Here is a 57,671-nt window from a genome sequence, read left to right on the forward strand (position 1 = left end):
TATGGCAAGCACTTGGCAGTGCAGAACCCATTGATGTGTTTCCGCTACTTAGACCTTTTGCTTTGGGACTTTGCATTATGTTTTTTCCAACCATGGTGCTAGGTACACTCAATGCGGTATTGAGTCCCATTGTAATGGGGACACATAGCATGTTGGAAAACCAAGTCCTAGATTTGAATGTGCTACAACAGCAGAAAGACCAACTGGAGCGAGAGGCCATGCTTCGCAATCCCGAAAATGCTTATTTGGTTTCTGATGAAGAGTTTGACAAGAAATTGGATGAAATGGGTTGGACTCCATCAGATTTGGTAACGATGTCAGGAATGTACATCGAAAGAGAAATGTATGAGGTACAAAAAGCCATTCGGGATGGTTTTCGAGAGTTTTTGGAAATACTGTTTCAGGCTGCCGCCTTGGTGATTGATACCCTACGCACTTTCTTTTTGATTGTGCTATCGATATTGGGACCAATCGCTTTCGCCATATCCATTTGGGATGGTTTTCAATCCACGCTTACGCAATGGTTTACCCGATACATTAGTGTGTATCTCTGGTTGCCTGTTTCAGATCTTTTTAGTGCGATGTTGTCCAAGATACAATCGTTAATACTCCAGAAAGACATCGAAAGTTTATCGGATCCTAATTTCATTCCTGATTCCTCCAATACGGTGTACATCATCTTTATGATTATGGGCATCATTGGGTATTTCACCATTCCCACGGTGACCAGTTGGATTATTCAGGCTGGTGGGGCAGGTAATTTTATTCGCAATGTAAATCAGGCCACAGCCAAAACAGGAAACATTGTGGGAGCTGGTACGGGAGCAGTCGTAGGTAACATTGGAGGAAGACTAATGAAATAACACTTAATAAATAGCAGTAAAATGGAATTTAAAACATTAAGAAACATCGAAAATAGTTTCCAACAAATCAGGTTGTATGCCATTGTATTTGCAATGCTATGTCTAGTAGTGACGGGATACACCACATGGCAATCGTACCATTTTGCAGAGCAACAACGCCAAAAAGTATATGTCCTTGACAATGGCAAATCTTTAATGCTGGCTCTTGCACAAGATGCTTCCATCAACCGTCCTGTTGAAGCCCGGGAACACATACGACGTTTCCACGAACTTTTCTTTACGCTGGCACCAGACAAAGATGCCATAGAAAACAATATGAAAAGGGCGTTCAACCTCGCAGACAAGAGTGCCTTTGATTACTACAAAGACCTTTCTGAAAAAGGATATTATAACCGTATCATATCGGGTAACATACAACAACGACTTGAAATTGATAGTATGGCGTGCGACTTTGAGACCTATCCTTATACTGTGAAAACGTATGCCAAGCAGTTCATCATTCGCTCTAGTAATGTAACCAAACGTAATCTAATTACCTCTTGTTACCTCGTCAATTCTGTTCGTTCCGATAATAATCCACAGGGTTTTAATGTCGAAAAGTTTGTCGTCATAGAAAACAGGGATATAGAAGTCATTGAACGTTAAAACTACTCCAATGAAAAAACTGCAAGCAAAGATGGACCGTTTGTTAAACAAGTTTGATGGAAGTTGGAAAGCACTTCCTTTAAAAGTACAGTACAAATACCTCCTAATTTTTTTCTTGGGCTATGCACTACTAACCATGGGAATGATTCTAAAAGTCGTGCATGATGCAAGAAAATCTAATCAAGGAATAATCATCGAACACATTGAAAACCCTGTCATTAAAAAGAACGAATCCGATACATCGTTGTGGGATTCCTTATTAATGATTAAAAAAACAAGACAAATGAAAGAAACTGAAAACAAAAAGAGTGTCGTCTTTGTTACGGACGGCAACTCAAATGAAACTGCAGATGTAGTTCTGGAAAGTAAATTAAACCAAGTCGAGAAGCTTAAAAAATCCATCATATACGCATTGATGGGATTTGTATTCCTAGGCTGTATGTATCTCATATTTAAACCTTCCGAAGATATAAAAAAGATCGAAAACATAGGACTAAACGATGCCATTCCACAAGCTACCGATGCTGGATTGGAGGCTAACAAACAAAAAGCGTATGAACAAGAAATGTTGGAACAAAAGTATCAGGAAAAACAAAATGCCCTGACATCATTGTCCGACTATTGGAATGAAGACAACCCCAGGGAAACCGTCGGAGCGGATGCTGAAATTACGGATGAAGATGCTCGAAAACCAGTAAAGAGCACTAATCCAGCATTGAACAGCTATCGAAATGCACAAAGCACCGTAGGCTCTTTTTATCACAATGATCCTTCGGAGACACAGCAATTACGCAAACAACTGGATGAGCTAAAAAAGGAATTAAACCACAAGGACAGTGAACCCATTAATCCTGTGGAAGCTCAATTGGAATTAATGGAAAAATCGTACAAGATGGCTGCCAAATATCTTCCGATGAATGCTAGCTCAATGGAACAGTCACTACCACAATCCGTTTCTAGTTCTTCTTCTCCAAAAGAAAAATTTGTTGCGCTTGCTCCTAGCCAGAAAAATTCCGTTTCATCTTTAGGCAGAGCATCCACCGAGAGTGCCTTTTTGGTCAATTGGAGTAAAAATAGTCCCCCTGATATTGATGCTGCGGGGCAAACCAAACAAGCAGTGCAAACCAGAAACAGTGTTCGTGCCATCATACAAGAAACTCAGGTAATAACTGCGGAAAGCAGTGTTCGTATCCGTTTGTTGGAGCCAGCCAAAACAGCAAATCTTTTGATTCCACAAGGAACCCTACTGACGGCAAACGCCAAATTTCAAGAAGGACGCTTACAATTGAAAATTAGTTCGTTAGCAATAAACGGCACCATTTTGCCAGTTGACATTACGGTATTTGGATTGGATGGACAACAAGGTCTAGTTGTTCCCTACTCGCCCGAAAGGAGTGCTCTTACTGAAATGGCAGCCAACATGGGGCAAGCTTCTGGCAGTAGCATCATGATGACCAATTCTGCTGGACAACAAGTGGCTGGCGATCTGAGCCGAGGTCTTGTGCAGGGTGTTTCAGGATACTTTTCAAAAAAAATAAAAACTCCCAAAATAACATTGAAAGCGGGCTACCAGATGTTCCTTGTTTCAAAAAACTAAACATTCCATTCTGTAAAAATTTAAAAAACAAAATATGAAAACACTAATTAAACACGGCATCGCATTGATTTTCCTGTTAGGAATCCATGCAGAATCTCAAGCGCAAAATACCGTTTCCAATGTTACGACACTGAACTTGGAAAAAATACCATCTTATCAAATTGAAGTCACCTACAATAAAACTTCGCATCTGATATTTCCTGCTCCCATCCGCTACGTGGATTTGGGAAGTGAATTTCTAATTGCGGACAAGGCAAAAGAAGTTGACAATGTATTACGCTTAAAAGCCACAGTTCGTGATTTTGCAGAGGAAACCAATTTTTCCGTGATAACGGAAGATGGACGGTTTTATAATTTTAACGCATGCTACAATTCATTTCCTGATAAAATGAATTACAACCTATTGCAATTAAAGAAAAATACAAGTGGAGCGGATGTAAATGAAGTTTTTTTTGAAGAGTTGGGAAGCAACTCCCCTTCTATAGTCAATACCATATTGGAAGCAATTTATAAAGAAAACAAAAGAATCATTAAGCGCATAGACTCCAACAGTTTTGGAATACGGTTTTTGTTGAAAGGAATCTACATCCACAAGGACAAGTTGTATCTCCATACCGAACTCATTAATTGTAGCAATGCGCCTTTCCAAATTGATTTTGTCCAATTCAAAGTGGTGGATAAAAAACGTGCCAAACGCACCCTGATTCAAGAAAGAGTGATGACACCATTACGAACATACAAGCCTCTGGATGAAATCGTGGGTAATGCAAAAGACCAAAACGTTTTTCTATTGGATCAATTTACCATTTCCGATGATAAGCTACTCTTAATAGAGATGTATGAAAATAACGGTGAAAGACATCAGGTTTTGAAAGTGGAATGTTGTGATTTGGTAAGAGCAAAACTCATAAAGAATCTGGAGTTAAAAATTAATTGATCGTTTCATTCTCGTTACCCAACAAAGAGGCTATTTCACCAATTGTGATTTAGCCTTTTTCCATTCACGAGTTTCAATATCAGCATTTAAACTTCTTTAAATCAAAAAATTGTAAGTTTTAAAGATTGTTTTTTTTGTAAATTTATAAAGTGTAATTCAAAAATATTCCCATCATGACTCCAGCATTGGTTTTAAGCATTTTAGCTTTGGTATGTGGTTTTGGTCTTCGCTATTGGATTAACAGACGAAAATTTTACCGAAGAAGTCCCACGGGGGCGGAAGGTTTTTGGAGTTATGAAAAATCAGTATTCATTTCTTTTCTGGAGCGAACAGGAAAATGGATTGCCTATGTTCTGATTGTTTTGGGACTTTTGTTCCTCTGGAGCCATTCAAGACAAAAGAAAGAAAAAGACAAGGAGATTCAAATTGAAGTGCAAAATCCAAAATAACGAAGCGGCGTTCTTTTGCTTCTTTTCTTTGGTCGCTGATGTGGAAAGAAAAGAAGTTGGAAAAAGCCAAAAAGGAGGATAATAAATATCCTCCAGTAATTTCACAACCTTTTTGGTAAAATGGGAGGATTCGCATTTTACCGAAATGGTTGCTTCCTTTTTACTGCAAAAAGACTTTTCCGACCATCGGAAGGAAGTGTCTTTTTGCAGCCCGATTTTCATTTTTATCCAACGGGAATGGGTTGCGACCTAAAATCTTTCAAATTGAGAAAAAAGCCTCTATTATGGGTCAATCCGTTACGAAACAAGCCCCATAAAAGGGAACATCCCATTTGTGCCAAAGCCGAATTGACATATAAATCTTGTTTTTCCAATGCTTCAGCAAGGGAGCAACTGGGTGTATCGTCCTTGGCTTCAGACTGATTCAGCAGTTCCGCAAATTCTTCGGTTACCATTGGCAAGTTGGAAATGGTTTCGTATTTTTCGGAATGAGGTTGTTTTATTGTACCAATGGTGGATAACAATACTTGTCCTGTATGTTGGCTGTTGCCAAAATCCATCCAATAGCGTGGACGATTGAAATGTGCATTACCATTGTTGAGTTGTTTCAATATTTCGGCAATTTCAAAACGAGCCTTGACAGTGTCCACACAACTCATGTAAATGGTTGCTCCTGTGTGTTCGGGCAATTTTCCCAAACTGTTCTTTTCGAATTTTATGGTTTCTGCTTTCCAGTTTGTACCCGACCAACGGTTGGCTCTGTTAATTAAGGCTACCGATTTATGCAATCCAGTTTCGCTACTGGCAAAACGCTGTCTGCCCAAATTGGCTTCCGTTACAATATCATCATCCCACAAACGGACGTTTAAACCTGCGTGACCCAATGCTATGAGGCTGTGATTCATTTCCATGAGGGCGGTCAGTACCTTTGAACCCGTTCCTCCTGCTCCAATAAGGTTTACTGTAATGGGATTGGTGGGATTGATTAAATGATTGTCCGCAAAATGGATTTTTGTTTTTTCGGTTTTCATCACAATAGATTTTTAAGTGTTTTGTTGTTTGGTTTCAATACTTCTTTCGGAAAGGCTTTATCTGTGCTAATTTGCTCTTTCCATAGGTTTACACAATTCCCTTTTATCGGATTGTAGTTTCCTAATAAATGACTGAAATAGCTGTTGAAAAAGTAACTTTCCCACGCTTGAATAAATTCTTCCACCGAAGCCGAATTTTGAATATCAATATTTACCGTTCCCATACATACGTTACCGTTGTCATACACATTGAAAAAGGGTGCATAATGCAAAGGCGTTTTTTCTGTGGGTCTTCTATCGGTTGCCAAAGCAAAAATGGAAAGGCTGTTTTTATTGGCAAACCAAGCCAATGGCGGTACTTGACACTTGCCGTTGGGTATGCCCAAGCCTTTCACAAAATACAGCTGTTTTTGCTGTGCTTTGGTGTACCAAAGTACTGTTCCTTTTTCGCTTGGATTGATGTGCAAAATGTTAGTAGGCAAAATTCCCTTTGGTTTTAAAAAAGCTCTGCTCTTTTCTTCATCTGTTTGTAATGATTTTGCCAATATGTTGGCTTCTTTTACGGTTAAAGGATGTGCATTTATTGGATTTCCGTTTCTATCCATATCGAAATGCTCCACATACATATCGGTATTTGTACCTTTGGATTCATAGAAAACCAAAGCAGATTTTGGATAATATAAAGTTCCAAAAATCTCTGTTATATCGTTTACATTTTTCATTTTGCTATTGTATTATATCCATCAAATAAACCGCATAAATCATTCAATATCGGAAACAAACGGTTCTCAAAATCAAGGTTGGTTGCTGTTATCTTACTTCCGTCAAAATGTTTGTAAATGGTAGGTTCTGCCATTGTTCCATACTCATTAAATTCATTGTTGATACTGTCCGAGAGACTTTCATACAACCAACCTTTGGTATTCGCTACAAATGAAATGTACTTTTCCATTCCGATGGTTTCATTGTCGTAATCGTCATTATCAGGGTCTTGTTCGCAAATGGGTGCGTTTCTAAAAATGCTTTCTGTAGGATATTCTGTAAAAAGAGCCATAACTTTACAAGCTAACTGCCAACATTCTTGGTCAAATTCATCAAAGCTTTTGAAGTTGTTCAAACGTTGCTCAAATTGTTCTAAATTGATACGATTGAATAGTTTCTGTTCTATCTTGTCGCCAATCTGTTCGGCTTGTCTTAATTCGCTTTTGTGTTTTTCGGTTTTGTCCGTTTCATCGTCCTGTTCCAGCCAATCGGTCATCATTTCATACATCCAATACAGATAGCTGTTTTCTTGTCTGTAATAAGGAATATCGGCAGTGTGATACAGATAACTGCATACAGAAACCAATAATTGAGCGGTCTTTTTACGCTTCGGGTCGTGGAGCATTTTAAAAAGTGGAACTATGGGAATATAATATAAGGTCATTCTTGTATCGTATCGCTCCTCGCTTATAAAAAATATTCTCCTGCCATCCTGTACCAAACGCAAGCTATCCCAATTTATATGGGTTCGTTTTAACTTGGTTTCCATATCCCACATCGCCAAAACGATATTGTAGGGATAGCCGTAAATCTGTGTTTGCATAGATTCAATGCTGTAATGCTCGGCAACTCTGGAAAGGGATTGATAAAAATCCTTCTCCGTTTTCACTGTTTTCTTACTAGACTGTACAGATTGTTCCGTTTTCAGTTTAGGCAAAAATGTGGACTTTAGAAAACCATTGGCAACATTGCTATCGGTACGGCTTTCCTTTTGTCTTTCTGTACTTCGTTTGCATCCTTTGGTCTTTGCATCCAATTGGCAAACTCGCCCAACTGTTTGTGCAATTGCCGTTGTCTTTTCTGTTTGGGTTTGCTGATTATTCCCGATAGGATATGTGGTTGCATAATTCATCGTTTTTGATTTTTGGTTTAACCTTTTGTACCCATTACGCTTTCAAATTTGTACTCTACGGCATCGTCTTTTATTTGCGGAGCAGATATTTTTGCCGTTGTCAAAATCGGGTAGGTATTGGCGTAAAAATTCATTACGGCTTCCACGCTCCAACGTGGTTCGGGGTCGGTCAGTCTAATGTCCTGTCCTTTATCTTTGAGTATAAAAACTCGTTGTAATTGGGTTCCTAATAACATAATTTCTACTTTTTGTATTAATACTATTGTTCTTCTTCGTGAGTTTCATCAGTAGGATAATCTACTGTAACTTCTTCCATCTGTTGCGGTTCAGGTTTTTCTTCTTCCATTGCTCCGAAAAGGCTTGGTGTTCCAAACTTGTTTGATAATTCTGTTTGGCGTTTACGTATCTCGTCTGCTTTTTCGGGAAACTCTGTTACGGAAGGTGTTTTCATCCACGCTTCACGGAATTTACCCTCTTTTTCGAGTTCGTCCGCTTTTGCCATTCCATCTTTAAACTTTTTGTCTTTGGCTTCCTGCTCTTTCTTCTGTTTATCGCCTTTCTCTTTCTCCATTACCGATTGCTTTTTGACTTCCTCCAATTGTTTTAGAAACTTTTCCATATCCACCATTAAGCCCGAAACTTTTTGAATTGGGGCTGTTATTTGCTGAAAAAATCCCTCGTCAAACTCCTGCGGTGTGGCATTAAATGTCAATGGTGGAATTAGGTTTTTCGCATTGTCTCCGCATTGTTCGTTGTTGAGCATAACCGATACGATTAGGTTATTTTCTGCTCCCTTTGAAATGTGCAGTTGTAAAACTCCTGTAAAGTCCAACTGTGCTACCTGATTAAAAAAATGAGTGTTCATCGCTGTAAATTTTTAAGATGTTGTTAATTGCTCTTTGATTGCTGTAAGTTTCTCGTACATATCCGTCCAATAGGCATTTTGCCTTTTATCAAATTCGGAGAATATTTTTTCCTCGTGGCGGTATTCTTTGTACCGCCTTACTATTTTTATTGCTTCTTTTAAATTCGTTATCTCGATTGGACAACCGTTCATATCGTTTACTTTCATATTCCTTGTTTAAATTAGGCTACCATCGTTTAAGGCGGTAGCCTATAGTTTTTTTTAATTAAGTTTGAAGATTTCAGTATCGTCTGTTGAAAATGCAGTACATAAATCAAATGCTTTCTGTGATTTTAGTTGGGCAGTACCGCCCAATACAATACTCTGTAACTTGGCTTCATCATTCTTGTAACTGCGTACATTTTGGTAGTAGCCTGTTACCGCATTGTACGCACCAAACAATGTGCCTTTTGTGGTTTCCATTTGTTGGCTTTCGCTTACCATTGCATAAGCAAAGGCATCTTCTACGGTGTTTTTAAATAAGGTGGACATTTCGTCTTCATTCCCTTTTTTGATATGCTCCAAGGTTTTCTTATTGGGACATAGTGCCAGTTGTATTAATTTTTTAACTTCCACATCAGTTACCCTTACTTTTGCCCATTCGTTAAAAATTCCTTCCAGTTGGTTGCTGAACTCGTTCGCCAATCCCATTACTTTGTGTGCATTGTCCAATCGTTGTTTAGCACCCGAAGTATGGCGGATACGTACCACATTGCTCATATTTCGAAGTGAAGCGTTCAACGTGTTTTGGCACACAATTCTAATGGGTGTAAAAGCGGCTGTTATGCTTCCGCTTCCATCGTGAGAAGTGGTCAGAAAAATGTATTTTTCCGTTACGTCATCGCCATTCCCCACACGGATGTAGTCGGGCAATTTGGCAGTTATGAAAATGCGTTCCCCGTTTCCCAATGCTCCTGCTGTCTCGTACAGAATGCCATCCATACCACCTACAATCGCATCAAAAAAACCAAATGCTTCTCGATTCTGCACAATGTGATAGTCTTTGCCAACTACGCCCAATACTGCATTGTTATCCGCACGTATGTTGGCAAAATAGTTTGGTACGTGTAATTCGTTATTGCCAATCACTATGTCGTTTACAGTTTCCGTAATGCCTAAATTTTTAGTATATAGCGGTGTTTTGACCACTTCATAATCAAGTCCTGCATATTTGATGGCGCCCGCACTTGTAGGGTAGTCTTTTACGATTTGCCCCAATCCGTGCCATGCTTTTTCCTGTACGCTAAAAAATGAGTGACGTCCCGTTTTTTCGTTGAAATTTAAATTGTGTGCCATGATGCTGAAATTTAAAAGTTGTTAAAATGATTTAATGATGGTGTTTAAAATGGGAGATCGTCCGGAGGTTCTTGCTTTGCGACTTTGTTTTTTTGTTGTTCTGTTATAGCTTGTAAATTTTCTATTTTCTTACCACCTCCGTGTGATTTTATGGTAGAGGCAAGAAAATTCAAATTAGCTTTTAGCTCTCCATTATTAGCTGTCCACGCTCTTGCACTTACTCTGCCTGTGAGTTCTACCAAAGTACCTTTAGTAAGTATCTTCGCTACTTTAGTGCTAATCCAGTAAGAGCAATCAAAATAAGTAGTCTGTTCGATGCGCTCTCCTTGTTTGTTGCGATAGCCATCGTTAATGGCTACTGAAAAATTGACCACTTGCTTTTCCTGTGACGTTGTGCGTACCTCAGCATCCCTTGTCAGTCTTCCTATGATGTTCATGATTACAAATTTTTAGATTACATTTTTTTATTTTATATATTCGGTAATGAGAGGAGGAGCTGTTTCGTTTCACTCTAGTACCATTTATAATGCTGTTGTTTTTCATAATTGACATTTTTTTTTATTCGTCTAAAGAGCCGGAGTATGCTTTGTTTCGTTTCAGGAGCATAAAAGGTTAGTGTTTAGCAGCAACAAGGTTTGGTCAAATAAATACAACCCGAATGGGTGGAGATTTTTTGACAAACCCGTAGGGCTTGACCTTGTTTCTGCGTTAAGAACACTAGTGTACCTTTGCTCTTGAAATGGGACAAAGAGCATACTGGTTCTTGAATAAAGGAATTTGTGGAAACAGGGAAAAAGAAATTGAATAAATGGTTCAAAGTGATTTGAGAATCTGTATTGGTGTGGAAGAATTTTTAGTACCCCTTTAGTTCTAGAGTCTTTTTAAAATATATGGTTTTGGAAGCCATTAAAAGGATAAATGCTTTGTCTGAAGATGTTCCTGCTTAAATACTTCGCTCTCAACTTTTTTTGCACGGGAACACACCAAAAGAAACGTTTGAAGGTAAAACTATGGATATAAACCATTACAAAACTCATTTTGATAGTCAAAAAGCATTGAGAATCAACCAAAACCAACAAAACAGATGCAACGGCTGTAAATAATCTTAAAAAACAAAACCTAATACCAGATAATTCCAGCATTAGGTATTTTGTCTTTCAAAGTATTGAGTTTTTTTGACTTTACTTTACATTATCATTTTTTTTATAATTCCTTAAATGGAGCGTGTATTGTCTTGCTTTCCTGCTCTCGTTGGGTGCTATTGGAATGGGTGCGAAGTCGGAGACATTCGCCTTTACTTTGTATTTGATAAAAAACACTAAATTTATTCAAAGGAAAGCAGAGGTGAACTTTAGACTTCGCTAGTTAAGAACTATGCTGTGCATTAGTCCTCTGCCTTCTCCTTGAACTCCGTTGAATTGCTTCAAATAGAATGATAGACATAGCGGTCTAATAAAGGCTCTAAAGAAGTTCAACATTTTTGTTTATCCTAAAACCAAAATTATGAAAAATTATTTAGTCCATCTAGGAATCGACATTTCAAAATCAAAATTAGATGTAAATCTTCTAACTTCACAAAACTTACAATCGGAACATTTTGTGATTGATAATAATCCAAAAGCAATTAGTGAATTTGTTAAAATGCTAATTAAAAGAAAATTAGATATTAAGCAAATATTGTTTTGCTGTGAAAACACCGGTATTTATACCAATCATTTAAGCTATACTTTATCAAATTTAGAATTAGATTTATGGATTGTTCCAGCTATTGAAATCAAACGCTCAAAAGGCATTTCAAGAGGGAAAAATGATAAAACTGATGCGAAAGACATAGCTTTTTATAGCTTAAGAAATATTGACAAACTCAATCTTTATGCTAAACCAGATGTCGATATTGACAAATTAAAATTATTACATACCGAAAGAGAGAAAGTCTTAAAGGCACTACTTTTATTAGAAACGACAAAAGAAAATGAACTTTTCATCCCTAAAAGTATCTATAGTGAAGTTTCAAAAATTAATCAATCGACAATTAATGGATTAAAAAAATCTTTGAAAGAGATTGAAAAACGAATTCAGGAGGTTATTAAAAAAAATGATAAACTTGAAACACAAAATAAATTAATCCAAACAATCCCAGGAATTGGTAAGCAAACAGCTCTTTACTTTATAATTGCTACCAAAGGATTTTCGGCATTTACAAGTTGGCGAAAATTTGCTTGTTACTCTGGTGTCGCTCCTTTTGAATACAGCTCTGGATCTAGTATAAAAGGAAGAACAAAAGTCAATCACATGGCAGATAAAAAAATGAAATCATTACTGCAAATGTGTGCCATGACAACCTTAAAATATGACCCTCAATTAAAAGAGTATTATACTAAAAAGAAAGGAGAGGGAAAGAATGCTATGCTTGTTTTAAACAATATTAGATGCAAACTTATAAGCAGGGTATTTGCCGTTATTAATCGTGAAACACCATACATCAATACTTATAAATTTGCATCATAATTTTAACAAATTTTGCTTGTTTTTCATCATAGAATGCACAGCGCATCCGACTTGGTAACGTTCGTTTTTTAAGGAACACTTCGAGCAGCGGGGCCATCTGGTCTATCCATTGACGAAAAATTTAGTGTATTTCAGAGCAATCTGGCTCATTTCAAACTTTTTTAATGCTCAATAACAACAACCTTATGAATTACTCGTTCCTCATTTTCTATTAACCTTACGAGTTCTTCTCCATTTTTATTCTTTTTATTCTCATCAATAACAACAAAATCATTAATAATTCCGTCAATATAATAAATACCTGTTTTTGTAAATTTAATATCATAAATAGATATTTCTCTATTATTGTCAGCTCCAAATTTTTTAGCAATTTTTTTTAAGTGTTTGTAATCACGATCAGGCTTATCTACTATTGTTAGATAAAAAACAGAATAACGGTTCTTTTTTTTGTCATCAAAACTTGTAGTAATGGTATCTAATACACTTTTATATTTAACAACTCCATTGTATAATTTATTTAAATAAACTGTGTCTGGAAACTCTATTTTATACTCTATCCTTTTTTGAATATATTTTTTAGTTTCTTGCTTATTAGCAACTATTTCTTCTTTCTTTTTACAAGAAAAAAGTATAATCTGTAATGCAAATACAACTATTATTAAAAAAAATTTATTTAACATACCTCTTATTTTTATTAATATCCTCCAAATTTTCTATTGTATTCAGCATTTTTGACTCTAGCTTCTTTTGCTGCTCTTAATGAATCTTTTGTATTTAGAAGCTTAACTACTTGTGCATTGGCTTTCACGACAGATGTGTCTCTAGGATACCCAGCGTGAGGGGTAGATTGAGCACCTCTCATAGGATCTGTAGACACATAATCATACCTTTGAGCAATTACAGTTTCTGGAACACTTGCGCTCATCGTAGTTGCATTAGTAAGAGTGCTATTATTTCCATATTTATTTTCAATTGCCCAACCCATAGTAGATGGATTACTCATAGCCCAATTTAAAACTAAATCTCCAAGAAGCTGTCCAAAGTCAAAAAGCATTCCAACGTCTCCCGTATCAGCTTGTATAGATCCAGAACCTCTATCATTTTCCATAAAACCACTACCAGCTACAGCATCACCACCAACTCCAAAAACCCTTATACCGTCATTTGTAGTACTCCTTGTAGTATTAGAAGATGAAATACTTCCATCTGCATTATAGGATAAAGTATAACTACCTTCATCATTTGAAACATTCTCTGTTGCAGTTGTCCCGCTGTATTTTTCATTTTTATCAGAGTTAAGTATTGAAGAAGCATTATCTTTAGTAAGGTCTTTATTATAGGTTTGATTCCCTTTTTCATCAGTATACCAATCCATTCCCGTTGGATCAGTTCTGATAATTGGATTTGAACCAACAAAATTATATGGAGTATGTTGATAATACGATTCTGCCATAGGGTCTATGTTCATAAATCTACCTAAAGCAGGGTCATAATTCCTAGCATCCATATCATAAACATTAAGCCCCAGCTCGTCTTGGAGTTCTTTCCCGTTGTACTTATACTTCTGTCCAGGATTGGTAGAAGTAACTACATTGTTACTATCCTTGTGTTTCAAACCAAAAGGATAATAATTGTTTTCTTCTACAATTTCGCTGGTGGTGTTTACTCTTCTTATGCTAACATCATCGAACCAAACAATTCCTGCATTCTGGCTATCTATTCTTATATTCAATTTAGAAATATTAGCAGGAACACTCACTCTCTTTTCTAAATAAACCCACTTACCTGTTATATAAGTAGATTCACTGTCAACAATAGAATAGTAATTTGTTTCTCCTGCTGTATTCATGAAAAGAAATATATTGGCTCTGTTTCCTGATACGTTTTCAAGATAAACCCAACACGAAAATATATAATCTGTGGTTTGCGTATTGTTTATCGGTATCCATTCGTTACTATGAACCGCCCGAATCCATTCAGTTCCTGGATCCAATTTTGCTGAATAAATACCTGTACGCTTAATAGAACTGTCAAAACCACTCACTGGCCAACCCCAAATACTGCTACCACTACCGTCCCAACCTGTAGCACTCTCAAAATCATCACTAAAGACGGTCGTAGTATTAGCTCCAACTATCGTTCCATTATTGTCTTTATCGGCATAACTCAATCGTACATTCCCTAAATGATCTTTGTATTGGTAAATATAATTAAAATTTCCTGAACTGCAATCTACATAACCTTCGGGTTGTGGAAAAAATTTCAGGATATTGCTTTCATACTGAAATCCACCTGCATAATCTGTGGTAGTGCCTGGGCTGACTATTTTGCGTTGTTTTACTCCTGTGGCATCATAGACGTAATCAATAGTTCCTGCAGCTAATGTTATTTGGGTGGGCAGGTTCAGGTGGTTGTAGGTAATTCCATTTGTTGATGCTGTTCCTATTCCTTTATTTAGGTCTTTTGTCATATTACCATTGGCATCGTAGCTGTAATCATCTCCTGTTTTATTACCATCTTTAAAACCCTCATCTCCATAATAATCAAGCACTTTCATCAACTTATTTCCACTATCATAAGTATAGGTCAAATAATCAATACCTGTTCCAGAATTTGCATTAGTGGGGTGTTGCATATAACGATTTGCCATCATAATATTACCATTACGATCATAACTACTAATAGATTCATTAAATTTTGAATTAAAACTATTATTTTCAGCATACCAAGCAGCCTTAAATCGATTCAAAGCATCATACGAATAATTATATTGTTTTAGAACAGGAATAACGTTACTGGTTTTCCAGGAGGTACTACTGATATTACCATTATACAATGGTTTGTTTTGATTGTATGTAGGAATTGAAGAATTTACTACGGTATTGTAATTTAACCCAAAAGCAAACAAATCATTGTCTTGATTCAAATTATTGGGGTCGTTGATGTTCTTGAGCCAGCCCCTAATGTTATAACCGTAATCTACTTTTTGCAATCCTTGGGTGGTTTTGCCTCCCACTTTTTTACTGGTCAATTGTCCTAATTCATCATAAGTGTTAGCTACAATAATTTCTGGTGTGGTTGTTCCATTAATAGCTTGGGTTTGTTGGGTTAGTCTTCCTGCTTGATCATAGGTAAAGACATCTACCAGCGTGGTAGTTACACTATTTCTGGCGTGGGTAGAGGTGGTTTCTAAAACTTTGCCCACAAAATCAAGCTTGGTTTTTACAGTGCTGGTGGTACCGAGATAATCGTTTTTGCTGTAATTGTAAATTGGTCTGCCTTTGCTATCATAATAAATTACGCTAGATGTCCAATTGGTAGTTCCTAAAATGCGTACTTTGGTTCCTGTTGCTAAACTTTTGGCATTGGTAATGGGTGTGATACTGTAAGATGTTGCAGCAGTACCACCATTCAAATCAAAATTATAATCATCATAATAGTTAATAGTAAACAGGTTGATGTTTGTATTAGGAAAAGCTGTGTTGTTGTAATATATGGTAGTTCCGTTGATGGTATTTATACCCTGTTTGGTTTCAAACATAATAGTAGCAGCATCAGCAAGAGCTTGTACAGTTGTACGTGTAGTTTCTGATGTATTGACATATTCTCCTGTATATACTGGTCTGCTAAAGGCATCATACTTGGTAAACAACCATTTGTTTTGCGTTTTTAAAATAGCATCTTGTGTTAAAACAGGTCGATCTAATTTGTCATACACAATATATTCCCATTCTTTGCCTGGTAATTTTTTTTCTACCAATCGGTTGCGTTTGTCGTATTTGTATTGATAAATCAAATCGTTAAATACAGATCGATCCAAAGCTTGGGGAGTATAATTGGCTTGTAAACTAGGAAGATTTATTGTAGCACTAAAATAAAATTCACCATTACTATCTGGATATGCAACAACTCCAGGTTCTGCAGTAATATGCAACTCTCCATTTTTAATTGATAATTTACCTCCTACAACAAGGTTACCATTTACATCTGACACCATAATATCACACAAAATTATGTCCTGTGGACTAGGAGTTAGATTTAAGTCGGCTATTTTTCCTGACATAAGTGGTGAACCTGGAGTAAAACCATACTCCCAAAAATATAAATTTAAAGAATTTTCACCGGTTTGAGTTAAATACAAATCAGCATAACTATTTGGGTTTGGACTAGCGAAAAATGAAAAATAATCATAGTCAGTACTCAAATATATACTCAATCCTGATAAGGGCTGTGTTATGGAATGATAGGTAAAAAGCTTGGGAGGTAATACATAAGTCAAATTTCCGTAATCGTCATAAACATAATAAGTATCGTGCCATTTTCCGACATCGAAAGTACGTTTCAAGACAACTTTCCCTTCTTTGTTCTTAAACTCTTGAGTGGTATGATCACTAGGATAGGTCTGGTTAGGCATCCAATTTTCATCCTTGGTTACTGTTTTATACAATTGAGAAGTAGCATAAATACCGTTATCCTCTAAATGTGGAGCTTCGGTATTGCCATTCACAAAAGAAACGCCAAACTGCCTTACTAAATCTGCATCGGTATTGGTTTCATATTCGAACTTTATTTCGTGGCCGTTGCCTAGCTTCCAATCATTACCGGGTGCTGCTTGTTTTAATACCCTGTTCAGCGGAGAGTCTTCAAATCCTTTTTGAGAATAAGGATTGATTTGAATAATGGGATTTGCATTACTCGTACTCATACCCGGAAAATCAGCATCATATTTGACATCATCATAAAATGTAAGTACATCAGCCAATGCAGAGGGTTTATAATCCAGCGAGGCTGGAGCTGTGGGTACGTATGGCAAATACTCTTTGTCCTGACGTCCGAAGCCATCATATTCAATGGGAGTAACAATGTCTTTTCCACTTCCAGATTGCTGATGTGCCACTTGCTGAATGGGACGACCCAATCCATCATAATACGTGATAGTTTGTGTGGCTTGTTGGGCAGTTGGTGTGGGGATACTTGTTGCAGTTGCTACTTTATAAGTGGTGTTTTTAACGTAATTCTCCGTTTGGGTTTGTCCAATAACCATTATAGGCAAGAAAACTAAAAGTGATAGTATTTTTTTCATATTTCGCTTGATTAGTTTTTATAATGGTATTCGTTTTCAGATAGGATGTTGCCGTCTTTGTCTTTTACGTTTTGCAAACGACCAAAAGCATCATAATTATAGGTTACCGTATCGCCTTTAGGGTCGGTTATGGTGCTGATTCCTATTAGTGGTTTATAAGTATAGGTGGTAACCATCGCATGAGGAAGTCCTGTTCTTAATTTCTGTAATTCTGTTTGCATAGCACTATCGGTAGTTGAACTATCATTTATCAATGTCATATTAAGGGAGAGTGCCGTTATTTGTGCTTGTGTAGCGTTTTCTATTTTGGCTACGGGTTGGGTTTGTTTGTATCCCCAGATATAGATTATCTCTAAATCATTTGTTTTAGAAACACTTGCGATATTTCCTTTACTATCGTAACTGTTATAATTAAGCCTTGTCTCTATTGGATCTTCTCCTTTTTTAACCTCCACCGATAATGGATAAATACAGTCTGTTAAATCATTGGATGCGATCATATTGTTTTTGAAATCTTTTATCTCAACAGAAAAATCTGCAGTTCCATAAAAGTCAGTTTCTGGGAAAGTCGATTCAGGGAATGATAATTTTAATGTATAATTTCCAGGGTTAAGAGTAGTATCTACAATTCCACTTCCATGATAAGTTTGTGGAGGACCATAGCCTTCAAGAACAAAATAGCCATCGCCATTCCTCCAAAGATCTACATTAATCTTAAGTTGGGCGGGTTCAGTAATACTAAAAGTTTCTGTTTTGAAATTATTTATTCCCTTTTCCACCACCATTTGACCTGAAACTAAATTGATACTATTTTCTTCTCTTTTCCAAAATGAATAGTTTGTTTTTACCAATGATGTTTGAGTTGTTTTTGTCATTTCAGTTTTTTCAATTATTGGTGCCAGCATGTTTCTGGAAACCATATTGAAATAAACAGCAGATGGATAATTGTATGAGTATTTAAAGTTTGTTGTAAATAAATCTCCATTACTTTTAGTAGTTTTTATTTGTGATATTTGCTTGTAATTATCATAATTATAACTTGTTACTTGACTTACACCATTCAAAGTCTCTGTAACTGAATCTAATCGCTCCCAAACACTCAAATTACTGTATTGATGATAAAAGAAAGAGTTATATTCAAAATAAAAAGGATCATTTGAGTGCTCATACCCTACTTTATGAACTTTTAGACCATATATAGTATCCAAAATGGGATATGTATAGTTATAGCTTTTTTTAGCTAAAATATCATTATTTTGATTATACGTTGTTTCATGAAGTAAGGTGCCCAGTTTCCAATTATTACTTTGAATAGGCCCTGTAGGCCAGGATTTAGAGGTAGTATTTAAATTTGAAGACATCCCGCCATCAAAGATTCCATTAACAGCAAAATCATAATCCGTAGCTTCGTTATAACTAGCTCCTTCGATTGAAAATTCATATTTCTTGCCCCCATTCCCCTCTTCAATTTCATTTACAATACCATATCCGACCTTGGGAGCGTTTTGTGCAATTTCATAAGCAGGGTCTGGACTCAATTCTATAGCCCAATTCCATTCCTTGTATTGATGTCCCCAAAAAAAATTAAAATCGGGATAAGGAGTTAGATTAGCACCATTATACAATGTGTAATGCCAATTAGATGGAAGATGATAACCTAAAACTGGATTTTGATAAATATATTTCTTTCTTTTCAGTAATGCCCCATCACTATTTAGATATTCTGTTTTATCAATCTTTAATCCAAAAAACGGCTCATTTGTAAGAGGATTTTCAATTTGTGAATAATAAAATTTTGCCGATCCTCCTGTTGGATATTTAATAGACTTCAGCATTCCCATGCCCATATAATCTAGATTGGGATTACGATTTGCCCCTGGAATATCTACACTAACTAGGTAATTATTGTAATTTACTTTGTAGTCAACATTTGCAGGATCATGTAAGCCATTATCACTATTAAGATGAAGATTTTGATTAAAAGATGGTATTAAAGTCATATTATTGTCCTCACCATTGTAATATCCCTCTAAATCTTGAGCAAGGGAATATCGGTTTGGTAACGAATCTTTTCCATCACCTGTTCGTCCATAATAATCAAAACCATATGACTCAATAATTTCTCCTGTTGAGTCAATTTTATCAAAGCCATCAAGATACAATCTATAGTTCATTTCTGTTTCTACTTTATAAGCAGGATAGCCTAGAGGAAAGTTTGCGTTAGGCTCATAAGGTTTAATTGTTTTAACATTATTTGTGTTGAAGTGAAATGATACTATTTTCTTATTATTATCATATATATTAATATAATCCAATGCTTTCCTATATGTATCAACCATGGCAGATTCCTTTGGCTGAAGTATGTCTTTCTTCACAAATACAACTGAATTATTACTAGATGTATAAATTTTGCTAAGTAAATAACCCGAATGACGGGATTCAAAATTATTAGAAGACGGTCTTATATAATTTATAGAAGGATATAATGTATAAAAAACAGAATTATGAGGTGGTTTTCCATACCAATCTCCAGCAATATATTCAAAATTGATAGTATGTAATTTGTCTGAACTTTCAATCTTTACTAAATAATAATCAGTTTGAAATCCACCTGAACTTTTCTCATCAAAGTAATATTTAATTCCATTATCATCTGTAATAGTTATAGAATCAAAATTTGGAAAATTAGGAAATTCTACCTTTAAATTTACATGTTTTCTAAAAACTGCTTTATTATTCTTTATTTGAAATGAACCTGAATGTTTTAAAAAATTAAAATTATAAGTATCAGGATCTGTATTGTGATTGTCTAATGTTACCAAAGCATTAAATTGTTCAGTTGTAGTTCCTTTTAATGGTAAATATTGAGAAAGAAAAAATGTATTACCAGCATATCCTGGACCTTTATCTGTTTTAGTAATTACACCACCTGCATTAAGAGCCCAACCGATACCTGCCCATGTTGAATAATCTTCAACTTTAATTCCAGATGCGTAATAAGAAAGTGATATAGGGAGTTCTAGATTACCGCATTTTAATGTGTACAATGGGAATTCAACTTGTGACTTTCCAGTAAAAAGGCTTACTGGAATTTCTGCATATTTAGATAAATTAGCAGCTTCTGGAGTAGGTTGTATTATTTTTGGTAAATTCTGCGAATAGCCTAACAAGCTATAAAATAAAATCAACATAAAATTCAATTTGTTTTTCATAATAAAAAGAGGGTATTTACTAAATGTTATTATTTTAATTGTTAAATGAAAATATTTAGACCTGAATATCAATTTAATATGTTCATATTGATTATGTTTTCTTAATTTATAGCCAGTAAAAATATAAGAAAAGCACTATTGTAATTCCTCACAATACTAGAAATTTTATTTTTAATTAACAAGATTAATGCTTTATTTTTTTAATTTACACACAAAATAACTTATAAATTACCTGCGAACCCTCACGAATAAAAGCCTTGTGATATTTTCAATGATATAAAAAAATATAGAGGTAATTAGAATAAAATAACATCTATGCTTATTTGTTATATGTAATGAAAGTTGTGTTTTATGTTATCACAAAGAAACAGCTGATAAAAAACAAACTTATAGAGGTCATCATTTAGTTTCATATCTTTAGAGTCAACAAAAAAGGGTTATTTATGAATATTTTTAAAGGTCAAAACCTCATAGAGTTCTCTGAACGCTTTAAAACAGATGAAGATTGTAAAGAATATTTGTCAATTTTGAAATGGGAAGATGGATATGTTTGTAGAAAATGTGGTCATAAGAAAAGCCAAGTTCGCAAGGATTTTTCACGCACCTGTAACATTTGTAGTGATACGGAATCTAGTACAGCCAATACCTTATTTCACAAAGTAAAATTTGGTTTAAGAAAGGCATTTTTCATTTGTTTTGAAATGTCAACTACAACAAAAAGTCTTTCTGCTATGCAGATGAGTGTGCGGTATGGAGTTCAGGAAAATACCGCAAGATTATTTATGCATAAGGTAAGAGAAGCGATGAAATCAAGCGGAAATAATCCCATTGATGGCATTGTGCATGTAGATGAATTTGTAGTTGGAGGACATGAGGAATCTAAACAAGGAAAAAGCTACGATAGTAAAAAGAAAAAGTCTGTTTGTGCAGTAGAATTAACTAATGATGGAAAAGTAAAACGCTTTTATGCTTTGAAAATAAAAGACTTTTCGGCAAAATCATTAAGTGGAATATTTGACAAGCACATTAGCAAGAAAGCAAAAATAACCACAGACAATTGGAAAGGATATAGACCGATTTCTAAAGATTATAATATTATACAAATCCCAAGCCAATCAGGAGCAAACTTTAAAGCTTTGAATACCATGATTCATCAAATCAAAACTTGGATAAGAACTACATACTCATGGGTAAGTGAAGGGAATATTGAACGTTATTTTAATGAGTTCTCATACAGGATTAACCGTTCTCAAAATAAAAATACAATTTTAAATAACCTAATAAAAAGAATGGTGAAAGCTGAAAATATTACACACAAACAAATTCTATGTAATTAAATATTGACCTCAACAAACTTATTTACCCAATCGCACTACTCAACTGGAACATAAGCAAATACATAGCTACCTGTAAAACAGCTATAAGAACACCTACAAATAGAATAATAAAAGGTTTTAAAACAGTAGTCATGACTTATATTGAACAAAGCGTTCTTTTTTAAACTTACACTTAAGCTATTCCCTTTCAGAATACTATTTTCTACTTCTTCAAGAGCAACTTGTAAGAGTACAAAACGAATCATTTTTTTACCATTTGAATACTATTTAAGAACGATACTTGTCATTACGAAATAAGGAAATCTCCTTTTGTCTAACTACCTTTTACAAATATGCCAAGCTATAGGACTATCACAAATCAAGGCATTTGCAACCGAAAATAAAATATTCATCACTTACGACTTATAAACCCAATGAAATATGGTGTGCCGATAGAAAAACATACTGCAAAAGCACTATATTCATTTTTTGATCGATCATTATTCTAAAATGATTTTGGGTTATAGTGTTGAAAACAGTTCCAGTCCAAAAGCCATTAAAACCCTATTGCAGGAAGCCTATTTGAAACATAAAAGCAAAACCTTCTTAACTTTGGTAACCGATGCCGGTGTGGAAAATGTAAACAACACCGTTCAAGAATTTTTAAGTACAACAAATCCAGACATAAAACATTTGATTGCCCAAAAAGACATTTCTTTTTCGAACTCCAGTATTGAGGCGTTCAACAAAATTATCAAGCACCAGTTTTTGTTACCCCGAAATTTAGAAAACAGAAAACAACTTATTAATGCTTTAGCGGAAGATATTCCTGTTTACAATACTATTCGCCCACAACTCGCTTTGCAAGGAAACACACCGAAAGAAACATTTTCAGGAAAACCATTAGACATTAACCATTACAAAACCCATTTTAATAACCAAAAATTAGTGAGGTTAACCCAAAACCAACAAAATAAATGCAAAAGCTGTAATTGATACTAAAAAAGTAAAACCTAATACCAGATTTATTCCAGTATTAGGTTTTTAGACATTTCAAAATATTTGATCTTTTTTCAATTTCATCGTAATAGCCTCATTTTTAATCACAATTCCTTAATTGGAACTATTTTTTATAAAAGAATCGTGTTAGTAGCACGGAAAATATGAAACTGGAGCAAATATTCAATTAAATACATTAATCAGGATTCTAAAAGCAATGAATGTAACTTTAGAAGAATTTTTTACTGGTTTTGATGAAATATAAAAGAAAAAGACAGCGATTAAACTGTCTCTTTCTTTTTATGAATTAAATTTTGTGTTTTGACTTTGAAGTAATAGACTCATTTTCAATCACAATTCCTTAAATGGAACGATTTATTATAAAAGAATCGTGTTAGGAGCAGGTCACTAACTCTGAAACATTCCCTGTCACTAACTTTGGAAGATTGCCCTATTTATTCCAATGTATAGATTTTATGAAATCTAATACATTTTGGTTATTATCATAAATAACAAATTCAAGTTTATCATTTAATCTTGATTCATTACCTACATATTCATGTGCTAAAAGTAAACTTTCAAATATAATATAAGGATTTTCGGGAGAACCATTTTTATAAATTTCACCTTTTAAGTTTAAAATTGTTCCAGTAGCTCCATCAGCTTTGATTACTGCAACTTGATTACTTTTTAATATTGGAAATTTCATATATCAATTTTTTATTATTGTTGTTTTAGCACCTGTAACACTATATTGTAAAAGCACTTCTGCTTCATTGACAACTGTTCCTGGCCATTGTACTAGATTTACCTCTTTTGCACTAGGACTTGTAACAGTACTAGTTGTTGGCACTGTGACTTCCATCACAACACCTTCTCCGCTGGTTCTTAAGGCAAAATTTTTAGCAACTTCAGGGTTTTTAGTCCACGATGTAAAATTACTTGCTGTATTGCCTTCGTTGTGTTGAGTAGGTGTTGCAGCTCCACCTCTAGGTGTAGCAGTACCTTCTGTAGCATTTTTATATGCTGGGCTTGTAGAATTAACTCCTCGATATAACGTTGTTGTACTCTTTGGAGCTACTGGTTCAGCATTTGTTTTATTCGTTGATATTCTAGCTCTAGCAGGAATTTTAAGACTGCCTGGTGCTGAATGTCCTGTTGTATATGCTCCTGCAGCTATACTCATCACTACAGCTTCACCATTTGTAGCTGGTTTAGGCATATCTGGAGCACTAAAAGCTTGAGCGGCAACTCTCTGAGTTGCTACTCCATAATTCCCACTTGGACTATTCCACCACTTTTTAATAGATTTCCATATTCCTTCTCCTGGCCACATCCCATCTGGGTCAATAAAATAAACGGGATTATCAAAGGCATAATTATATGGTGACCATCTACGACCTTTCTCCGCCAATGGGTCAACATTCATCCATCGACCTAATGCAGGGTCATAATTTCTTGCTCCATAGTCGTACATGTTAAGCCCCAACTCGTCCTGAAGCTCCTTACCGTTGTACTTATACTTCTGTCCAAGATTAGTAGATGTAACTACATTGTTACTATCCTTGTGCTTTAATCCAAATGGATAATAGTTGTTTTCTTCTACAATTTCGCTGGTGGTGTTTACTCTTCTTATGCTAACATCATCGAACCAAACTGTTCCACCTCCATTATTATCTATTCTTAAATTAATCATTGCTATGTTGGCTGGCACTGATATTTTTTTCTCCATATAAACCCACTGACCTGTATTCCAAGTTCTTACATAATCTACATTGGTATAATATCCCGTTTCAGAATTGGTTTTCATAAAGAAATAAATGTCTGCAGATGGACCGTTACTATATACCCAACCGGAAAAAATATAATCTGTTGCCTGTGTATTGTTAATAGACACCCAAGTATTACTGTGTGAATACTGTTCTCCTGCCGTTAGCTTTTCAATTTTGGCACTTACGTTTCCTGAATGTTTTTTACTCGTATCATAAGCAGTTACTGCAGAATCCCAATTGGGACTTAACTCAAACCCGTCATTAAAAACGTCTGTTGTCGTAGCACCTGTTATTAGTCCATTATTGTCTTTATCGGCATAACTCAACCTAACATTGCCCAAATGATCTTTGTATTGGTAAATATAATTAAAATTCCCTGAACTGCAATCTACGTAGCCTTCGGGTTGCGGGAAAAATTGCAAAACGTTGCTCTCATATTGAAATCCACCAGCATAATCAGTAGTTGCGCCTCCGCTCACTATTTTGCGTTGTTTTACTCCTGTGGCATCATATTTATATTCAATTGCGCCGCTAGCTAATGTTATTTGGGTAGGCAGGTTCAGGTGGTTGTATTCAATATTGGTTATGCTTTTGTTTTGGTCGGCAGTCATATTTCCGTTACTATCATAAGCGTAATCATCTCCTAAATTGTTACCGTCTTTAAATCCTTCATTACCATTGGCTGAATTTTTATTATAATCAACCACTTTTAGTAATCGATTGCCTTTGTCATAAGTGTACCATAAATAATCAATACTCGTATAACTATTGTAAAGGGGATCTTGCATATTACGATTGGCCATCATAATATTACCATTACGATCATAATTACTGATGGACTCATTAAACTTATAATTTAAAATGCTATTTTCACCATACCAAGCAGCCTTAAATCGGTTCAGCGCATCATAGGTATAATTATATTGCTTTAGAACAGGAATAACGTTACTGGTTTTCCAAGAAGTACTACTGATATTACCATTATACAAAGGTTTGTTTTGATTGTATGTAGGAATTGAAGGATTTACTACTGTATTGTAATTTAAACCAAAAGCAAACAAATCATTGTCCTGATTCAAATTATTGGGGTCGTTGATGCTTTTGAGCCAGCCGCGAATGTTGTAGGCATAATCCACTTTTTGCAATCCTTGGGTGGTTTTGCCTCCCACTTTTTTGCTGGTTAGCTGTCCTAATTCGTCATAAGTGTTAGCTACAATAATTTCTGGTGTGGTTGTTCCATTAATAGCTTGGGTTTGTTGGGTTAGTCTTCCTGCTTGATCATAGGTAAAGACATCTACCAGCGTGGTAGTTACACTATTTCTGGCGTGGGTAGAGGTGGTTTCTAAAACTTTGCCCACAAAATCAAGCTTGGTTTTTACAGTGCTGGTGGTACCGAGATAATCGTTTTTGCTGTAATTGTAAATTGGTCTGCCTTTGCTATCATAATAAATTACGCTAGATGTCCAATTGGTAGTTCCTAAAATGCGTACTTTGGTTCCTGTTGCTAAACTTTTGGCATTGGTAATGGGTGTGATACTGTAAGATGTTGCAGCAGTACCACCATTCAAATCAAAATTATAATCATCATAATAGTTAATAGTAAACAGGTTGATGTTTGTATTAGGAAAAGCTGTGTTGTTGTAATATATGGTAGTTCCGTTGATGGTATTTATACCCTGTTTGGTTTCAAACATAATAGTAGCAGCATCAGCAAGAGCTTGTACAGTTGTACGTGTAGTTTCTGATGTATTGACATATTCTCCTGTATATACTGGTCTGCTAAAGGCATCATACTTGGTAAACAACCATTTGTTTTGCGTTTTTAAAATAGCATCTTGTGTTAAAACAGGTCGATCTAATTTGTCATACACAATATATTCCCATTCTTTGCCTGGTAATTTTTTTTCTACCAATCGGTTGCGTTTGTCGTATTTGTATTGATAAATCAAATCGTTAAATACAGATCGATCCAAAGCTTGGGGAGTATAATTGGCTTGTAAACTAGGAAGATTTATTGTAGCACTAAAATAAAATTCACCATTACTATCTGGATATGCAACAACTCCAGGTTCTGCAGTAATATGCAACTCTCCATTTTTAATTGATAATTTACCTCCTACAACAAGGTTACCATTTACATCTGACACCATAATATCACACAAAATTATGTCCTGTGGACTAGGAGTTAGATTTAAGTCGGCTATTTTTCCTGACATAAGTGGTGAACCTGGAGTAAAACCATACTCCCAAAAATATAAATTTAAAGAATTTTCACCGGTTTGAGTTAAATACAAATCAGCATAACTATTTGGGTTTGGACTAGCGAAAAATGAAAAATAATCATAGTCAGTACTCAAATATATACTCAATCCTGATAAGGGCTGTGTTATGGAATGATAGGTAAAAAGCTTGGGAGGTAATACATAAGTCAAATTTCCGTAATCGTCATAAACATAATAAGTATCGTGCCATTTTCCGACATCGAAAGTACGTTTCAAGACAACTTTCCCTTCTTTGTTCTTAAACTCTTGAGTGGTATGATCACTAGGATAGGTCTGGTTAGGCATCCAATTTTCATCCTTGGTTACTGTTTTATACAATTGAGAAGTAGCATAAATACCGTTATCCTCTAAATGTGGAGCTTCGGTATTGCCATTCACAAAAGAAACGCCAAACTGCCTTACTAAATCTGCATCGGTATTGGTTTCATATTCGAACTTTATTTCGTGGCCGTTGCCTAGCTTCCAATCATTACCGGGTGCTGCTTGTTTTAATACCCTGTTCAGCGGAGAGTCTTCAAATCCTTTTTGAGAATAAGGATTGATTTGAATAATGGGATTTGCATTACTCGTACTCATACCCGGAAAATCAGCATCATATTTGACATCATCATAAAATGTAAGTACATCAGCCAATGCAGAGGGTTTATAATCCAGCGAGGCTGGAGCTGTGGGTACGTATGGCAAATACTCTTTGTCCTGACGTCCGAAGCCATCATATTCAATGGGAGTAACAATGTCTTTTCCACTTCCAGATTGCTGATGTGCCACTTGCTGAATGGGACGACCCAATCCATCATAATACGTGATAGTTTGTGTGGCTTGTTGGGCAGTTGGTGTGGGGATACTTGTTGCAGTTGCTACTTTATAAGTGGTGTTTTTAACGTAATTCTCCGTTTGGGTTTGTCCAATAACCATTATAGGCAAGAAAACTAAAAGTGATAGTATTTTTTTCATATTTCGCTTGATTAGTTTTTATAATGGTATTCGTTTTCAGATAGGATGTTGCCGTCTTTGTCTTTTACGTTTTGCAAACGACCAAAAGCATCATAATTATAGGTTACCGTATCGCCTTTAGGGTCGGTTATGGTGCTGATTCCTATTAGTGGTTTATAAGTATAGGTGGTAACCATCGCATGAGGAAGTCCTGTTCTTAATTTCTGTAATTCTGTTTGCATAGCACTATCGGTAGTTGAACTATCATTTATCAATGTCATATTAAGGGAGAGTGCCGTTATTTGTGCTTGTGTAGCGTTTTCTATTTTGGCTACGGGTTGGGTTTGTTTGTATCCCCAGATATAGATTATCTCTAAATCATTTGTTTTAGAAACACTTGCGATATTTCCTTTACTATCGTAACTGTTATAATTAAGCCTTGTCTCTATTGGATCTTCTCCTTTTTTAACCTCCACCGATAATGGATAAATACAGTCTGTTAAATTACTAGAGCTTATCAAATTTAAATTGTTTGCATCTGTATCCCAAAATGAATAATTTGTTTTTAACAATTTTACTTGATTGTTATTAATCTTTTCTGTTTTTTCAATCACAGGAGCTATTATATTTCTAGAAACCATATTATTAAAAACAGGAGAAGTATAATTGTAAGGATATTTAAAATTGGTTGTAAAACTATCTCCATTACTCTTTGTAGTACTGATTTGAGATACCTGCTTACGCTCATCATAAGTATAGTTTGTTACTTTAGTAACATTATCTATTGTTTCTGTAACAGAATCTAATCGTTCCCAGACACTTAAGTATGCGAAATAATAATAATAAAAAGAATTATGTGCAACATATCCTCCATTAGATGTGTATTTTGGTATACTATAAATATTTATCCCTGGTATCGTTTTTAAAATATCATAGGAATAATGATAACGTATATCCTGTTTTTTTGTTCCATCCTCTTTATACGTAGCTTTATTTAATAATGTTCCCATTTTCCAATTATTATCCATAATTGGACCAAGAGGCCAAGAATTTTTCATAAATAAATTTTCCCGAGGAAATCCATCATAGAATTGAGAAATTTCAAAATAATGATCCTTTGCTTCTTCATCATATGCGCCATCTGTGGAAAACTGGTAGTCAATACGTCCATTTCCTTCTTCAAATTCTTTAACTAATCCATATCCAATCATTGGACCTTGATCCAATCCCTGATCATTAACAGGATCAGGACTTAACTTTATAGCCCAGTTGTAACTATTAGTAGAGTTATAAACCATACAATCCATATAACTTGAACTTGCTTGACATATTAAGGGAAATGGAGTCATATCGTTGTAATCTCTATTTAAAGTATAATGCCAAAAAGATGGTATTGGATAACCCAGTACTGGATTTTGATAGACATAATTTTTCCTTTTTAGTAAAGATTCGTCACTATCTAGGTATTCTATTTTATCAATTTTTATTCCCCAGAATGGTTCAAGAGTGAGTGGATTTTCCATTTGTGAATAATAAAATTTTGCAAATCCACCAGTTGGATATTTAATACTTTTTAAAGTTCCCATCTGCATGTATTCTAAATTAGGGTTACGATTTGCTCCAGCAATATTTACAGGGGAAACAAAACCATTATTATTAAGATTACTATCAGATAGACCAGAACCATCTGGCATTAAAGTTTCGTTTAAAGGAGGAATTAGACTAGTATTACTATCCTGTCCATTATAAAAACCTCCCAAATCTTGAGCACGTGAAAATCTATTAGGTAATAAATCTTTGCCGTCAACTGTTCTCCCATAATATTCAAAACTATGAGATTCTATAATATTTCCTACTACATCTATTTTTTCAAAACCATCCAAATACAACCTATAATCCATTCCCTTATTTTCGTTGTACAAAAATGCAGGCTGATCTGGATAAGGTGAGTATATTTTTGTTGTTTGGATATTATTTGTTTTAAAATGAAAAGATGATGATTTATTATTATCATGATATACAATAATAGAATCTAATGCTTTTCTATATTTATCTAATGAATTTGGTCCTCCAAACTGATAAATATCTTTTTTAATGAATTCGACAGAATCATTATTAGATGTGTATATTCTACTTAACAAAACACCAGAGTCTTTGTGTCCATATACTCCTTCGGAGTCTTTTATATAACCCGCACCATTACTTGTTAAAATATAAAATTTGGAAATATGTGGATTTTGGTAATATAAATCTCCACGAATATATTCGAAATTTATAATATTATACTTATCTGCACTTTCAATCTTAGTTAAATAGTAATCTGTTTGAATATCATACAAACTATTTTTACATTCAAAATAATATTTGATTCCATTATCGTCTGTAATTATTATAGAATTATAATCCGTGGAAAATTCAAACTTCAAATTAGTATGCTTTCTAAATGTATTTCCTTGAAATGAACCTGAATATTGTAAAAAATTATAATGATAAATAAAATGAGAATTTTCAGGATGTTCTACCAAATTTAAAAATTTACCATACTGCTCTTCTACAGTTCCACTTATTGGTAAATTATTACTCAAACTACTAAGATAAGTTCCGTTATTAGCAACCACTCTGGAAATGACCCCTCCAGCATTTAGTGCCCAGCCAATACCTGCCCAAGTTGAATAATCTTCAACCTTAACTCCTGATGCGTAATAGGAAAGAGAAATAGGAAGCTTAAGATTACCGCATTCTAATGTGTGTAAAGGAAAATCAATCTGTGGCTTTCCAGTATATAAGCTTACAGGAATATCTGCATATCTAGATAAATTAGCCGCTTCTGGTGAAGGTTGTATTATTTTTGGTAAATTCTGCGAATAGACTAACAAGTTGGATAATAAAATTAATATTAAATTCAATTTATTCTTCATGATAAAATAAGGTGTTACTTTTTAAATTTTATTATTTTAATACTTAAATGAAAATATTTAGGCTTGAATATCAATTTAATATGTTCATATTGATTATGTTTTCTTAATTTATAGTCAATAAAAGCGTAAGAAAAGCATTGTTTTAATTTCTTACAATACTAAATATTTTATTTTTAATTAACAAGATTAATGCTTTATATTTTGGATATATATACAAAATAACCTATAAATTACCTGTGAAGCCTTACAAATAAAAGCTTTGTCATGCTTTCAATGATATAAAAAAGATATGTAGGTAATTAGAATAAAATAACATCTATACTTATTCGTTATTTGTAATAAAAATTGTGTTTTATGTTATCACAAGAAACACCTGATGAAAAACAAACAAACCTATTTACCCAATCGCACTACTCAACTGAAACATGGGCAAATACATAGCGACAAGCAAAACAGCCACAAGAACACCTACAAACAGAATGATAAGAGGTTCTAAAACAGTAGTCATCACTTTAGACTGCTGCACTACTTCTTGGTTGTATTGTTCACTTAATTGTTGGAAGACGTATTCGGTTTGGTTGGTTTCTTCGGCTACTTTTACCAAAGAAATGATTCTATTGTCGAACAAAGCGTTCTCTTTTAGACTTATGCTCAAGCTATTTCCTTTCAGAATACTATTTTCTACTTTTTCCAGCGCATCTTGTAAGGGTACAAAACGAATCATTTTTTTTACCATTTGAATACTGTTTAATAGCGGTACTTTGGCAGTGGTCAATAAAGCAACTGCTTGGGTAAATTGCGCCAAATACACTTTGGTCATAAAAGCTCCCAGAATAGGAATCTTCAAAATAAAATAATGAATGGCTGTTCGGTATTGCACATTGTCTTTGAATAGACGACCTATAAATAACAAACCTATTAACAGCAATAATCCATAAACCCCATACGATTTCGTCCAACCAGATAATTTAACAATGGCTTTGGTTAATGCGGGAAGTTCCACGTTGTTCTGCCTGAAAATATCCTGAAACATCGGTACAACATAACTCAACATAAATACGACTACCACAATTGCAGTTGTCAATACAATGGAAGGATAGGTCAAGGCTGCAATAATGATTCTTTTTTGTTCGTTTTTACGCTCATAAAAAACACCTAATTCCTGGCATACTTGAGCCGTTGTCCCAGTTTCTTCTCCTATTTGTAAAGAATAGAATTCGTATTCCGTAAAAGATTTAGAAGCCAATAATGCTTCGGAAAAAGGCTTTCCGTTTACCACATCATTAAGTATAGATTGTATTAATTCTTTGTCGGCATTTTTCTTTAAGGAATCGACAATTAAAGTTAGTCCTTTTTTAAAGGTAATTCCAGCTTTGAGTAAAACCGATAATTCCTGATAAAAAGCTTGTTTCTTTTTATTGTTAAATCGTTCGCCAAAAAGTACAATTTCTTTTTTAAGTAATTCTTCTAAACTGGATGTTTTGGTATTAGAAACACTACTTTTATTAGGGATATTTTCTAGTTTAAAAGCCATCTTGATTCATAAAAAGGGTTAAATCATTTTTCTTGGAAACAAAAATTTCATAATCAGGAAGTTCTGCTTTACCTGAAATAAATAGCGCATCAACATAACCGCTATGAATTTCTTTTCCTTGAAAAAATAATGTATTAGGTGTTAATCTTAATTTTATAGTATCCGAATTTCTTAAAACATAGTTTTCCTGGAAAGAATAAATTATTGTATCCATTTCAGATTCCATAAATAAATTATTCTCGTTTGCATCAAATTGAATACTACCCATTTCGTTAAAATCTTGCCACAATCTTTGTTCAAAAAGTGCTAAACTACTTGTTTTTTCAAAATTGGTCTGAATGATTTTAATTTGTTGTTGCACCAATCGCAAAACACTAAAAGCCATTCCCACCACAATCGCAGTTAGCACCATAACAATCAACAATTCTGGTAGTGTAAATGATTTTATCTTATGATTTGTCATAGAGGCGATGTCTTATTATTTCCTTATCGTTTTGGTTTTGTGTTGCCTGAATAAGTAATTCTTTTTTTGAGGCTTTTTCTTCTAGTTGAATTTCAATATCCCAATTTCTATAGCTTTCTTGGTAAGGCAATTCAATCAGGTCATTTTGTAGTTTGTATTCCAACACATTCAATCGGGTTTCAATAGGATGCCTATTCTTGGAAAAAGTATTCATTACCAGATTATTCAATACCAAACTGGCAATCATAAAGATGATAACGATAAGTAACGAAGCGATGATAACTTCTACCAAAGTTGCCGATTTGATTTTTTTTAGTACAACCATTTCAATACGGTTTTAGGGGTTGCATCCATTACAATTCCACCATAGATAGTTGGTATATTTTCATTTTCAATCACACCGTTGTAAATATGATTGACAAATATAGAACCCGATTGGTTGGCTATAAATTGTCTCGTAGCAACAGTTCCGGAAACTGTTCCTCTTAATTCAAAATTCCCCATGCAATAGACCTGTCCTTTAATCCTTGCATCTGTTTCCAAAACAATTTGAGTTTGAAAATCTGTTGGCTCTTTGGTTTGAAAATAACATACACTACCTTTTAGGGTTGTACCTGCATCAATAAAAATTTGGTTATCGAAGGGTTTATTAGACTGAATGTATGGATTATTTTTGTTGTCCTGATAAAGAACCAAAGCAGATGGATAATCTAGTTGGCAGCCTTTTCCAACAGTAATCTTTTTGGAAGCTATGGCTTGGAAATTTCCTGTGGTACCGTCTTCAATTTCAATAATGGGAGCAATTAAAATCAAATCTTTCAAAAGAGCTGTTTTTTTAACCCTAATTAAAGTGTCCGATTTGATAATAATATTTCCCGTGATTTCTTGATTTTCTAATAAAATTGGGTTTTTAGAATAACTTCCTTTTGTTCTTAATTTGAATGAAACAACAATTTTTTGATGGTTTCCCAATGGAATGTATTCCTCCTGATTTAGAATTTTATATTCTTTCAAATAAAAAGAAATCATCTCTAGAACACTCTTTTTTAGATTAGGCAGTACTGGCGTACTTTTTTTTTGAATGCCATAAATAGGTTGTGATCCATAGTAACTGTTTCCGTTAATATAGCCTGTTTTTACACCTTGTGATGGTAGGTAAACATTTCCCCTAATTGCAGTATTGCCCACTACAGAAAGTGGGTTTTGTGTTTCTTGCAGAAACAAAGTTGGCGATTCTTCGGCGTCAATTAACGAGCCTATCAGTGCCGTTTTTATAAATATTTTTTTTCGGAATATGGTTTTGCTATGTGCTTTTTCAAAAATTCCCCAAAGTGATAAATGGGTTTGAAGCATTTGATTTTCTTTTTCTTCAAAATCAACGGTTAGGGTATCAGAACTGATATTTTCTTGTTGCAATAAATAGGCTATTCCAGTATCCGAAAGTTGAATATTTTCAATAGCCCCTTTTGATTGCTCTTTCATGTAAATAAAGGTATAGGCGTACAATATCATACCGCTTAAAAGCAAAGCAATCAATACCCCTATGAAAACGGTAAATTGCAAAGCTCCAGATTTAAGTTTCAAAAACAGTTTCACTCTGCCAGCATAATAAGATTCAGATTTCCTTTGTATTTTACATAAACAGACTCTTTGTCTCCGTCTTTCAAATAAACTTCATTTTCAGTATCTCCTTTTTTCATATAAAAATTATGACCGTCAATGACTAGTATATAAAGCTTACTTTTTTGTTTACTATCAGATATCATTCCCTTATACTGTATTACTGGCCAAATAAGTGTTTCTTTTGGTTTTACCAGCTTTTTAGTCCCATTAGCTTTAGCAGTTTTCGCAGTTGAAACAGCATACATTTTTCCAAGAAACGGATCTCTATAATCAACATTGATAGAGAAAGGTGTTCGCTCTTTTAATTTAAAAGGTTTTATGTTAAATTCCATTGGAGCAGTAGCCAAAGAATCGTCCGAAGCCGAAAAAGAAAAAAATTGATAAATCAGCATACCCCAAATAAACAAAACGATGGGAAGTAAAATGTAGATGCTCTTTTTGTTTTTCATGGTAGGTTTAATTTACCGTAAAACTAAAAACAGCACTTTTAGTACCGCTATTTCCTGCTTCGTCAAAAGATTTGGTGTACCAATAATAGGTACCCGAATCAAGGGTTGTTGAGAAAGGAGTAGCAGCTTCTTTTTTAAGTTTCGAGACCGTCAAGGCTGCATCGGTATAAATAAAAATACTATCTTTCTCTACACTCCCTGCAATGGGAGTTCTGCTCCATTGAAAACTGACATTGGTATTGGCAGTAGTGCTCGTATTGGCTGGACTCGATAAAACAGGGATATTAGGCACTGTCGTATCTACTAAAACCGACCTAGAGGAATATAAGGTTTGTTGCGTACCATTTGAAGCTCTTACTTTCCAAAAATAGTTACCTTCTGTAAAAGTATAATTCAAATTGGTAGTAGTAACAGTCTGATCCTTTACAATCGTATTGTTTCCGTCATAAATTTGAACTTGATAACCCGTTGCTCCGATAATAGCTCCCCACGAAAAATTTTGTACTGTTTTTTTGGTAATTAAATTATTTGCTGGAGTATTCAAAACCACAATATTGTTTTGAAAATCGGCATTGCTGACAACCGAAATCAATCTTGCTGCATAATTTGTGCTATAACCACTGTTGATAGCTCGAACTCTCCATTCATAATTTCCTATGGGAAGTTGTTGCGTAAAACTATTTTCTTTGATTTTAGTATCTATAATAATTTGCAGCGGATTAGCAAAATTAGGTGTGGCTATTTGCAATTGGTATTCTGTTGCATCGGCTACTGTTTCCCAAAAGAATGTAACTCCTGTAGAATAAAATTGGGCATTATTCATAGGAGCAACTAAAACCACTTCACGGTTTGAAATATCCTTCTCCATTAGAATTTCTTCACAGGAAATGAAAGTTAAGAAAAGAAGTCCGATAAGAAATTTATGTATCAAAGATGAATTCATTGAGTATATTTTTTTACTGAAAATAGATTTTTTTGAAGGATAGGTTGGAAAAAAGGATTACATATCAAATAAACTTTTCTCCTTTGACTTTGCATTGTTCTTTATTTTTGATTTTGTATTTCCTTTGCATTTATTGCTTCCTTCTGCCATATCAGCTATATACCATTGTCCACGATCTGTTTCTCCCCAGCAAAAAGAACTTAATCGATAAGCCACAACATTCAATGAATTCAAAAATAAAGTATCTGTTTTTTTTCCTAATTTATAAAGGGAAATGGCATATTTGCTGTTTTGATAATTGGTCAAATAAAAAGTATCCGCTTGCTTGATTTTATTAATTTCTTCTGGCGAAAAGGAGAATACTAAATTAGTTACCACTTCTGATTTTTGGGTGTTACTGATGAATTTAAAAACATCCTTGTTGTAATCAGCATTCAATTCATTGACAAATTGCACTACATCTAGCAATTTTACAGTGGCTAATTCAGGTTTTTTAGGCAAACTATCCACATAAGCTACTTTCAATTGATCTTGATTGTATTTGGCTTTAGCAGCATAAATTTTATGCATTTTTTTGTTGAAAGGTATAATCTCAATAGCAACCCGAATGTTATTCTCTAATTTAGGTAATGCTTTAACTTCAAATTCATTATTAGTTTTATACCCCATTTTAGATTGTCCAATACTTCCTAATTCTGGAGCAGTATCGGATACTTTATAAGTATTATTTTTAATTTGTATAGACTGGCAAGCTGATAAAACAACTAACAGGAGTACAATAAAGCTATTTTTCATTTATAATATAATTTGTAGTAAATGTAATTTTGTTTCTGATACTAAACAATGTAAAAATAAACATTTTGTCAAATAAATAGTATGTATTTTAAATTGATTTGTAGATTATCAACAAAATAAACACAAAATTAAGTGAAGCAGACATCATCCTACATAATTTAAACATCGTATTTCTTTATGGGTCATAACCTTTCTCGCATCTCTTGGGATACCAATGTCAAACATTACATTCGAAACGGCTTATACGACAATCTGCCGAATGCCCTAAAAGCCAAAATCCCAAAAACAAACAAGCACCGCTGGGAACTGGAAGAGGATAATAAATACATAGGATGCGAAATAGCCTCTTTTATCAAAGAAGAATTGGAATTAATCAAAAGAATCGGGGCATCCAGCAACAGCAAAAAAGTAATGGAAGCTTATTTCAAACTATCGGATACCTATCACGAAATTACAGGTAGTATCGAAGGAGTTATGAAACAAGTCGCATTACAAAAAGAGAAAATTGTCAATGCCATTGAAATTGCAAAAGAATTCGTCCCTATCGAATCGGCGTTAAAGGTTTTTAACATTTCGAGAGCCACTTATCACAACTATAAGACACTTGTTATTAACAAATGTGATACTTCTCATTTTTGTGGTGCACCAAGCAGTATCCGCACCAATTATTGAAAAAGGAAATTTTCCAAATCAAAAACTATATGAAAAATGAAGCCTATTCACATTGGTCTAAATCTTCCGTTTATTTATTGGCATTGCGCAACAAGGAAATCTCCTTTTGCTTGACCACTTTTTACAAATATGCCAAACTTTTGGGCTATTGCAAATCAAGACACATACAACCAAAAATAAAATATTCCTCGCTCACGAGTTATAAGCCCAATGAAATTTGGTGTGCCGATGTAACGATACTGAAGACAGCAGACAAAAAAAACATTACATTCATTTCTTGATGGATCATTATTCCAAAATGATTTTGGGGTATAGTGTTGAAAACAGTTCCAGTCCAAAAGCCATTAAAACCCTATTACAGCAAGCCTATTTAAAACACAAAAACGAAACTCCCATAACTTTGGTAACCGATGCCGGTGTGGAAAATGTAAACAATACCGTTCAAGAATTTTTAAACACTACAAATACAAACATAAAACACCTGATTGCCCAAAAAGACATTCCTTTTTCGAATTCCAGAATTGAGGCATTTAATAAAATTATCAAACACCAGTTTTTGTTGCCCCGAAATTCAGAAAACAGAAAACAACTTGAAACCGTTTTGGCAATAGACGTACAAACCTATAACACCATACGCCCTCAACTCTCTCTGAAAGGAAATACTCTAACCGAAACATTTTCAGGAAAACCGTTGGATATAAACCATTACAAAACCCATTTTGACAACCAAAAATCATTGAGGATAGCCCAAAACCAACAAAATAGATGCAATGGTTGTAAGTGATATTAAAAAAGCAAAACCTAATATTGGAATAAATCCAATATTAGGTTTTTGTTTTTTCATTCTTATATTTCGAATTGAACTATATTTTTACTTTACTGTAAAAGCCTCATTTTTAATTACAATTCCTTATATGGGACTGTTTTTAATAAAAGAATCGTGTTAGTAGCACGGAACAAAATCCCCAGTGATTGGAAGATACGAGCGTGATGAGATGAAGCCCTCTATTGATACCGCTAATAAACTTGCGGAGTTTCTCGAAGTTTCTTTGGATTATTTAACTGGCAATACAGATGTATTATTAGACACCAATACCCTAAACCGTATTTTAGAAGTGCAACAGTTGCCCGATGATGTAAAAGAAAAACTTTTCTATTTTATCGATATGACTGTTAGGGATTATAAAGCCAAAAAAGCGTATTCATAAAACTAAAAAACCACTTCGATTTTGAAGTGGTTTTTTTTCTTGTCTTGACTTGTTTTTGCATTGTTCTCGTTTATAGGCACAGTTTACAAAACTTCGCTATCCACACAAGTATGTTTACTTCATTTCTGCGCCATCTGTGTTTATTTTCTTACTAAAGTCAGTTAAATTAAAATAATCTTTATCGTATGGTTTTGTTTGTAAAATATTGTTTAAAAAATTCAAATTACTATTATCAAATCCAATTAACTCTTGAATAAAATCCAAATAATTAGATTTATAGGTTATTCTGTATAAAATTAAGCTTGCTAATAATTGTTCATTTTGATGATAAATAATGTTTTCAATAACATATTCTAATTTTTTTATTATTTCTTCAATATACAAAAACTTAATATTCATATTAATATACTCCAAACACGCTAAAACTAAACAATCTAAATCTTCTTTTTCAGTTATTAAAAAAGATAATATTTTTTCATAATTTAAATCAAGCCCAAAGTCTACGGCAAAATAAATTAAATCTGAAATAAAATCTTTGTTTTCAGATATTAAGTTTTCATTTATAAACTTTTCTATAAATAAAAAATCCTCTTTCTTAAAGTTTTTATACTCATTAAAAAAAATGTTTACTAATTCTTTTTCTTCGAGATTTAGAATAAACTCTATGTCTGACAGTGAAAATTTTATATTTTTTCTGCAATTTTCTTCAATAATTCTTACCGCCTTATCAAAAGGTAACTTATCAATATCAGTTAATTTATCATTTATCATTTTTTATCTTTACTTTGTCTTGAACTTCTTTGTCCTGTATTTTTTTCGTGCTTTTTTAATTTTTGTAAGTCAGAACTAGAGGCTGTGCCAGCAGCTTTTTTAGCTCGTATTGATTCTAATTCGTCATCTTGTAATTTCCCATTATTACTTCCTCTTTGACTCATTGAATCATAATGTCCAATAGTAGTTGAGGGAGTAGAAGAAGAATAACTATCTGTTGAATAATAAGTTATTATACCTGCTGCGATTATTGAAGCTACTCCATCTACAACCCATTTTTGCGGCATTAAATCAGTTGGATCAGGAGTTAGAATATCTATTTCAACAGCTGTTAATATTGTTGTAGCTACTGCAAGTGCCATTGGTTGAGATGCTTCTGCTTCTGTAATATTGCTGATTGGTGTAGAATTTCCTTGAGGACTATTAGAAGAAGAAATACTACCATCAGCATTATAGGTTAGGGTATAATTTCCCACATCATTTGAAACATTCTCTGTTGCTGTTGTTCCGCTATAATTTTGACCCTCTTTAAGTATTGAAGAAGCATTATCTTTAGTCAGGTTTTCATTATAGGTTTGATTCCCTTTAGCATCTGTGTACCAATCCATTCCTGTAGGGTCAGTTCTAACAATTGGATTTGAACCAACAAAATTATATGGAGTGTGTTGGTAATACGATTCTGCCATAGGGTCTATGTTCATAAATCTACCAAGTGCAGGGTCATAATTCCTCGCCTCCATATCATAAACATTAAGTCCCAACTCATCTTGCAGTTCTTTTCCGTTGTACTTATATTTTTGTCCAGGATTGGTAGAAGTAATCACATTGTTACTATCCTTGTGTTTTAAACCAAATGGATAATAGTTGTTTTCTTCTACAATTTGTAAAGCTCCTTTTGTCATACTCACTTCATCCACATAAAAATAAGTTTCAGTTGATGTGTTTGTATCGTCTTTATCTATTCGCAAGAATAGACGAGTACCATTTGCAACGGTATAGTTGTATGTATTATTTCCCGTTGGTGCATCATGAGCTAACATACCATACTGCAAGAAATTTCCATTTGCGTCAAATTCCTGAAAATAAATTCTAATTTTTGAAAGTGTATTACCTTTATCTAATTTTACGTTTATTTTCAAATTTTCCCCTGGTGCAGTTGTAAAACCTGTTAAATAATTTACAACACCTTCCCAACTACTATTAACATTTACTTTTAGTTTACCATTTTCTAATGAAGAACCTACAGATCCGTTCTCTCCCCAATTGTCATAATCAGTAGTAAACTGACTATTCAAAATGCTTTGATAATTATCATTAGGATTTGTATAACTTAATCTAATATTCCCCAAATGATCTTTGTATTGGTAAATATAATTAAAATTCCCCGAACTGCAATCTACATAGCCTTCGGGTTGATTAAAGAATTTTAGACTAGCTTCATTATACACATAATTACCTGCATAGTAGGTATTGGGTTCTGTGGCACCAATATCATTTACCGTTTTTTGTAATTTAACTCCCGTTGCGTCATACACATACGCAATACTGCCAAAATTAGAAACAGCATCATTGATAGTAACTGCTTTAGGCAGATTCAAATGATTATAAGCAATGGATGTGATACCTTTATTGGCATCAAATGTCATATTACCATTAGCATCATAATAATATTCAGTTCCTGATCCGGGCATTGTATTAATACTACCATCTTTGAATCCTTCTTTTCCATTTGTAGAAAGTCCGTAACCATCGCCAATTTCCAGTAATTTATTTCCTGAATCATAACTATAAGTTAAATAATCGATAGTTGAAAATGAATTTGAATTGGTTGCACTTTGCATATTACGCATCAATTGCTCTATATTTCCATTACGGTCATAACCAAAAATCATTTCATCAAACTTATTATTCACAACATTATTTTCAGCATAAGTCGCTGTTTTAAATCTATTCAAGGCATCATAAGAATAATTATAATTTTTTAAACTGCTGTTATTTGTACTGGCAGTTTTCCAAAAGGTCTGACTAATGTTTCCGTTGTATAAAGCTACTCCTGTGGAGGGATTATTGTAATTAATCTGAAACCCGAATAGATCTCCTGATCCCATCGTTATGGCATTATTACTTGTGTCGTTATCATTTATTCCTTTCAGCCAGCCCCGAATATTGTAGGCATAATCAATGGTTTGCAAACGATTTTGATTTGCCTTTCCACCTACTTTTTTCTGAATAAGTTGCCCAAGTTCATCATAAACATTTTCTGCAATTACTTCGGGTATTGTTGCTCCATTAATGGATTGTGTTTGCTTGAGAAGCCTACCAGCATTATCATAAGTAAAGTTATCTACTAAAGTTATTACAGCTCCGTTGTTTCTTTGATGTGTGGAGGTGGTTTCTAAAACTTTACCCACAAAATCCAATTGACTTTTTACGGTATTAGTAGTTAGTAGATAATCGTTTTTGCTGTAGTTGTAAATTGGTCTGCCTTTGCTATCATAATACATTACGTTAGTTGTCCAATTTGTTGTATCTAAAATACGTACTTTATTTCCTGTTACCAAGCCTTTAGTATTAGTGATTGGCGTAATACTATAGGATGTTATTGAACTACCTCCATTCAAATCAAAATTATAATCATCATAATAATTGATAGTAAACAGGTTTATGTTTGTATTATTGATGTTTGGAAAAGCATTGTTGCTATAATATACAGTAGTTCCGTTGATGGTATTTGCAGCTTGTTTGGTTTCAAATAAGTTAGTTGCACTATCTGCCAAGGCTTGTATTCCAGCTCGTGTGGTCTGTCCAGTTGCTGTATTAACATATTCTCCTGTATATACTGGCCTGCTAAAGACATCATATTTCGTAAACAACCATTTGTTAGCAGTTTTTAAATTGGCATCTTGTGTTAGAATAGGGCGATCGAGTTTGTCATATACAATATATTCCCATTCTTTTCCTGGTAGTTTCTTTTCTATAAGTCGATTGCGTTTGTCGTATTTATATTGGTAGATTAAATTTTCTAACTCATTTTGGCTAATTGGAGGTGGATTGAAATTTTGCAAATTAACAAACAAATTACCGTAAAAATAATCCGAAACAGTGTCTGCAAGTCCTGATGAATTAAAGTAGAGTTTCCCTGACTGGATGTAGGCACTGCCTGCTAGGTTTCCATTTTCAAAATACATATTGCCTAAATTTACATCTGGCAAGGAGGGACTAATAAAATCTAAATTCATCACAAGTCCGCTATTGAGTTGGATTATTGGATCTTCAGCATAGATATTAATATATAAATTACCTGTTGGAGAAAAGTTAAAACTGATGTCGTTATAATCAACATAAGTGAATAACTCTTGAACATCCTCAAAATAATAGCTTTTTCCAATCCAATTTTGTTGAAGTATATTTTTATATGTTGATGATTTTGGGGGCAATACATAAGTTAAATTACCATAATCATCATACACATAATAAGTATCGTGCCATTTTCCGACATCGAAAGTACGTTTCAAGACAACTTTCCCTTCTTTGTTCTTAAACTCTTGAGTGGTATGATCACTAGGATAGGTCTGGTTAGGCATCCAATTTTCATCCTTGGTTACTGTTTTATACAATTGAGAAGTAGCATAAATACCGTTATCCTCTAAATGTGGAGCTTCGGTATTGCCATTCACAAAAGAAACGCCAAACTGCCTTACTAAATCTGCATCGGTATTGGTTTCATATTCGAACTTTATTTCGTGGCCGTTGCCTAGCTTCCAATCATTACCGGGTGCTGCTTGTTTTAATACCCTGTTCAGCGGAGAGTCTTCAAATCCTTTTTGAGAATAAGGATTGATTTGAATAATGGGATTTGCATTACTCGTACTCATACCCGGAAAATCAGCATCATATTTGACATCATCATAAAATGTAAGTACATCAGCCAATGCAGAGGGTTTATAATCCAGCGAGGCTGGAGCTGTGGGTACGTATGGCAAATACTCTTTGTCCTGACGTCCGAAGCCATCATATTCAATGGGAGTAACAATGTCTTTTCCGCTTCCAGATTGCTGGTGTGCCACTTGCTGAATGGGACGACCCAATCCATCATAATACGTGATAGTTTGTGTGGCTTGTTGGGCAGTTGGTGTGGGGATACTTGTTGCAGTTGCTACTTTATAAGTGGTGTTTTTAACGTAATTCTCCGTTTGGGTTTGTCCAATAACCATTATAGGCAAGAAAACGAATAGGGATAGTATTTTTTTCATATTTCGCTTGATTAGTTTTTATAATGGTATTCGTTTTCAGATAGGATGTTGCCGTCTTTGTCTTTTACGTTTTGCAAACGACCAAAAGCATCATAATTATAGGTTACCGTATCGCCTTTGGAGTCGGTTATCGTGCTAACTCCTATTAGTGGCTTGTAAGTGTAGGTGGTTACCATGGCGTTGGGTAACGAACTACGTAAATTAGTCAAAGCATCTAGCAAATTTGTTTCTGTACCTGTAACGGAAGCAGTTTCAACAGCATTTATCAAACTAGGATTAATACTACTGTAGCTTGTGTTTTCAATCTTGGCGACAGGTTGGGTTTTATTATAGCCCCATATATAAACTATTACTGTTCCATCGATCATTTGTAATTCGTTAGGGTTACCATTAGTATTGTCTAAAACATTATATATTATCCTATTTTCTAAATTACCAGAACCTTTAGCAGTTTGGATAATTTCTGGAGCGATTAAATTATTTCCCCAATTTTTGTAAATTGTATTTTTTGCAGATAGTGGTGTAATATTTCTAAAACTTTCCGTTTTGATTACTTCTCCAATTCTATTTTGATCTTTTAATGTTGTCATTAATGGAATATTAAGTAAATCATCAGGATAATGATATTTAGTAGTTATAATTTCATTATTACTATTTGTTCTTTGTTCCCTTGTGAGTTGTAAATGGTTGGGATTATCATAAAAGAAGTCTGTTTTATTTACCAAAGAACTAGTAAGTACATTGTTCGAATTATAAAAATAATCTGTTGTTTCTGATGATTTTTGATAAAACCAAGGCATTGGGTAATTATAATTGTACAACAAATAAGATTCATAAACATTTTGCGGAACTCCACAACTACCCAATGTTGAGATAGAATTAGGAGCTTGCAAAGGATTGCCAATATTTTCATTAACATCAATAGTTGAATTTTTTACAAACTTGAAACCAGAATAATAACTAATTTTAGAATTATCTTCAAAATAATTGTTTTTTTCTTTTCTCACTATGAAACTTTGAGCACCTATAGATTTATAATCATTTTTCTCTATTACTTTTCCTCTTTTCCAGTTTTGATTTATTTGGATATTAAAATTGGGCAGTATCCAGTCTTCATCAGTAGTAAACTCATAACTACTAAAAACATTTTCAGTTGGATTAGTAGTATTTACAATTATCTCTTTTACAAATTTATAGGTTACACTATTGGACTCACTACTATTTTTTGATTGAGAAGAAACATTATATGTCTTGGTAAAATCGACAAAAGGGATAATTGCATGGTCATCACTAGGACAAATTCCAGTAGTGAAATTTGAAAAGCGATTTGAAACAAAACTAAAAGCTAAAGGATTAATAGTTTTACCACTAGTTCTTGCACTATCGTCCTTGTCGCTATAATCGTATGTTTTTTTTAAGTCAGGAGTAGTATTATTACTAGTATAATTTTCAATACTTTGTATTCTTAATCCAGGACCTTTTACATTTTTTAATGATGTATCGTTATCAACATAACTCATACTAGCACTAATATGCATACCAGATCCGTAAGCTTCTAATTGTATAATACAATTGCCGTTTAATCCAATATTCAATTGACCATCAAAATTTACATTCTTCTTTCCCGAATCATGAACTAGATTTCCATTTGAATAAACTGTAACTCTGCAAAATTTATATTTTATTGCAGCAGAGCTTGTGCTTCCGTTGTTTCTTATATTATAACTTAAAGCGCCATTTGCATTATTTGCATTAAAACTAACACTACTATAAACAATACATGTTGGATTGGGACAAGCCATTCCTTCTTCCCAAGGCTCTGCTGGACTATTTGCTGGACCTGAACCAATTGCAACACAAGATTCGTTTTTTACAGAATACTTGTCTAATTCATCAACTCCAAAAAATGTATTGTTTTCGTAATTGAATTTAGTCAATCCTTTTGTTGGATAATGAATTTCTTTTAATATTCCCGCTTGTGTAGCGTTATCATTAACAGTTCTATTTGCGTTGCCTATTGTGGTATTGTTTATAAAATGTTTTGGAATCATATCAGAGTTTGTAGCTCCATTATAGTATCCAAAATAATCTTGAGACTTAGAATCTTTTGCGGGTAAATTAATCTGAGAATAAACGAATCTATGGATGTTAGTTTCGTCTAAATCAAATATCCTTTCTAATTTTAATCGTTTAGATTTATACGAATTTGGTCCTGTTGAAGTTGAATTAAAATAAGAGTATTCAAAAAAGATTTGATTTATGAGATTATATGTTTGTGACTCTACTCCATCAGCTTTATTTTGTATTTTAATGCTTTCTAAAAGACTATTTTGATTTATCAAATCTTCTCTACCGGATTTTAGAATAAATTCTATTTTAGACTGATTGTCATTAAAACTTATTTCTTTAAGTTTTTTTGTGTTAGTATATGTTTTTTCAAGACTTTGCTTAATAGGACTAATTAAGTTATTTTGGAAAGTTGAATTTGAACATCCGCATTTTTTACCTTCATCGGTTATTTCTCGATATTCAGAAATACTGTTTTCAACAATTTCTCCATCATCTTGATAAGTAAAATATATCTTTCCATTTTTAGGTGTTGTAATTTGATCAACATACCATGCCCCTATATAATAATCATGGTGTGTTAACCATCGATGTGATTTTTCTATTGTATTATTGAACATATAAATATTCCCTAATTTATCGGTAATTTTGAAAGAAAGGTTAGCTCTGTTTGCTCCTAATAGTTCAACTTTGAATGCGTCTGGAGGAAAAACAACAACATCATTATTATTGAAATTATTAATATAAAAATTTCCATTTACTGTTGGAGATGAAAAAACATATAAATCTTTAACCTTTGATTTTTGATAATCAAAAAGCAAAGGACTGTTGAATGCGTAGGGATGATTGTTAAAATAATTGTTAAACACATTTATATTTAAGTTATCAATTTCTGAATTATTTTCATCAATTTCATCTCTACTGCTTAAAATGATTTGTGCTCCAACATTCAAATTCCATCCTAACCCTACCATCGTGGCTTCTTGACTTACTTTTATTCCAGAAGCATGATAATCCAAAGATATAGGCATTGTAAATCCTCCAATATTTACTGTATAAAGAGGAATAGAAATATTAGGAACACCTGATGACAAATTCACAGGATATTCTCCATATTTTAAAAAAGCTGTAGCTTCGGGTGTCCTAGGAGCAAAATTTTGCAATTGTGTATCTGGAGATTGTTGAGAGAACATACTCCAACTCAATATTCCAACAGCTAATAATAATTTAATTTTCATTTATCTTCAATTTTTAATTTAATTGATTATTTAATAACTTTTGCTTATTTTAGACCTTTTCATAAATTTTTCAGTTACAAAACTAAAATACTATGCAAAAAAATTATTTTTTCAAAAAACACAAGTTATATAAGTGCAATCTTACGAAATATTTCTTATAATTTTGCAAATAATTAATAATTTTTTTCATTCATAACAATTATTTAATCTACGAAAAAAAATATTTTTCACAAAAAATATAAATCATTGCATTAAGAAAAATCTTTACTTTTATAAATAAAAAATATATATTTGCTATCAATTGATTTATTTTAGTTGTTATGAAATGAGCATGACTCAAAATTGGATGCAAAAACCAATGCTAATATGCGAATTACATATGACCGATAAAGAACAATAAATATCAACATATGAAAAAACAGTTGTCAAAAAAAATTCCTTCATTCAATCTTCAGGAAATGCTAATTGTATTGGCTATAATTGGGATTCTATTATTGATAGCTTTGCCTAATTTGATGCCCTTAATTACTAAAGCTAAAAGCGTGGAAGCGCAAGTACAATTGAAAGCGATTTACAATGCTGAAAAGCAATATTATTTCATGTATTCGAAGTACAGTTCTAATTTTTCAGAGATTGATTTTGAAGTTCCAAAAACGGTTAAAGAAAGTGGGAGTGCTAATTATTCTTATGAAATTGTACAATCTTCCAATACTGAATTCAAAATAAAAGCCACTGCACTGACTGATTTTAATGGCAATGGTGTGTTTAACGTTTGGGAAATTGATCAGAATGGAGTTCCAAAACAAATCATCCAAGACTAATGTGGATTTTAAAATTTTTATTGATTGTAGTTTTCTTTCTTGTCTTTTTTCAGGACTACAAAGACCGCAAAGTATATTGGTTTCTATATCCTATCATAGGAGCAATAGTGTTTGTTTTACAAATTAAATCAGTATCAGTTTATCCCGCATTTATCAATACGAGTTTTAATTTGGCATTTATATCACTCTTATTAGCAGTAAGTTATTTGTATGCTAAATATAAACTGCAACAACCTTTACTAAAAGAAGTCTTTGGACTGGGCGATTTACTGTTTTTTGTTTCTATTTCTTTTTCCTTTTCAATAGTTTCCTTTTTAATCCTTTTTGTTTTTTCACTAGTGTTTTCTTTGTTATTGCATTTTACAATTCGATACAAGCAAACGGAAAAAACAGTTCCGCTTGCGGGGTATATGTCGTTGTTTTTTGCAACTGTTTATGGAATTAGTTTCTTTTGGGAATCCAACTTTTTATATGCTTATTAAAGATGATTGATTTTAATATTCCCATAACCATTCAACAACTTGTCAAGGCAGAACAAGCCTATCACTACAGGATAATTCCTGTGGACAAAGTAGGGACAAAACTCATTTTAAAAACAGATGTAGTTGATTTAGAAAATTTACAGGCAGAATTGTCTATATTACTAGGTTTTCCTACTCAACTAGAGGCAGAAACGACAGAAAATATCAATAGATATTTAAGTACTAATTATCGAAAATCAGCCTCAAATACAATTTCTAGTATTCATTATTCGGTAGATTTTCTAGAAAAAATAGTGGTGAATGCTAAAGAAATTGGAAGCAGTGATATTCACTTTGAACCTTATGAGAAAAATGCTAGGGTACGTTTCCGTTTGGATGGAAAGTTGAAAGAGCAATTCCATATTGCCACAGAGGAATATCCCGTTTTGATTAATAAAATTAAAATTAGGGCACAGCTCGATATTTCCGAAAAACGACTACCTCAAGATGGACGAATAACCATTGTTACCGATAGTGAGGATTTTGATATTCGGGTCTCCATTTTACCCACACTTCACGGAGAAAAGGTAGTTTTAAGAATTTTGAGCAAAGACACCAGCCATATTGATATTAATGCCCTTGGATTTACTGAAAAGGAGTTAGTAACTTATTTGGAGAATATCAAGAAACCAAATGGTATCGTCTTGATTTCAGGACCTACAGGTTCTGGAAAAACAACCACTTTGTATGCTACCTTAAAAAAACTAAATCTTCCCAATACGAATATATTAACGGTGGAAGATCCGATAGAATATACTTTAGAAGGAATTAATCAAGTGCAGCTACGTGAAAACATAGGTTTAGATTTTGCTTCAACACTTCGAACTTTTTTAAGACAAGATCCAGATATCATTATGGTAGGGGAAATACGAGATGTGAATACAGCCAATATGGCTATTCGAGCTGCTTTGACAGGGCATTTGGTTTTATCAACCATACATACCAATTCTGCCTGGGCTACAGTTTCCAGATTGATTGATATGGGAATTCCCTCTTTTTTGATTGCCAGCACACTAAACATAAGTGTTGCCCAACGCTTGGTTAGAAAACTCTGTAATCATTGCAAAGTAGAGAAACCAGTCAGTACAGAATTATTTCCCACAGGTTTCGAAATACCCGAAGAACTCCAAAATCATCACGAAGCCGTAGGCTGTGAACACTGTTACCATACTGGATATTCAGGTAGAAAAGCCATTTACGAAATTATTCCTATTGACAATGAACTATCATCCTTAATTAAAAACAATCAATTAGCAATTGACCATTATATAGAAGAAAAAGAAATTTTCACACTGAAAAAAAATGCTTTATCGCTAATAAAAGACGGAACAACATCTATTGAGGAAGTTTTTTCTTTACTCTTGTAAAAAGTAAAATTACCCCATTCAATTTATCTCATTTATGAAAAAAAATATACTATTTCTTTTGCTCTTTATTTCTCAAATTTCTTTTTCTCAAGAAACAGGTATTAGTAAAGATACTTCTTCTGATGAAACTAAAAAGCGTGCTTCATTCAACCAAAATTCAACTAATTCTTTGGAAGAAAATAGGATGCAACAACTTAAAAACAATATTGATGCTATTAGTGTTGATGCGCCTGGTCTATCAGAAAAAATTAATATTAATATAAAAGAAGCTTCACTTTCCACTTTTTTATTGGCCATTTCTCAAATGCATAAGCTAAATATTAGTGTTGCTCCAAATCTGGCTCAAATAAATATTGTAAATAATTTTTCTGATGTAAATGTTGGCGATTTGTTACTTTTTTTATGTAAAGAATACAATCTTACTATCGATTTTTCAGGCAGCATTATAGCCATTAAATCCTACCAAAAACCAGCAGAAAAAAAGATTGAAAAAGTATTTGAAGTTAAGTATGAAGTATCCAATAATCTACTTTCCCTTAACTTAAAAGAAGATCTTTTATATGATGTTTTCAAAAGAATTACCGATGAGAGTGGTAAAAATTTGGTATTTACTCCAGGCATGGAAAATAAACTCTTAACAGCATACATTAAAAGCATGCCATTTGATGCAGCCCTAGATAAATTAGCTTTAGCTAATAATCTTACGGTGACAAAATCTAAAGACAGTTTTTATGTTTTTGATGTATTAGAAGGCAATTCTTCTAATAATGCAACTACTCGTTCTGGCAAGTCGCAAAGTAGAAAATCAAATTCCCAATTTACAGTAATTGATACCAATAAAAAAATATTGGATGTTAACTTTGAAAATACACCTATTTCGAGTATTGTCTATGATATTGGACACGAATTGGATATTGATATGTTCATTTCTAGTCCTTTGGAAGGTGCAGGAAATGCAACAGTAAAAGCCAAAAACATATCTTTTGATGCGCTTTTGAGTAAAATATTTGAAACTAAAACAGAAGCAAAAACGGAAAACAGATTGCCATCCAATAATGGGGCACAACGTCAGCTTAATAATGATTCACCAGCCGAGTCAGGAGCTAGTGGAGATAGCTACACCTTTATGAAAAGCGGAACCATATACTATTTTGGAACTAAAAATCAATTGGTAGTACGAAATGTAAAATCAATTCCCTTAATGCATCGTTCCATTGAACTGTTGGGTGATTCCTCAAATGAAGGCAGAAGTTCAGGAAGATTGAATAACACAAATACTAATGTCAATAATTACGCTAACAACAATAGTATTAACGGGTCAGATAGTAGAAATACATCAAATTTCCAACAACAAAATAATTTCAACAATACGAGTAATAATAGTAGTGGAAATAGTAATCCTTCAGAATCCATCCTGACTATTATTCCAGATGAAATAAAAAAAGATTTGGATATTAAAATTGATAAGGAATTGAATAGCTTTTTGGTCAATGGACCAGCCGCTAATATTGAACGTTTTGAATCTTTTATAAAATACATCGACAAAGCGGTTCCTGTAATCCTGATTGAAGTAATGCTCCTAGAAGTAAACAAAAGTACTACGGTAGAAACAGGAATAAATGCTGGAATTGGAGATAAACCTGTAACAACTTCAGGAACAGTTTTCCCAACTGTTGATATGAATCTGGGAGCGCAAACTATTAACAATATTATTGATGGATTTAGTGGATTTGGATCCTTAAATATTGGAAAGGTAGTACCCAATTTTTATATAAGCCTTAAAGCAATGGAAACCAACGGGAATTTAAAAATACGTTCTTCCCCTAGATTGTCAACCTTAAATGGTCATAAGGCTTTTTTATCCATAGGAGAAACTACCTATTATGTGGTTACCAATCAAAATTTTTATGGTTCTCAAATCCCAACAACTTCCGAAATTAAAAACTACCAACCTATTGATGCCGAATTATCGGTTACCATTATGCCTTTAGTTTCAGGTGATGGCCAAATAACCTTGGATATTAAAGTAATACAATCAAGTTTTAATGGTCAAAAAGTGGATAAAAACGCACCTCCTGGTATCAATTCTAGAGAGTTTACCTCAATAATTAGGGTAAAAGATCAAGATTTGATTGTGCTTGGAGGTTTAGAAGAATCTACTAAAAATGATTCAGGTATAGGAGTTCCATTATTATCGAGAATTCCTATAATCAAATGGCTCTTTAGTTCTAGAAGCCGTCAGGATTCGAAGAAAAAATTAACTGTATTAATCAAACCAACTGTTATTTACTAATGACACTCCCCTCTTTAGCTACTCTTTTGCTAGGCAAACAATACATTGGTATTGAGCACTTTTCTTTAAATAATGAAGAAAAGATGGCAATATTGTTGGTAGAAAAGAAAAAAGAAGAACTTATAATTATAAAAAAAGATAGACTTACACATTCAGAAACACTTCCGGAAAAATGGGATAAAACTCTTCCTTTTTTCCTTGTTATAAACACCAATAAGGTTATTCAGAAAGAAGTTCAAGGAATAGATGCTTCAGACGATAAATTACTACACAAAGCATTTCCTAATAACAATTGGGAAGAATTTTATTTTGAAACATGGCGGTTTAAAACCAAATCAATTGTAGCCATAAGTAGAAAAAATTATATTGAAGAAATAACATTCAATTATAACAAACAAGGAATTACCATTGCAGGAATCAGTTTAGGAATTGGTTCAATTGCCGAAATAATTAATTACACCGATAGAGAGGAATTGTTTACCAATCATCAAACGATTTGTAAAAGTGAAGAAAGCCCAATTATTCAAACCAATACCAAAATAGCAGATACTGTTTTAAATATAAATGGTCTGGAAGTGCAAAACACCCATTTGTTAGCTTTTGCAGGCATATTGAGATTATTATTAAACGGTACAAAGAATACTGGAAACTTAATAAATTACAGTCATCAACTATATGAGAAATACAATCAAAAAAGTTTTTTTTCAAAAGGAATAAAACTGATGATTGGTATATTGCTTACGATTTTACTAGTCAATTTTTTACTGTTTTCTCATTACTTCAAATTAGCTGCTGAAACTTCAGAAAATCTTTTGTTGAGTAAATATTCATTTGAAGAAGTGATAAAAACAAAACAACGTATTTTAGCTAAAGAACAAAAAGTCAATAATGTGGTCGCCATGACAGCATCACAAAGTTCATTAGTCATTAACGAAATCAGCAAAAGAATTCCATCGTCTATTTTACTAACTGAATTGGTTTATCATCCATTAGAAAAAAAGATTAAAATAGAAGAACCAATTTTAACCCAAGTAAAAACTATTACTCTTTCTGGAACAACAATTAACAATACAGCTTTCACGCATTGGATTGAATCTCTAGAGCGTTTAAAATGGATGAAGCAAGTCATAATTACCCACTTTGGAAAAAATGACCTCAATGAAACGGAATTTTCTATTAAATTAATCTTGAAGTAAAATGAGGCTAAATAGAAAAAATAAAGGATTATTATTTGGCTTTTTGATAGCACTGTATATTTGTTATTCTTTTGCGATTTCAAATACGATTAGCTATTACAAAGAATATCAGTCTAAAAGTGAAATGATTTCTGAAAACAACAGCTCTCCAAAATTAGCAAATCAGCTGCGCCAAAAAGAAAAACAACTGGATGTAATGTTGTCTCGCTACAATATTAAAACTTCAGAATCTTTTCAAAATGACCTATTGAAGCAACTTACTGCTTATGGTGATTCCTATCATTTAAAAATCATTGATTTTAAAGAACCTCATTCTATTACCGATAAAGGTTTTACAACTACAAGCTACATTTTTTCATTAGAAGGTTCTTTCAACGGCTGTTTAGCATTATTGAACAAAATAGAAAACAATCCTACTTTAGGGAGTATTAAGCATTTGAATTTTACTAAAAAAAGAAACTACAAAACCAATATAGATCAATTATTTTTAGAAGTTATTTTGCAGAAGAATAAGGGAATTAAGTAATGTTATCCGTTTAAAATCAATATGTTTTACCTGTGTTTATCAAATTAAGTAAATCATTAAACTAGTAACTTGAATTATATATTTGAATGAGTAATTAAAACTGTTAAATAGTTTTGAGATGAATTGGAATTGATAACTTTTCGCTTGCAAAAATCAAAATGATTTTACGCCCATGTTTGTCTTAAAAATACTTACCTTCGTCTTTCATTCTATTAAAGAATTATATCGTAATTTTAAACAGATTTAAGCCGGTCTGGAACTTTCAATATGTATAAAAATGCATAAAAAGTTCGTGGCAAAATCGTGGCGCAGTAGTTAGAAAATATTAGAAATGCAGTATATAAGCGGGATGTGACGATTTTGTTCGAATCCCTCTTTCTCCGCCAGTAGAAATACAAATTGAATTAAAACCCTTTAAATCGTATGATTTAAAGGGTTTTTTCGTTTACAACACCTTCAAATTATTCATTAATGCGTGAACCTAAAGGGATAAAATCGGTTACCCTAAACTATCCGAAATTAGGGTAACCGATTTTTATCTCTAGGCTATTATTTACAAAGCTTCCGAACCAGTTCATTAACCAGTTCAAGAAGTAGTTCACTATCTGAACATCTTGTGATATAGTCTTTTTAGAATTAAATTTAATAATAACTAAAAGGTTACCACGATGAAAACAAAAGTATCTATTCTCTTTTACGCAAAGAGAGCCAAAGCCAGTGTAAACGGTTTAGTCCCTATTTACACCCGAATTACCATTAATGGCAAAAGAATTGAATTAAGCTCCAACCGATTTGTAGAAATGTCCAAATGGTCGACAGAAGCGGGTAAAATGAAAGGCAATTCAGAAGAAGCTCGTTCAATAAATAGCCATCTTGATATGTTGAGAATTCAAATTATTGATATGCAAATGGAATTAGTACACAAGAAAATTCCAGTAACAGCCGAAACACTCAAAAGTAAAATACTAGGAGTTGACGAAAGAGCAAGAATGTTAATCCCAATCTTCCAAGACCACAATAACAAAATCAAAGAACTGGTTGGTAAAGAATATGCACCAGGAACATTAGAACGTTACAAAACATCTTTGAGCCATACTATTGAATTCCTGCAATGGAAATACAAAGTTTCGGATATTGAGATAAATAAAATAGATCACGCCTTTGTTACTGATTATGAGTTTTGGTTAAGAAGCGTTCGGAACTGTGCCAATAACACAGCGGTTAAATACATCAAGAATTTCAATAAAATAATAAAGCTTTGTCTGGCCAATGACTGGCTTGACAAAAATCCGTTCGCAAATTACAAATCGAAAGTAAAAGAAGTAGAACGGGTTTATTTATCTGAAGAAGAAATTCAGAACATCATCAACAAAGATTTCAAAACAGAAAGATTGTCTTTGGTGCGTGATATATTCCTTTTTAGCTGCTTTACTGGTTTGGCATACATAGATGTCAAAAACTTAACAAAGTCACATATAAGCATCGGTATTGATGGTGAGAAATGGATATTTACCCACAGACAAAAAACCGAAACCGCTTCTAAAATCCCTATACTCCCAGTTACTCAATTGATTATTGATAAATACGCAGACCACCCAAAAAGCAATAATGAAGACAGACTTTTGCCAATTCTTACTAATCAAAAAATGAATGCTTATCTAAAAGAAATAGCGGGCGTTTGCGAGATTGAAAAAGAATTAACCTTCCACATTGCCCGACATACTTTTGCAACCACTGTAACGCTTACAAATGGCGTTCCGATTGAAAGTGTAAGCAAAATGCTGGGGCATAAAAATTTGAGAACTACCCAACACTATGCAAAGGTTTTGGATAAAAAAGTAAGCGAGGATATGCAGATTTTGAGAGATAAATTTTCAATGAAATCAATTAATCAAGAGCAAAAACAATTAACATCAAATTCTTAATGTTAGATTATTTCAATGAAAAAAAATACTAATTTCTAAAAATTAAGAAGAAATCCCCAAACTCATTCCGTCTGTTATTGCAGGCGGATAACCAAAAACATCTCGTTGTTTTTGATAACGGTAATTAAATCGAATGACCGTTTGAGATGTTGATCTAAAACTAATTGCATACATTAAGCTCCAGAGATCTTCTCCAATATTTCCTCCAGTTTCATTAAAAGCTCCAACATTCCAATCTACAAACTACATTCAATAAAGCATTTTCCTAACCTAAATTGTTTTTTTTCAAAACAGGTTGTACAACATCGATAAATCCATCATACTGCCTGTTTCTTAATTGTTGAGAATAAGTTGCCGGAACATCAACTTTAATCCAAGTAAATTCTGTTATAATAAATGTTATCGTTTTTGGAAAGTACGATTTTGTATTGGTATTATTTTGAATTATCAACAAAATTCAATTTATATTCAAAATTTCAGTTGTTAATTTGCAATATGAAAATTTTAATAATAGAAGACGAAATTGATATTGCTACGAGTATTAAAATTTACTTGAGTAGAAATGATTTTATTTGTGAGTCAGCAAATTCTCTAAAAGTAGCAATCGAAAAAATCGACTTATATTCGTATGATTGTATCCTATTGGATTTAATGTTGACAGATGGGGATGGATTTAAAATTTTAGAATTACTTAAAAAACAAAATAAAACAGAAGGCGTTATCATAATTTCTGCCAAAGACACTCTTGAAACTAAAATTGAAGGGCTAACACTTGGTGCCGATGATTATTTAACAAAACCATTTCATCTTTCTGAACTACTTGTTCGAATCCAAGCATTAATCAGACGCAAACAATTTAATGGAAATAATGTAATTTCTTTTAATGAAATTGAGATTGATACAATAAACAAATCGATTAAAATTAGAGGTAACAAAATTGAATTCACAAAAAAGGAAATGGATTTATTACTATTTTTGGTAGGTAATAAAAATAAAGTATTGTCCAAAAGTGCAATTGCAGAGCATTTATCAGGAGATATGGCTGATATGTTAGACAATTATGATTTTGTATATGCTCATATAAAAAATATGAAAAAAAAACTGAAAGAAATGGGTGCTACAGATTATCTAAAATCAATTTATGGAACGGGTTATAAATGGGGAGATGAATAAAAAACTACTTCAAAAAACACTTAATTATTATTTCATCTACGCATTAGTTATACTAATCACAGTTGGTCCTGTATTTTATTTTGTGTCTAAAATTATATATGAAGACGATGCTAACGAAGATTTATACGCAATAAAAAATCAGTTCGATAAATTTACAAAAGACAATTTAACGGTAAAGGATATAGCAATCTGGAACAAGTTCAATCGTGATGTAAACATTGAAAAGCTCAACGGCATAAAGAAAGACAGTTTGTTCGATCATAGTTATTATGACGCTCTTAATAAAGAAAATGAACCATTTAGAGTACTAAATTCACCAGTAAAAATTGAAGATAAATGGTTTACTTTTTCTGCTAAAATAAATATGGTTGAAAAGGAAAATCTAATCGGAAGTACAGTAATCCTTTTCATTTCCTTATTATTGTTACTGATTGTCGGTTTTTTTATCATTACCAAAATAATTTCAAAAAAACTATGGCAACCATTTTATACAGCATTAGATAAAATGGAAAAATTTGAAATTGACAAATCGACATCTGTAAAATTAATCAAAACTACTACTGAAGAATTCAACAGATTGAATAACGCTATTGATAGCTTAATCCATAAAAACAGCAGTATCTATCAAAGTCAAAGAGAGTTTATAGAAAATGCTGCCCACGAATTACAAACGCCAATTGCTATTTTTAAAGGAAAATTAGAAAATATTTTACAACGAAAAGACCTAAACGCTGAACAATTTAAATTAATTGATGATTTAAATAGCACTACTTCCAGACTAGTTAAACTCAATAAAAACTTGTTAGTATTGTCAAAAATAGATAGCAATTCCTATAATGAAATCGAGAAAATTAGCTTAAACAATACAATAAACAGCCAATTAGATTTTTTTAGTGAACAAGCTCTTTCAAAAAAAATAATCATTACAACCACATTAGTAGATGAAGTCACAATCAATTCAAATCATATTTTGGCAGAAATACTAATTAGTAACCTGTTTTTAAACTCCATAAATCACAATACATTAAATGGTCTAATTAATATTAAACTGACTAATGAGCGACTAACTTTCTCAAATTCAGGTTCACTTTTACCATTACAGACAGAAAAAATGTTCGAGCGTTTTTCTAAATCCAATCCAAGTTCTAAAGGAAATGGATTAGGATTATCAATTATCAAAAAAATTGTAGATGC

Annotated in this window: 45 protein-coding genes (2 of these 45 running past the window's edge); 21 read left to right on the forward strand and 24 right to left on the reverse strand. The window is 33.3% G+C overall.

Going from position 1 to position 57,671, the window contains the following annotated elements; translation table 11 throughout:
- The 5 genes from traJ to OZP15_RS09695 form a co-directional block, all read left to right on the forward strand.
- Positions 1-863, forward strand: the 3' portion of a protein-coding gene (gene traJ, locus OZP15_RS09675) for a conjugative transposon protein TraJ (protein ID WP_269225250.1). 130 nt of this gene lie to the left of the window's left edge; the window shows 863 of its 993 coding nt (coding positions 131-993); its start codon lies off the left edge, out of view; its stop codon occupies positions 861-863.
- 21 nt (positions 864-884) lie between these two features.
- On the forward strand, positions 885-1,508 hold the full coding sequence (gene traK, locus OZP15_RS09680; RefSeq protein ID WP_269225251.1) for a conjugative transposon protein TraK: 624 nt from the start codon (positions 885-887) through the stop codon (positions 1,506-1,508).
- Between the two features lie 31 nt (positions 1,509-1,539).
- Positions 1,540-3,105, forward strand: coding sequence for a conjugative transposon protein TraM (traM, locus tag OZP15_RS09685; RefSeq protein ID WP_432419377.1), 1,566 nt, complete (start codon positions 1,540-1,542; stop codon positions 3,103-3,105).
- A 34-nt stretch (positions 3,106-3,139) separates the two neighbouring features.
- On the forward strand, positions 3,140-4,042 hold the full coding sequence (gene traN / locus OZP15_RS09690; RefSeq protein ID WP_281335980.1) for a conjugative transposon protein TraN: 903 nt from the start codon (positions 3,140-3,142) through the stop codon (positions 4,040-4,042).
- Positions 4,043-4,215: 173 nt separating this feature from the next.
- Positions 4,216-4,491 (forward strand): molybdenum ABC transporter permease, encoded by a 276-nt coding sequence (locus OZP15_RS09695; protein WP_269225254.1) that lies wholly within the window; start codon positions 4,216-4,218, stop codon positions 4,489-4,491.
- Positions 4,492-4,715: 224 nt separating this feature from the next.
- Here the strand turns inward: OZP15_RS09695 and OZP15_RS09700 are convergent, their stop codons facing one another.
- Genes OZP15_RS09700 through OZP15_RS09735 form a run of 8 tightly spaced genes read right to left on the reverse strand, consistent with a single transcriptional unit; the run spans position 4,716 to position 10,053 of the window.
- Positions 4,716-5,522: a PRTRC system ThiF family protein gene (locus OZP15_RS09700; RefSeq protein ID WP_269225255.1), complete on the reverse strand. Its 807-nt coding sequence runs from the start codon at positions 5,520-5,522 to the stop codon at positions 4,716-4,718.
- Positions 5,522-6,244: a PRTRC system protein B gene (locus tag OZP15_RS09705; protein ID WP_269225256.1), complete on the reverse strand. Its 723-nt coding sequence runs from the start codon at positions 6,242-6,244 to the stop codon at positions 5,522-5,524. The genes OZP15_RS09700 and OZP15_RS09705 overlap by 1 nt, the downstream gene beginning before the upstream one ends.
- A complete protein-coding gene (locus OZP15_RS09710; RefSeq protein WP_269225257.1) occupies positions 6,241-7,416 on the reverse strand; it encodes a hypothetical protein in 1,176 nt (391 codons plus the stop codon). The genes OZP15_RS09705 and OZP15_RS09710 overlap by 4 nt, the downstream gene beginning before the upstream one ends.
- Positions 7,417-7,433: 17 nt before the next feature.
- Complete coding sequence (locus tag OZP15_RS09715; RefSeq protein ID WP_269225258.1) at positions 7,434-7,652, reverse strand: PRTRC system protein C; 219 nt, start codon at positions 7,650-7,652, stop codon at positions 7,434-7,436.
- A 23-nt stretch (positions 7,653-7,675) separates the two neighbouring features.
- Positions 7,676-8,281 (reverse strand): PRTRC system protein E, encoded by a 606-nt coding sequence (locus OZP15_RS09720; RefSeq protein ID WP_269225259.1) that lies wholly within the window; start codon positions 8,279-8,281, stop codon positions 7,676-7,678.
- 12 nt (positions 8,282-8,293) lie between these two features.
- The gene (locus tag OZP15_RS09725) at positions 8,294-8,488 is read right to left on the reverse strand and encodes a hypothetical protein (protein WP_269225260.1); all 195 of its coding nucleotides are present in this window, start codon (positions 8,486-8,488) and stop codon (positions 8,294-8,296) included.
- Positions 8,489-8,542: 54 nt separating this feature from the next.
- Positions 8,543-9,616: a DUF932 domain-containing protein gene (locus OZP15_RS09730; RefSeq protein WP_269225261.1), complete on the reverse strand. Its 1,074-nt coding sequence runs from the start codon at positions 9,614-9,616 to the stop codon at positions 8,543-8,545.
- A gap of 44 nt (positions 9,617-9,660) precedes the next feature.
- Positions 9,661-10,053 (reverse strand): single-stranded DNA-binding protein, encoded by a 393-nt coding sequence (locus OZP15_RS09735; protein ID WP_281335981.1) that lies wholly within the window; start codon positions 10,051-10,053, stop codon positions 9,661-9,663.
- Between the two features lie 1,066 nt (positions 10,054-11,119).
- Here OZP15_RS09735 and OZP15_RS09740 point away from each other — a divergent pair.
- Complete coding sequence (locus OZP15_RS09740; RefSeq protein WP_269225263.1) at positions 11,120-12,124, forward strand: transposase; 1,005 nt, start codon at positions 11,120-11,122, stop codon at positions 12,122-12,124.
- 161 nt (positions 12,125-12,285) lie between these two features.
- Here the strand turns inward: OZP15_RS09740 and OZP15_RS09745 are convergent, their stop codons facing one another.
- From OZP15_RS09745 to OZP15_RS09755, 3 genes are read right to left on the reverse strand one after another with little or no spacing between them, the layout of a single operon-like run.
- Positions 12,286-12,804 carry a hypothetical protein gene (locus OZP15_RS09745; RefSeq protein WP_281335982.1) on the reverse strand — a complete coding sequence of 173 codons (519 nt, stop codon included), beginning with the start codon at positions 12,802-12,804 and terminating at the stop codon, positions 12,286-12,288.
- Positions 12,805-12,818: 14 nt separating this feature from the next.
- Positions 12,819-17,207, reverse strand: coding sequence for a DUF6443 domain-containing protein (locus OZP15_RS09750; protein WP_281335983.1), 4,389 nt, complete (start codon positions 17,205-17,207; stop codon positions 12,819-12,821).
- Between the two features lie 11 nt (positions 17,208-17,218).
- On the reverse strand, positions 17,219-20,419 hold the full coding sequence (locus OZP15_RS09755; protein WP_281335984.1) for an RHS repeat domain-containing protein: 3,201 nt from the start codon (positions 20,417-20,419) through the stop codon (positions 17,219-17,221).
- A 443-nt stretch (positions 20,420-20,862) separates the two neighbouring features.
- Here OZP15_RS09755 and OZP15_RS09760 point away from each other — a divergent pair, with 443 nt between their 5' ends.
- Together OZP15_RS09760 and OZP15_RS09765 are read left to right on the forward strand one after the other, a co-directional pair.
- A complete protein-coding gene (locus OZP15_RS09760) occupies positions 20,863-21,756 on the forward strand; it encodes an IS1595 family transposase (RefSeq protein WP_269225269.1) in 894 nt (297 codons plus the stop codon).
- 489 nt (positions 21,757-22,245) lie between these two features.
- A complete protein-coding gene (locus OZP15_RS09765; protein WP_281335985.1) occupies positions 22,246-22,731 on the forward strand; it encodes a hypothetical protein in 486 nt (161 codons plus the stop codon).
- 454 nt (positions 22,732-23,185) lie between these two features.
- Here the strand turns inward: OZP15_RS09765 and OZP15_RS09770 are convergent, their stop codons facing one another.
- From OZP15_RS09770 to OZP15_RS09815, 10 genes are all read right to left on the reverse strand, one after another.
- Positions 23,186-23,443 carry a hypothetical protein gene (locus OZP15_RS09770; RefSeq protein WP_269225271.1) on the reverse strand — a complete coding sequence of 86 codons (258 nt, stop codon included), beginning with the start codon at positions 23,441-23,443 and terminating at the stop codon, positions 23,186-23,188.
- 3 nt (positions 23,444-23,446) lie between these two features.
- Positions 23,447-27,742, reverse strand: a complete 4,296-nt coding sequence (locus tag OZP15_RS09775) for a DUF6443 domain-containing protein (protein ID WP_281335986.1) — start codon at positions 27,740-27,742, stop codon at positions 23,447-23,449.
- An 11-nt stretch (positions 27,743-27,753) separates the two neighbouring features.
- A complete protein-coding gene (locus OZP15_RS09780) occupies positions 27,754-30,639 on the reverse strand; it encodes an RHS repeat domain-containing protein (protein ID WP_281335987.1) in 2,886 nt (961 codons plus the stop codon).
- A gap of 397 nt (positions 30,640-31,036) precedes the next feature.
- Entirely contained in the window at positions 31,037-32,173 is a 1,137-nt protein-coding gene (locus tag OZP15_RS09785) for a type II secretion system F family protein (protein ID WP_269225276.1), read from the reverse strand.
- Positions 32,163-32,636 carry a PulJ/GspJ family protein gene (locus OZP15_RS09790; RefSeq protein WP_269225277.1) on the reverse strand — a complete coding sequence of 158 codons (474 nt, stop codon included), beginning with the start codon at positions 32,634-32,636 and terminating at the stop codon, positions 32,163-32,165. The genes OZP15_RS09785 and OZP15_RS09790 overlap by 11 nt, the downstream gene beginning before the upstream one ends.
- On the reverse strand, positions 32,623-32,961 hold the full coding sequence (locus OZP15_RS09795) for a hypothetical protein (protein WP_281335988.1): 339 nt from the start codon (positions 32,959-32,961) through the stop codon (positions 32,623-32,625). Before OZP15_RS09795 ends, OZP15_RS09790 begins: the two co-directional genes overlap by 14 nt.
- Positions 32,949-34,220 (reverse strand): hypothetical protein, encoded by a 1,272-nt coding sequence (locus OZP15_RS09800; protein ID WP_281335989.1) that lies wholly within the window; start codon positions 34,218-34,220, stop codon positions 32,949-32,951. Before OZP15_RS09800 ends, OZP15_RS09795 begins: the two co-directional genes overlap by 13 nt.
- Before the next feature lie 8 nt (positions 34,221-34,228).
- Entirely contained in the window at positions 34,229-34,708 is a 480-nt protein-coding gene (locus OZP15_RS09805; protein ID WP_281335990.1) for a hypothetical protein, read from the reverse strand.
- A 7-nt stretch (positions 34,709-34,715) separates the two neighbouring features.
- Positions 34,716-35,651: a hypothetical protein gene (locus tag OZP15_RS09810; RefSeq protein WP_281335991.1), complete on the reverse strand. Its 936-nt coding sequence runs from the start codon at positions 35,649-35,651 to the stop codon at positions 34,716-34,718.
- Positions 35,652-35,708: 57 nt separating this feature from the next.
- Positions 35,709-36,446, reverse strand: coding sequence for a hypothetical protein (locus tag OZP15_RS09815; protein ID WP_269225283.1), 738 nt, complete (start codon positions 36,444-36,446; stop codon positions 35,709-35,711).
- A gap of 177 nt (positions 36,447-36,623) precedes the next feature.
- On the opposite strand from OZP15_RS09815, the gene OZP15_RS09820 reads away from it, so the two are divergent.
- From OZP15_RS09820 to OZP15_RS09835, 4 genes are all read left to right on the forward strand, one after another.
- The gene (locus OZP15_RS09820; protein ID WP_281335992.1) at positions 36,624-37,118 is read left to right on the forward strand and encodes a hypothetical protein; all 495 of its coding nucleotides are present in this window, start codon (positions 36,624-36,626) and stop codon (positions 37,116-37,118) included.
- Positions 37,119-37,147: 29 nt separating this feature from the next.
- Positions 37,148-37,399 (forward strand): hypothetical protein, encoded by a 252-nt coding sequence (locus OZP15_RS09825; protein ID WP_281335993.1) that lies wholly within the window; start codon positions 37,148-37,150, stop codon positions 37,397-37,399.
- Positions 37,399-37,902 (forward strand): hypothetical protein, encoded by a 504-nt coding sequence (locus OZP15_RS09830; protein WP_281335994.1) that lies wholly within the window; start codon positions 37,399-37,401, stop codon positions 37,900-37,902. Before OZP15_RS09825 ends, OZP15_RS09830 begins: the two co-directional genes overlap by 1 nt.
- A 184-nt stretch (positions 37,903-38,086) precedes the next feature.
- Entirely contained in the window at positions 38,087-38,326 is a 240-nt protein-coding gene (locus tag OZP15_RS09835) for a helix-turn-helix domain-containing protein (RefSeq protein ID WP_269225286.1), read from the forward strand.
- 114 nt (positions 38,327-38,440) lie between these two features.
- Here the strand turns inward: OZP15_RS09835 and OZP15_RS09840 are convergent, their stop codons facing one another.
- Genes OZP15_RS09840 through OZP15_RS09850 form a run of 3 tightly spaced genes read right to left on the reverse strand, consistent with a single transcriptional unit; the run spans position 38,441 to position 46,655 of the window.
- Positions 38,441-39,097: a hypothetical protein gene (locus tag OZP15_RS09840; protein WP_269225287.1), complete on the reverse strand. Its 657-nt coding sequence runs from the start codon at positions 39,095-39,097 to the stop codon at positions 38,441-38,443.
- Entirely contained in the window at positions 39,094-43,350 is a 4,257-nt protein-coding gene (locus OZP15_RS09845) for a DUF6443 domain-containing protein (RefSeq protein WP_281335995.1), read from the reverse strand. The genes OZP15_RS09840 and OZP15_RS09845 overlap by 4 nt, the downstream gene beginning before the upstream one ends.
- An 11-nt stretch (positions 43,351-43,361) precedes the next feature.
- On the reverse strand, positions 43,362-46,655 hold the full coding sequence (locus OZP15_RS09850) for an RHS repeat domain-containing protein (RefSeq protein WP_281335996.1): 3,294 nt from the start codon (positions 46,653-46,655) through the stop codon (positions 43,362-43,364).
- 410 nt (positions 46,656-47,065) lie between these two features.
- On the opposite strand from OZP15_RS09850, the gene OZP15_RS09855 reads away from it, so the two are divergent.
- The 9 genes from OZP15_RS09855 to OZP15_RS09895 form a co-directional block, all read left to right on the forward strand.
- Positions 47,066-47,476: a type IV pilin protein gene (locus tag OZP15_RS09855; protein ID WP_281335997.1), complete on the forward strand. Its 411-nt coding sequence runs from the start codon at positions 47,066-47,068 to the stop codon at positions 47,474-47,476.
- Complete coding sequence (locus OZP15_RS09860; RefSeq protein ID WP_269225295.1) at positions 47,476-47,958, forward strand: general secretion pathway protein; 483 nt, start codon at positions 47,476-47,478, stop codon at positions 47,956-47,958. Before OZP15_RS09855 ends, OZP15_RS09860 begins: the two co-directional genes overlap by 1 nt.
- A gap of 2 nt (positions 47,959-47,960) precedes the next feature.
- Positions 47,961-49,364, forward strand: coding sequence for a GspE/PulE family protein (locus OZP15_RS09865; RefSeq protein ID WP_281335998.1), 1,404 nt, complete (start codon positions 47,961-47,963; stop codon positions 49,362-49,364).
- A 34-nt stretch (positions 49,365-49,398) separates the two neighbouring features.
- Positions 49,399-51,657, forward strand: coding sequence for a type II secretion system protein GspD (locus OZP15_RS09870; protein WP_281335999.1), 2,259 nt, complete (start codon positions 49,399-49,401; stop codon positions 51,655-51,657).
- Entirely contained in the window at positions 51,657-52,853 is a 1,197-nt protein-coding gene (locus OZP15_RS09875; RefSeq protein WP_281336000.1) for a general secretion pathway protein, read from the forward strand. Before OZP15_RS09870 ends, OZP15_RS09875 begins: the two co-directional genes overlap by 1 nt.
- A gap of 1 nt (position 52,854) precedes the next feature.
- The gene (locus OZP15_RS09880; RefSeq protein ID WP_281336001.1) at positions 52,855-53,379 is read left to right on the forward strand and encodes a general secretion pathway protein; all 525 of its coding nucleotides are present in this window, start codon (positions 52,855-52,857) and stop codon (positions 53,377-53,379) included.
- A gap of 668 nt (positions 53,380-54,047) precedes the next feature.
- On the forward strand, positions 54,048-55,304 hold the full coding sequence (locus OZP15_RS09885; protein ID WP_269225300.1) for a site-specific integrase: 1,257 nt from the start codon (positions 54,048-54,050) through the stop codon (positions 55,302-55,304).
- Positions 55,305-55,799: 495 nt separating this feature from the next.
- The gene (locus tag OZP15_RS09890; RefSeq protein WP_281336002.1) at positions 55,800-56,477 is read left to right on the forward strand and encodes a response regulator transcription factor; all 678 of its coding nucleotides are present in this window, start codon (positions 55,800-55,802) and stop codon (positions 56,475-56,477) included.
- Positions 56,446-57,671 carry the 5' portion of a sensor histidine kinase gene (locus OZP15_RS09895; protein WP_281336003.1) on the forward strand. Its footprint extends 64 nt past the window's final position, so 1,226 of the gene's 1,290 nt are visible here — the first part of the coding sequence; it begins with the start codon at positions 56,446-56,448; its stop codon lies beyond the right edge, outside the window. Before OZP15_RS09890 ends, OZP15_RS09895 begins: the two co-directional genes overlap by 32 nt.

The organism is Flavobacterium eburneipallidum, assembly GCF_027111355.2.
Lineage (GTDB): Bacteria > Bacteroidota > Bacteroidia > Flavobacteriales > Flavobacteriaceae > Flavobacterium > Flavobacterium eburneipallidum.

What these genes read in the sequence shown, in the direction of transcription:
- traK (WP_269225251.1), top strand. Translation starts at nt 885, where the DNA reads ATGGAATTTAAAACATTAAGAAACATCGAAAATAGTTTCCAACAAATC.
- traM (WP_432419377.1), top strand. Translation starts at nt 1,540, where the DNA reads ATGGACCGTTTGTTAAACAAGTTTGATGGAAGTTGGAAAGCACTTCCT.
- traN (WP_281335980.1), top strand. Translation starts at nt 3,140, where the DNA reads ATGAAAACACTAATTAAACACGGCATCGCATTGATTTTCCTGTTAGGA.
- OZP15_RS09695 (WP_269225254.1), top strand. Translation starts at nt 4,216, where the DNA reads ATGACTCCAGCATTGGTTTTAAGCATTTTAGCTTTGGTATGTGGTTTT.
- OZP15_RS09700 (WP_269225255.1), bottom strand. Translation starts at nt 5,522, where the DNA reads ATGAAAACCGAAAAAACAAAAATCCATTTTGCGGACAATCATTTAATC.
- OZP15_RS09705 (WP_269225256.1), bottom strand. Translation starts at nt 6,244, where the DNA reads ATGAAAAATGTAAACGATATAACAGAGATTTTTGGAACTTTATATTAT.
- OZP15_RS09710 (WP_269225257.1), bottom strand. Translation starts at nt 7,416, where the DNA reads ATGAATTATGCAACCACATATCCTATCGGGAATAATCAGCAAACCCAA.
- OZP15_RS09715 (WP_269225258.1), bottom strand. Translation starts at nt 7,652, where the DNA reads ATGTTATTAGGAACCCAATTACAACGAGTTTTTATACTCAAAGATAAA.
- OZP15_RS09720 (WP_269225259.1), bottom strand. Translation starts at nt 8,281, where the DNA reads ATGAACACTCATTTTTTTAATCAGGTAGCACAGTTGGACTTTACAGGA.
- OZP15_RS09725 (WP_269225260.1), bottom strand. Translation starts at nt 8,488, where the DNA reads ATGAAAGTAAACGATATGAACGGTTGTCCAATCGAGATAACGAATTTA.
- OZP15_RS09730 (WP_269225261.1), bottom strand. Translation starts at nt 9,616, where the DNA reads ATGGCACACAATTTAAATTTCAACGAAAAAACGGGACGTCACTCATTT.
- OZP15_RS09735 (WP_281335981.1), bottom strand. Translation starts at nt 10,053, where the DNA reads ATGAACATCATAGGAAGACTGACAAGGGATGCTGAGGTACGCACAACG.
- OZP15_RS09740 (WP_269225263.1), top strand. Translation starts at nt 11,120, where the DNA reads ATGAAAAATTATTTAGTCCATCTAGGAATCGACATTTCAAAATCAAAA.
- OZP15_RS09745 (WP_281335982.1), bottom strand. Translation starts at nt 12,804, where the DNA reads ATGTTAAATAAATTTTTTTTAATAATAGTTGTATTTGCATTACAGATT.
- OZP15_RS09750 (WP_281335983.1), bottom strand. Translation starts at nt 17,207, where the DNA reads ATGAAAAAAATACTATCACTTTTAGTTTTCTTGCCTATAATGGTTATT.
- OZP15_RS09755 (WP_281335984.1), bottom strand. Translation starts at nt 20,419, where the DNA reads ATGAAAAACAAATTGAATTTTATGTTGATTTTATTTTATAGCTTGTTA.
- OZP15_RS09760 (WP_269225269.1), top strand. Translation starts at nt 20,863, where the DNA reads ATGAATATTTTTAAAGGTCAAAACCTCATAGAGTTCTCTGAACGCTTT.
- OZP15_RS09765 (WP_281335985.1), top strand. Translation starts at nt 22,246, where the DNA reads ATGATTTTGGGTTATAGTGTTGAAAACAGTTCCAGTCCAAAAGCCATT.
- OZP15_RS09770 (WP_269225271.1), bottom strand. Translation starts at nt 23,443, where the DNA reads ATGAAATTTCCAATATTAAAAAGTAATCAAGTTGCAGTAATCAAAGCT.
- OZP15_RS09775 (WP_281335986.1), bottom strand. Translation starts at nt 27,742, where the DNA reads ATGAAAAAAATACTATCACTTTTAGTTTTCTTGCCTATAATGGTTATT.
- OZP15_RS09780 (WP_281335987.1), bottom strand. Translation starts at nt 30,639, where the DNA reads ATGAAGAATAAATTGAATTTAATATTAATTTTATTATCCAACTTGTTA.
- OZP15_RS09785 (WP_269225276.1), bottom strand. Translation starts at nt 32,173, where the DNA reads ATGGCTTTTAAACTAGAAAATATCCCTAATAAAAGTAGTGTTTCTAAT.
- OZP15_RS09790 (WP_269225277.1), bottom strand. Translation starts at nt 32,636, where the DNA reads ATGACAAATCATAAGATAAAATCATTTACACTACCAGAATTGTTGATT.
- OZP15_RS09795 (WP_281335988.1), bottom strand. Translation starts at nt 32,961, where the DNA reads ATGGTTGTACTAAAAAAAATCAAATCGGCAACTTTGGTAGAAGTTATC.
- OZP15_RS09805 (WP_281335990.1), bottom strand. Translation starts at nt 34,708, where the DNA reads ATGAAAAACAAAAAGAGCATCTACATTTTACTTCCCATCGTTTTGTTT.
- OZP15_RS09810 (WP_281335991.1), bottom strand. Translation starts at nt 35,651, where the DNA reads ATGAATTCATCTTTGATACATAAATTTCTTATCGGACTTCTTTTCTTA.
- OZP15_RS09815 (WP_269225283.1), bottom strand. Translation starts at nt 36,446, where the DNA reads ATGAAAAATAGCTTTATTGTACTCCTGTTAGTTGTTTTATCAGCTTGC.
- OZP15_RS09820 (WP_281335992.1), top strand. Translation starts at nt 36,624, where the DNA reads ATGGGTCATAACCTTTCTCGCATCTCTTGGGATACCAATGTCAAACAT.
- OZP15_RS09825 (WP_281335993.1), top strand. Translation starts at nt 37,148, where the DNA reads ATGAAAAATGAAGCCTATTCACATTGGTCTAAATCTTCCGTTTATTTA.
- OZP15_RS09830 (WP_281335994.1), top strand. Translation starts at nt 37,399, where the DNA reads ATGGATCATTATTCCAAAATGATTTTGGGGTATAGTGTTGAAAACAGT.
- OZP15_RS09840 (WP_269225287.1), bottom strand. Translation starts at nt 39,097, where the DNA reads ATGATAAATGATAAATTAACTGATATTGATAAGTTACCTTTTGATAAG.
- OZP15_RS09845 (WP_281335995.1), bottom strand. Translation starts at nt 43,350, where the DNA reads ATGAAAAAAATACTATCCCTATTCGTTTTCTTGCCTATAATGGTTATT.
- OZP15_RS09850 (WP_281335996.1), bottom strand. Translation starts at nt 46,655, where the DNA reads ATGAAAATTAAATTATTATTAGCTGTTGGAATATTGAGTTGGAGTATG.
- OZP15_RS09855 (WP_281335997.1), top strand. Translation starts at nt 47,066, where the DNA reads ATGAAAAAACAGTTGTCAAAAAAAATTCCTTCATTCAATCTTCAGGAA.
- OZP15_RS09860 (WP_269225295.1), top strand. Translation starts at nt 47,476, where the DNA reads ATGTGGATTTTAAAATTTTTATTGATTGTAGTTTTCTTTCTTGTCTTT.
- OZP15_RS09865 (WP_281335998.1), top strand. Translation starts at nt 47,961, where the DNA reads ATGATTGATTTTAATATTCCCATAACCATTCAACAACTTGTCAAGGCA.
- OZP15_RS09870 (WP_281335999.1), top strand. Translation starts at nt 49,399, where the DNA reads ATGAAAAAAAATATACTATTTCTTTTGCTCTTTATTTCTCAAATTTCT.
- OZP15_RS09875 (WP_281336000.1), top strand. Translation starts at nt 51,657, where the DNA reads ATGACACTCCCCTCTTTAGCTACTCTTTTGCTAGGCAAACAATACATT.
- OZP15_RS09880 (WP_281336001.1), top strand. Translation starts at nt 52,855, where the DNA reads ATGAGGCTAAATAGAAAAAATAAAGGATTATTATTTGGCTTTTTGATA.
- OZP15_RS09885 (WP_269225300.1), top strand. Translation starts at nt 54,048, where the DNA reads ATGAAAACAAAAGTATCTATTCTCTTTTACGCAAAGAGAGCCAAAGCC.
- OZP15_RS09890 (WP_281336002.1), top strand. Translation starts at nt 55,800, where the DNA reads ATGAAAATTTTAATAATAGAAGACGAAATTGATATTGCTACGAGTATT.